Annotated in this window: 42 protein-coding genes and 5 tRNA genes; 34 read left to right on the forward strand and 13 right to left on the reverse strand. The window is 61.9% G+C overall.

Annotation, left to right across the window (positions count from 1 at the left end):
• Positions 1–121: 121 nt before the first annotated feature.
• Positions 122–847: a hypothetical protein gene (locus L8U58_RS09295; protein ID WP_155269749.1), complete on the forward strand. Its 726-nt coding sequence runs from the start codon at positions 122–124 to the stop codon at positions 845–847.
• 48 nt (positions 848–895) lie between these two features.
• Here L8U58_RS09295 and L8U58_RS09300 read toward each other — a convergent pair whose 3' ends face one another.
• Both L8U58_RS09300 and L8U58_RS09305 read right to left on the reverse strand, forming a co-directional pair.
• Complete coding sequence (locus L8U58_RS09300; protein WP_035001804.1) at positions 896–1405, reverse strand: GNAT family N-acetyltransferase; 510 nt, start codon at positions 1403–1405, stop codon at positions 896–898.
• A gap of 115 nt (positions 1406–1520) precedes the next feature.
• Entirely contained in the window at positions 1521–2207 is a 687-nt protein-coding gene (locus tag L8U58_RS09305) for a L,D-transpeptidase (RefSeq protein ID WP_035001803.1), read from the reverse strand.
• A 193-nt stretch (positions 2208–2400) separates the two neighbouring features.
• Between L8U58_RS09305 and L8U58_RS09310 the strand changes: the two genes are divergently transcribed.
• Together L8U58_RS09310 and L8U58_RS09315 are read left to right on the forward strand one after the other, a co-directional pair.
• On the forward strand, positions 2401–3108 hold the full coding sequence (locus L8U58_RS09310) for a response regulator transcription factor (RefSeq protein ID WP_034966402.1): 708 nt from the start codon (positions 2401–2403) through the stop codon (positions 3106–3108).
• Between the two features lie 76 nt (positions 3109–3184).
• Positions 3185–4798 carry a sensor histidine kinase gene (locus L8U58_RS09315; RefSeq protein ID WP_371325824.1) on the forward strand — a complete coding sequence of 538 codons (1614 nt, stop codon included), beginning with the start codon at positions 3185–3187 and terminating at the stop codon, positions 4796–4798.
• A 37-nt stretch (positions 4799–4835) separates the two neighbouring features.
• On the opposite strand, the gene L8U58_RS09320 is transcribed toward L8U58_RS09315, so the two are convergent.
• Together L8U58_RS09320 and L8U58_RS09325 are read right to left on the reverse strand one after the other, a co-directional pair.
• Complete coding sequence (locus L8U58_RS09320; protein ID WP_269955204.1) at positions 4836–5930, reverse strand: esterase/lipase family protein; 1095 nt, start codon at positions 5928–5930, stop codon at positions 4836–4838.
• A 90-nt stretch (positions 5931–6020) separates the two neighbouring features.
• Entirely contained in the window at positions 6021–6458 is a 438-nt protein-coding gene (locus L8U58_RS09325) for an HIT family protein (protein WP_034966397.1), read from the reverse strand.
• A gap of 93 nt (positions 6459–6551) precedes the next feature.
• On the opposite strand from L8U58_RS09325, the gene purD reads away from it, so the two are divergent.
• From purD to purL, 10 genes are all read left to right on the forward strand, one after another.
• On the forward strand, positions 6552–7808 hold the full coding sequence (purD, locus tag L8U58_RS09330) for a phosphoribosylamine--glycine ligase (RefSeq protein WP_269955205.1): 1257 nt from the start codon (positions 6552–6554) through the stop codon (positions 7806–7808).
• Between the two features lie 89 nt (positions 7809–7897).
• Entirely contained in the window at positions 7898–9262 is a 1365-nt protein-coding gene (locus L8U58_RS09335; RefSeq protein ID WP_051894024.1) for a potassium transporter TrkG, read from the forward strand.
• A complete protein-coding gene (locus tag L8U58_RS09340) occupies positions 9255–9914 on the forward strand; it encodes a potassium channel family protein (RefSeq protein WP_034992220.1) in 660 nt (219 codons plus the stop codon). The genes L8U58_RS09335 and L8U58_RS09340 overlap by 8 nt, the downstream gene beginning before the upstream one ends.
• A 29-nt stretch (positions 9915–9943) precedes the next feature.
• Complete coding sequence (gene purB, locus L8U58_RS09345) at positions 9944–11374, forward strand: adenylosuccinate lyase (protein ID WP_034992222.1); 1431 nt, start codon at positions 9944–9946, stop codon at positions 11372–11374.
• 141 nt (positions 11375–11515) lie between these two features.
• Positions 11516–12409, forward strand: coding sequence for a phosphoribosylaminoimidazolesuccinocarboxamide synthase (locus tag L8U58_RS09350; protein WP_034980899.1), 894 nt, complete (start codon positions 11516–11518; stop codon positions 12407–12409).
• 57 nt (positions 12410–12466) lie between these two features.
• The gene (locus L8U58_RS09355) at positions 12467–14671 is read left to right on the forward strand and encodes a S9 family peptidase (RefSeq protein WP_269955206.1); all 2205 of its coding nucleotides are present in this window, start codon (positions 12467–12469) and stop codon (positions 14669–14671) included.
• Between the two features lie 121 nt (positions 14672–14792).
• The gene (locus L8U58_RS09360; protein WP_269955207.1) at positions 14793–15527 is read left to right on the forward strand and encodes a DUF2334 domain-containing protein; all 735 of its coding nucleotides are present in this window, start codon (positions 14793–14795) and stop codon (positions 15525–15527) included.
• Positions 15528–15608: 81 nt separating this feature from the next.
• On the forward strand, positions 15609–15884 hold the full coding sequence (gene purS, locus L8U58_RS09365; RefSeq protein ID WP_005296664.1) for a phosphoribosylformylglycinamidine synthase subunit PurS: 276 nt from the start codon (positions 15609–15611) through the stop codon (positions 15882–15884).
• Positions 15885–16556, forward strand: a complete 672-nt coding sequence (gene purQ, locus L8U58_RS09370; RefSeq protein WP_005296661.1) for a phosphoribosylformylglycinamidine synthase subunit PurQ — start codon at positions 15885–15887, stop codon at positions 16554–16556.
• A gap of 31 nt (positions 16557–16587) precedes the next feature.
• Positions 16588–19035, forward strand: coding sequence for a phosphoribosylformylglycinamidine synthase subunit PurL (gene purL / locus L8U58_RS09375; RefSeq protein WP_034973884.1), 2448 nt, complete (start codon positions 16588–16590; stop codon positions 19033–19035).
• Between the two features lie 84 nt (positions 19036–19119).
• Here the strand turns inward: purL and L8U58_RS09380 are convergent, their stop codons facing one another.
• Positions 19120–20199 (reverse strand): acyl-CoA thioesterase, encoded by a 1080-nt coding sequence (locus L8U58_RS09380; protein ID WP_080561488.1) that lies wholly within the window; start codon positions 20197–20199, stop codon positions 19120–19122.
• A gap of 65 nt (positions 20200–20264) precedes the next feature.
• Here L8U58_RS09380 and L8U58_RS09385 point away from each other — a divergent pair, with 65 nt between their 5' ends.
• The 3 genes from L8U58_RS09385 (at position 20265) to purM (ending at position 23323) form a co-directional block, all read left to right on the forward strand.
• Complete coding sequence (locus L8U58_RS09385; protein ID WP_269955208.1) at positions 20265–20645, forward strand: sterol carrier family protein; 381 nt, start codon at positions 20265–20267, stop codon at positions 20643–20645.
• A gap of 99 nt (positions 20646–20744) precedes the next feature.
• The gene (gene purF, locus L8U58_RS09390; RefSeq protein ID WP_155270835.1) at positions 20745–22232 is read left to right on the forward strand and encodes an amidophosphoribosyltransferase; all 1488 of its coding nucleotides are present in this window, start codon (positions 20745–20747) and stop codon (positions 22230–22232) included.
• Positions 22229–23323, forward strand: a complete 1095-nt coding sequence (gene purM, locus L8U58_RS09395) for a phosphoribosylformylglycinamidine cyclo-ligase (RefSeq protein ID WP_011273070.1) — start codon at positions 22229–22231, stop codon at positions 23321–23323. The genes purF and purM overlap by 4 nt, the downstream gene beginning before the upstream one ends.
• Positions 23324–23463: 140 nt before the next feature.
• On the opposite strand, the gene L8U58_RS09400 is transcribed toward purM, so the two are convergent.
• On the reverse strand, positions 23464–23721 hold the full coding sequence (locus tag L8U58_RS09400) for a DUF3073 domain-containing protein (protein ID WP_035008383.1): 258 nt from the start codon (positions 23719–23721) through the stop codon (positions 23464–23466).
• Between the two features lie 223 nt (positions 23722–23944).
• Positions 23945–25219, reverse strand: coding sequence for a CAF17-like 4Fe-4S cluster assembly/insertion protein YgfZ (ygfZ, locus tag L8U58_RS09405; protein WP_269955209.1), 1275 nt, complete (start codon positions 25217–25219; stop codon positions 23945–23947).
• 42 nt (positions 25220–25261) lie between these two features.
• Between ygfZ and L8U58_RS09410 the strand changes: the two genes are divergently transcribed.
• A complete protein-coding gene (locus L8U58_RS09410) occupies positions 25262–26173 on the forward strand; it encodes an aminodeoxychorismate lyase (protein WP_269955210.1) in 912 nt (303 codons plus the stop codon).
• A gap of 28 nt (positions 26174–26201) precedes the next feature.
• Here L8U58_RS09410 and L8U58_RS09415 read toward each other — a convergent pair whose 3' ends face one another.
• On the reverse strand, positions 26202–26843 hold the full coding sequence (locus L8U58_RS09415; protein WP_043012443.1) for a heme-binding beta-barrel domain-containing protein: 642 nt from the start codon (positions 26841–26843) through the stop codon (positions 26202–26204).
• Positions 26844–26853: 10 nt separating this feature from the next.
• Positions 26854–27672: an LmeA family phospholipid-binding protein gene (locus L8U58_RS09420; RefSeq protein WP_269955211.1), complete on the reverse strand. Its 819-nt coding sequence runs from the start codon at positions 27670–27672 to the stop codon at positions 26854–26856.
• Between the two features lie 165 nt (positions 27673–27837).
• Between L8U58_RS09420 and L8U58_RS09425 the strand changes: the two genes are divergently transcribed.
• From L8U58_RS09425 to L8U58_RS09450, 6 genes are all read left to right on the forward strand, one after another.
• Positions 27838–28926, forward strand: coding sequence for a GNAT family N-acetyltransferase (locus tag L8U58_RS09425; protein WP_269955212.1), 1089 nt, complete (start codon positions 27838–27840; stop codon positions 28924–28926).
• A gap of 385 nt (positions 28927–29311) precedes the next feature.
• Positions 29312–30418: a phosphate ABC transporter substrate-binding protein PstS gene (pstS, locus tag L8U58_RS09430; RefSeq protein ID WP_371325825.1), complete on the forward strand. Its 1107-nt coding sequence runs from the start codon at positions 29312–29314 to the stop codon at positions 30416–30418.
• 183 nt (positions 30419–30601) lie between these two features.
• A complete protein-coding gene (pstC, locus tag L8U58_RS09435; protein ID WP_070550472.1) occupies positions 30602–31663 on the forward strand; it encodes a phosphate ABC transporter permease subunit PstC in 1062 nt (353 codons plus the stop codon).
• A gap of 14 nt (positions 31664–31677) precedes the next feature.
• The gene (gene pstA / locus L8U58_RS09440) at positions 31678–32598 is read left to right on the forward strand and encodes a phosphate ABC transporter permease PstA (protein ID WP_269955213.1); all 921 of its coding nucleotides are present in this window, start codon (positions 31678–31680) and stop codon (positions 32596–32598) included.
• 124 nt (positions 32599–32722) lie between these two features.
• Positions 32723–33499 (forward strand): phosphate ABC transporter ATP-binding protein PstB, encoded by a 777-nt coding sequence (gene pstB / locus L8U58_RS09445; RefSeq protein ID WP_034966347.1) that lies wholly within the window; start codon positions 32723–32725, stop codon positions 33497–33499.
• 189 nt (positions 33500–33688) lie between these two features.
• Positions 33689–34240: a gluconokinase gene (locus L8U58_RS09450; RefSeq protein ID WP_034975942.1), complete on the forward strand. Its 552-nt coding sequence runs from the start codon at positions 33689–33691 to the stop codon at positions 34238–34240.
• Here L8U58_RS09450 and phoU read toward each other — a convergent pair.
• Positions 34237–34977 carry a phosphate signaling complex protein PhoU gene (gene phoU, locus L8U58_RS09455; protein WP_034966344.1) on the reverse strand — a complete coding sequence of 247 codons (741 nt, stop codon included), beginning with the start codon at positions 34975–34977 and terminating at the stop codon, positions 34237–34239. The genes L8U58_RS09450 and phoU overlap by 4 nt on opposite strands.
• A gap of 95 nt (positions 34978–35072) precedes the next feature.
• Positions 35073–36206 carry a tRNA dihydrouridine synthase DusB gene (gene dusB, locus L8U58_RS09460; protein WP_043015042.1) on the reverse strand — a complete coding sequence of 378 codons (1134 nt, stop codon included), beginning with the start codon at positions 36204–36206 and terminating at the stop codon, positions 35073–35075.
• A 283-nt stretch (positions 36207–36489) separates the two neighbouring features.
• Between dusB and L8U58_RS09465 the strand changes: the two genes are divergently transcribed.
• The 7 genes from L8U58_RS09465 to L8U58_RS09495 all read left to right on the forward strand — a co-directional run bounded on the left by L8U58_RS09465 (position 36490) and on the right by L8U58_RS09495 (position 39410).
• The gene (locus L8U58_RS09465) at positions 36490–37995 is read left to right on the forward strand and encodes an acetyl-CoA hydrolase/transferase family protein (protein ID WP_269955214.1); all 1506 of its coding nucleotides are present in this window, start codon (positions 36490–36492) and stop codon (positions 37993–37995) included.
• An 88-nt stretch (positions 37996–38083) separates the two neighbouring features.
• Positions 38084–38156 (forward strand) — tRNA-Lys (locus L8U58_RS09470).
• A 246-nt stretch (positions 38157–38402) separates the two neighbouring features.
• Positions 38403–38475: transfer RNA gene (locus L8U58_RS09475), tRNA-Glu, on the forward strand.
• A gap of 1 nt (position 38476) precedes the next feature.
• Positions 38477–38553: transfer RNA gene (locus tag L8U58_RS09480), tRNA-Asp, on the forward strand.
• Between the two features lie 241 nt (positions 38554–38794).
• Positions 38795–38868 (forward strand) — tRNA-Asp (locus L8U58_RS09485).
• A gap of 36 nt (positions 38869–38904) precedes the next feature.
• Positions 38905–38977, forward strand: a tRNA-Phe gene (locus L8U58_RS09490).
• Positions 38978–39125: 148 nt separating this feature from the next.
• Entirely contained in the window at positions 39126–39410 is a 285-nt protein-coding gene (locus L8U58_RS09495) for a GNAT family N-acetyltransferase (RefSeq protein WP_034966341.1), read from the forward strand.
• Positions 39411–39430: 20 nt separating this feature from the next.
• On the opposite strand, the gene epsC is transcribed toward L8U58_RS09495, so the two are convergent.
• Positions 39431–40015, reverse strand: a complete 585-nt coding sequence (epsC, locus tag L8U58_RS09500; RefSeq protein ID WP_269955215.1) for a serine O-acetyltransferase EpsC — start codon at positions 40013–40015, stop codon at positions 39431–39433.
• 150 nt (positions 40016–40165) lie between these two features.
• Positions 40166–41101 (reverse strand): cysteine synthase A, encoded by a 936-nt coding sequence (gene cysK / locus L8U58_RS09505; protein ID WP_269955216.1) that lies wholly within the window; start codon positions 41099–41101, stop codon positions 40166–40168.
• A 158-nt stretch (positions 41102–41259) separates the two neighbouring features.
• On the opposite strand from cysK, the gene L8U58_RS09510 reads away from it, so the two are divergent.
• From L8U58_RS09510 to murA, 4 genes are all read left to right on the forward strand, one after another.
• Positions 41260–42087 carry an enoyl-CoA hydratase-related protein gene (locus tag L8U58_RS09510; protein ID WP_034977594.1) on the forward strand — a complete coding sequence of 276 codons (828 nt, stop codon included), beginning with the start codon at positions 41260–41262 and terminating at the stop codon, positions 42085–42087.
• Between the two features lie 68 nt (positions 42088–42155).
• Complete coding sequence (locus L8U58_RS09515; RefSeq protein ID WP_034966334.1) at positions 42156–42659, forward strand: DUF2505 family protein; 504 nt, start codon at positions 42156–42158, stop codon at positions 42657–42659.
• Positions 42660–42814: 155 nt separating this feature from the next.
• Entirely contained in the window at positions 42815–43672 is an 858-nt protein-coding gene (gene ramA / locus L8U58_RS09520; protein ID WP_034966332.1) for an acetate metabolism transcriptional regulator RamA, read from the forward strand.
• Positions 43673–43766: 94 nt separating this feature from the next.
• Complete coding sequence (murA, locus tag L8U58_RS09525) at positions 43767–45023, forward strand: UDP-N-acetylglucosamine 1-carboxyvinyltransferase (RefSeq protein WP_034966331.1); 1257 nt, start codon at positions 43767–43769, stop codon at positions 45021–45023.
• Positions 45024–45244 lie beyond the last annotated feature (221 nt).

A 45244-nucleotide genomic window follows, 5' to 3' on the forward strand; every position in this document is an offset into this window, starting at 1 on the left:
TGTCAACTATGCCGCGGCTGATCTGACAACCGTCACAACGCTTTTCCCTGGAACACGTTGTCAACTATGTCCTGACTTCAGACATCGTCGCCGGCTCAAATTGTTGTGTTACCCTTGTGCAATGTCAAAGGATGACCACTCACCACAAACAATCCGAGAACTGCTTTCTGCTAACGAAGCTCAAAATTTGACCCGCTCGGTCCGTGCCGCACTGGTATCTGGAACGGTGGATTACAACCAAATTGGGCATGTTTTGCTTAATTTCCCGGGACTATTGAACGTTCCTGACGATTGGGAACAGCGCCTAGAAGAGTTACCGGTCGGCAAAGACGCTACCCCCGAGGACGAGAAACAGAGTCGTCTCGACCTGGTCGGGGATTTTCTGGACGAAATTATCCAGAGTTTGACCGATGAAATGGATGCCTGGGCTGGCATGGTCACCGATTTTGACCGACTGTATTGCTCGATTTTGGATATGCGTGCCGAAGGCGTAGACATCTGGGTGTTCGATGACTGGGGATCGGTAGACAGCGAAGATGAAGAAGTTGGCGTGGCGGTAATCCCCTTCGAGATCGCAGACGATCTTGATCTGCGGGAAGTGGTCATCGACTTCTATGTCCGGTCAGAAGCAGGTCAGGTAGCCGAAGCGGTGCAAATCATCGTCGAAACGCTGGAAAGCTACGGCTTGAACCCCGAGTGGGATGAGGATGCTACGGGTCCTGTCCGGGGGCCTATTTCAGTTCGAATGAACTGGCAGCCGCACAGCATCCTCAAAGAGGGCTGGGACGATATCTACGAAACCCCGGAGGAATACATAGCCAGCCTTGCTGTTCCGCTGAGCGAATAATCGTGGTGCCGTTGCAGCTCTGTCTCGGGGTCTGATTCGGCACTTTTTCTAGTCGAAAGTGTAAAGCATGACGTGCGCGTGCTCAGCCTCGTCCACACCTTTGTCGACGTAGCCGATTTTCTCGTAGACGTGCTTCGCGCGGTCGTTACCGAACACCACGCATAGGCTTACGCCCGGCTTGCCGTCGGCCTTCGCCTGATCCAGCACCGCCTGCATCAGCTTCGTGCCCAGTCCTTTGCCCGTGTTGCCGGGCGCCATCGCGATCGCTACTTCGGGGTATTCCTCGGACACGTAGCCGTAGCCGTGGTTGTCCGCCGAGGAGTCGAGCAGCCATGCGGCGCCGATGGCCTCGCCGTTTTCTTCGACGATGACGCCACCTTGTCCCTCAGTCCAGCCATCGACGTAGAACACGGTGTCTTCGTCGAACGTCTCCGAGAATTCCCTATCTGGATCACCCCACGTGTCCGTCTCCTCGTTCATCTTGTGGATGAACGGGCGGTCGGCCTCGACCGCGCGACGGAAAGTGAACTGTTCAGGGGTAGCAGATTCAGAAGTCATGAAATCCAGCGTAGCGAAAGCAACCCCCAGGGCGAAGCGGCTCTAGTGAGCCGCGTGCCCTGGGGGTTGGGGGTTGGGTCAGTGAGACCCAGAAAGTGAACCTAGAAAGTGAACACTAGTAGATGTAGATCCGGTCGCCGACGTTCAGCGCGTTGAAGAAGTTCGCTGCGTGCGGGGAAGCCAGGTGGATGCAGCCGTGGGACATCACGTTCGGGTCGCCCTGGTGGAAGGCGTGACCGTTGTTGGTGAAGTACACGGAGTACGGCATCGGAGCGTTGCCGTAGGTACGGGAGACCTCGTTCTTCACCTTGCGAGTGATGACGTGCCAGCCCTTCGGGGTCTCGTAGCCACGCTTACCAGTGGAGACCTTCACCGGGCCGTAGCTGGTCTTGCCGCCGCGCTGCAGCCAAGCGGTCTGGTCGCGCAGGCTCACGCAACCGCGGGCGTTAGCTGGGCAGGGGTTGTTGCGAGGAGCCGGTGCAGGGCGCTTCTTCGGCGGAGCTGGACGGGGAGCGGGCTTGTTTGCGCGCTCGCGGGCTGCCAGAGCGCCGGGAGCCAGGAAGTTGGTAGCGTCATCCGCTGCGCGGTTGATGGAGCCACGGATGGGCTCAGGCAGGCCGCGGGTTCCGTTGTGAATGTTGTCGTGTGCGCCCAGTACGACCCTGTTGATGTCCTGCTGGGAGGAGCCGAGCGGGGCAGCGGAGGCAGCGCCGGTGCCCAGGGAAGCGGCCATCATGGTTGCAGCGCCGAGCGCGACGAAGCGACGGCGAAGAGAGCGAGAGTGAGAATTAGAGTTCGTCATACGCACAGCTTAATGGGTGTAAAGCAAAAATGGTGCACTGAGTCACGATTTAATTCGCATGTCGCATTGCACACTGACACGTTGGATTCCTGTTGAGGGCTTGTTGCGGTAGCGGCAATCCTCGAGGGGGTTCACAGCTAACACCCAGCTATCATGCAGATAGACGCCAACACTATGCAGCACAATGAGGTGCATGACCATGCCAAATGCCCAACCGGTGAAGGTACTCGTTGTTGATGACGAGGCCAATATCTCAGACCTCCTTAAAGTCAGCCTGAAGTTCCAAGGTTTCGACGTTGAAACGGCAGACAACGGCCAGGACGCGCTGGCTCTGGCAGATACCTACAAGCCGGATGCTTTCATCCTGGACGTCATGATGCCCAGCATGGACGGCTTCACCCTGCTAAATAAGCTCCGCGCCGCTGGGCACGAGGCGCCAGTTCTCTTCCTGACCGCCAAGGACGGCGTGGAGGATCGCATTCACGGACTGACCATCGGTGCCGATGATTATGTGACGAAGCCCTTTAGCCTGGAGGAAGTTATTACCCGCCTGCGGGTAATCCTGCGCCGCGTTACCCCGGAAGAAGAGCAGGAATCCAGCCTGATTACCTATGAAGACATCACCCTCGACGACGACATGCACGAAGTCACCAAAGCCGGTGAAGTTGTCGAACTATCGCCCACTGAGTTCAAGCTGCTCCGCTATTTGCTGGTCAACGCAGAGGTCGTGTTGAGCAAGTCCAAGATTCTGGACCACGTGTGGAACTACGACTTCGGTGGCGACGGCAACGTCGTTGAATCCTACGTCTCCTACCTGCGCCGCAAGATCGACAAGGAAGAGCCTCATCTAATCCAGACCGTTCGCGGTGTGGGGTATGTACTGCGCAAGCCCCGCGTTTAACCTCGCGTGAGCCGCATTTCCGTCTATGTTTCCTTCCACCTCGTCACCGTCGTCGCCTAATCAGAGCCCGCAGTCTGTGTCAGCACAGCGCGAGCTCGAACAGCTCGAACAGCCCGAACCGCCGGTGAAATCGAATGATGCCCACGGATCCGCAGTCGCCGTCACAACGAGCCATCCGGGGCACTTTCTTTCCCACTATCCGCTGCGGGTTTCCCTGGTCGTGGTCATTGCGGTGCTGGTGGCCATGGGATTATCCGTATCTGGCGTATCCGTCACCACCACTCTGCAGCGCTTCCTGATCCAGCGCGTGGACGAACAACTGGATGAGGCAACCAATGGCTGGGCCCACCGCTCGGGCTTGGTCGATGGCACTCAGAACGATGGCGATGATTCCGGTTCCGAAGGTTTGAGTGGTTCTTCCGACACTCTTGGGCTAAGCGGCCTAGAAGTGCTAGGTAAGCAGCAGCCACCGAACCCTGTCACCGGTGTCACGCGCCCACCAAGCGACTTCTATGTTCTGGTGGTCGACGAGCAGATCTCCTACGAGTACTTCAACTCGCCCATGACTGCCCGCCCGGAGATCCGCGGCTTGGGCAAGCCGACCTTGCCCGTCACCGTCGGCTCTCGGGAAGGCTCGGGTGCGAACATTAGCTGGCGGGCCACCAGCTTCCGCAATGACGACGGCACGATCACCATCGTTGCGTTGCCTTTGGAGGAAGAAGAGCACATCATTTCGCGCCTTGTCCTCCTCCAAGTCATTATTGGCCTGACGGTCGTCGGGCTCGTCATTCTGGCATCGATGTATCTGGTTCGTCGTGCGTTGCGTCCGTTGAATGAGGTGGAGCTGACGGCGTCCAAAATTTCGAACGGCGACCTCGGGCAGCGCGTGCCGAACTGGCGGCCCAACACCGAGGTCGGTCGACTGTCGTTGGCGCTCAACAAGATGCTGGCGCAGATCCAATCGGCCTTCGTCGCTATCGGTGCCTCGGAGAGGCAAGCGCGCAGGTCGGAAGCGTCAATGCGCCGCTTCATCGGGGATGCCTCGCACGAGCTGCGCACGCCGTTGACCTCTGTGCGCGGCTATGCGGAGCTGTACCAATCGGGTGCTACTGATGATGCCCCCATGGTCATCGACCGCATTTCTGAAGAGGCCGGTCGCATGAGTCTGCTGGTCGAGGACCTCCTAGCCCTGGTCCGCATGGACGAGGGGCGCCCGCTGGCGAAGAAGCGTGTCGACATGCTGGAGCTGGTGCTGGAATCGGCAGAGTCGGCGCGCGCCGGGTTCCCGAATCGCACGGTGCAGGTCGTGAACGAAACCGGTGAGGTGCCGATCGTCGTGGGTGACGTGAACCGCCTGCACCAGGTCTTTAGCAATCTGCTGACCAATGCTCTGCGACACGCCGGCGATGACGCAGAGGTGACCCTGCGCCTAGACAAGACCGACGACCGAGTGATCGTGGACGTGGAGGACAACGGCCAAGGGATCCCGGCCAAGGACCTGCCGCACCTGTTTGAGAGGTTCTACCGCCCGGATGTCTCGCGTTCGCGCATGTCCGGCGGCTCCGGGCTGGGGCTATCGATTGTGAAGGGGCTGGTGGAAGCCCACGGGGGTTCCATCACAGTGCACAGCGTGGAAGGGGAGGGGACGCGTTTCCGGATCGAACTGCCGGAGGCATCCGAAACGGAATAGCTCGGAACCTGCGTGGTGAGACCCTCACGCTGACGTGCTAGACTTCTGTATCGTGCTCTTCCAGCCCATCCAACAGCGCTAGGTGGACTATGTCCTGGACGTCGGGGTTCGTCGGCAACTCCTCGTGCTTGCACTTGGATACGCCAAGGTCCTGTAGGAAGTAATTGGTGACGATCGCCTCGCCCGAGTCGCCGTCCGAAGTGCTGTCGGCAAGGCGTTCCCCCTCGTCGTCGCCGGGAATCAACGGCTTGCGGTCACCGAGGAAAGCGTTTTCATGGGGCACCACCGTCGCATCATTGCGGGTTGCGTAGCAGGTGTAGCGGATGTGGTTACGGGTTTCGGGGGAGGCTGCCAGGGTTTCCAGAAGTGGCGAGCCGATCACCTGCTGCATACCGGCCGCGCCGAACACTCGGCGGATCGTGGCGGCTGCCACCCGTTGGCTCATGTCCGTGGTGAGCATGCTGCCGAGCATGCCCAGCAGCGTGGTGCCCTGGTGCGGGGTTCCCAGGGTGATGAGGTGATGGACATAATCCTCGCCGCCGAGCTCATTGATCCAATAACGCGCCAGCAACCCGCCCTGGGAGTGACCGACGATGTCCACGGCCTCCGCGCCAGTCGCGGCCAGCACTTGCTCGATATAAGCGCCGATATCCTGGGCCGAAGTCGGGATGTCCTGCGTGCCATGTACGCCGTAGTCGGGGCTGAATACTACGAAATCGTCCTCGCGCAGACGCAGCACCAGGTTCTGCCATACGTTCTTTGAGCTGATCGTGCCGTGGATCAGGATCACCGGATACGGCCGATCGATGGTGGGGCGCGCCTGCCACAGGTCGTCGGCGTAGCCGGGGGAGACCTGGCGGGCGCCGAGAGGCGGATCGGGGATTGCCCCGCGTAGCTGCGGCATTTGGGGGCGGCTGACACGCGACGGTATATCCCACAGGAAGCGACCGGTGCTGGAGATTCCGCTGGCCATCCCGCTGCCCAAGCGGCTAAGCCAACCACGGGAGTCGGGCGCACCACCGATGACGTCGCCCGCGTTGGAGGGGTCGTACAGTTCTTCTGCTAGTTCTTTTTCTACGGCCGTGCCCGCCGGAGGGTCGACCTCCGCGAGCTCGTCCAGCTCAAGTTCCATCGGATCTAATTTGTCGTTGTCCACTGTTCAGAAACGTCCACTGATCTGAGATCGGATAGGTGCTTGCAGGTGGTGACCTGAGAGGGGCTTTTAGGCGTTGGGAACCTTCGCCTCATCGACCCCTTGCTTCAGAAGCGCCGCGCGGATCTTCGCGGCGGAATCGTCCATCTTTTCCGGATCGGTCTCGTCCATACGCATTACGTTCTGCAGGCTGAAGCCGGACATATCGGATGCGGGGAATACGTGGATGTGAGCGTGCGGCACCTCGAATCCAGCGATCAGGTAGCCGGCGCGTGGGGCGTCAAAAGTATCGACGATAGCCTTGCCGACTAGCTGGGCGACCTCGTTGCAGTGAGCCCACGTCGCCGGATCCATGTCCGTCCAACGGTCGACTTCCTCGATGGGAACGACCAGCGTGTGGCCGTATGCAGCAGGTTCGATGGTCAGAAACGCCACTACCTTTTCGTCGCGGTAGACGAAGCGCCCCGGGATCTCGCCGTTGATGATTTTCGTGAATACCGTAGCCATGGTGCCGATGTTAGCGCGTTAAACGTTTCTGTTGTGGGGGCTTGGGATGCAGGCTGCCGGTGGCAGTCCGCGGCTTCGCTAGACTGGGGAACCATGCGCATTCTTGTTATCGGCAGCGGTGCTCGCGAGCACGCATTGGCCTATTCCCTGTCCCAGGATCCGACCGTCGAGCAGGTTCACGTCAGCCCGGGCAACGCCGGCATGGCGGCCGTGGCTACCCTCCACCCGGATGGTGATCCGGTTGCGCTGGCCCAACAGGTCCAGGCGGACCTGGTTGTGATTGGCCCGGAGATTCCCCTGGTCGCGGGCGTTGCCGATGAGCTGCGCGCCGCTGGCTTCGCCGCGTTCGGTCCGTCTGCAGCAGCGGCCCAGATTGAGGGCTCGAAGGCCTTCGCCAAGGACATCATGGCCAAAGCGCAGGTCCGTACCGCAGAGGCCGTCGCTGTTCCTGTCGGGTCTAGCGATTCTTTTATTGACGCCACCCTCGACAAATTCGGTCCCACCTACGTTGTCAAAGACGATGGTCTGGCTGGAGGCAAGGGCGTGGTGGTCACGGCCGACCGCGCAGAAGCTCTGGAGCACATCCACGCCGTGCACGCCGGCGGCAACCCAGTGCTGCTGGAAAGCTTCCTGGACGGCCCCGAGGTTTCCCTATTCTGCCTAGTAGATGGGGAGACGGTGGTTCCGCTGCTGCCCGCGCAGGACCACAAGCGAGTGGGCGACAACGACGAAGGACCGAACACCGGCGGCATGGGCGCATACACCCCGCTGCCCTGGCTGCCAGAAGACGGCGTGCAGCGCATCGTCGAGGACGTTGTGAAGCCGGTGGCTCAGCAGATGGTGGCCGAGGGCGTGCCTTTCAATGGGCTGCTGTACGCGGGCCTGGCATGGGGTAGCGAAGGTCCGGCGGTGGTGGAGTTCAACTGCCGCTTCGGCGACCCGGAGACCCAGGCCGTGCTGCGCCTGCTGAAGACCCCGCTGGGTGGGGTGCTGAACGCCGTGGCTACCGGCACCCTGGATCAGTTGCCGCCGCTGGAGTGGGAGGACGGCTATGCGCTGACCGTCGTCCTGGCTGCCGAGAACTACCCGGCCAGCCCTGTCACCGGCCAGCCGATTACCGGTGCGGAGCCAGGCAGTGAGGCTCGCGGCATCCTGGCCGCGGGTGTGGCGGACAAGGACGGCCAGCTGGTCAGCGCTGGTGGGCGCGTACTGAACGTCATCGGCTCCGGGGCTACGCTGGCGGAGGCTCGCGAACAGGCCTATGCGACCCTGCAGGGAATCGAGCTGGAGGGCTCGCACTACCGCTCCGACATTGCCCTTCGCGCAGTTGAGGGGCGCATCTCCATTTAGTTTCCGGCGCAGCAGTGTGAGCCAAAACTCGGGTGTCAAGATTGTGTAAGGGTTTCGCATAAGGAGCAAGAGGTTTAAGGTAACCCCTTGTGATTGCACACTCAGGCGAACGTCGCCAGCGAAGCCGGCAAGGCTTCAGCCCTGCGCAGCTGGTGTCCGTGAGCTTCCTGTTACTTATCCTCGCCGGTACTGCGCTGCTGCTGTTGCCGTTTTCTCGCAGCGGGCCGGAGAGCCCGGAGTTTACTACCGCCCTGTTCACCGCTACCTCGGCCACGTGCCTGACCGGCCTTACTGTCGTGGATACCGCGACCTACTGGTCTCATTTCGGGCAGGTCGTCATCATGCTGCTGATTCAGGTCGGAGGCCTTGGCATCATGACGCTCGCCACGGTGGTGAGCTTTGTTCTGGCTGGACAGATGGGCGTCAAAGGGCGCCTGCGAGCTGCCGCGGAACAACGCGGAAGGGACCTGGGCGAGATCCGCACCATCATCTTCGGCACCATCGGCTTCTCGCTGGCGACCGAGCTGGTCATCGCGATCGTGCTGACCTTCCGCTTCGCTGCGGAATACGGCTACGGTTTCCTGCCTGCCGTGTGGGAGGGAGTATTCCACTCCATTTCGGCGTTCAACAACGCGGGCTTCGGCCTGCGCTCCAACAACCTGGTGCCCTACGTCAACGATGCGGGGATCATCCTGCCGATCGCATTCGGCATTATCGTCGGTGGCCTGGGCTTCCCCGTGCTGCTGGAACTGCGGGCGAGGTGGCGATCGAAGGTGAAGCACCCACCGTCGCTGACGTTGATCTTCACCCTCGTAGGAACCTCGATCCTGCTGGCGGTGGGCACTATCGGCTTCGCCCTGATGGAGTGGACCAACACGCTGCGGGACCTATCGCCATGGTCGGCCGTTCAGGCGGCGTTTTTCCACTCCGTGTCCTCGCGCACCGCGGGGTTCAACTCGGTGGATCTTTCGGACTTGCGGCCATCATCCCTGATGCTGACGGACTTCCTGATGTTCATCGGCGGTGGCTCGGGCGGCACAGCGGGTGGCGTGAAGGTCACCACCGCCGCGGTGCTAGTTGCCGTTTTGATCGCGGAGGTGCGTGGCGATGAACAGCTGCTGGTCGCGGGCAGGCGCATCCCGGGGCGCATCGTGCGCCAGGCGATGGCTGTGTTCATGATGGCTTTCCTCATCGTCGGCGGTTCTATCATGGCGCTGCAGCTGTTGCTGCCGCAGTTCCACTCCCACCAGATCGCCTTCGAAACCATCTCCGCGTTCGCCACCGTCGGCCTGACCACCGGCATCACCCCGGAGCTGCCCGATTTCGCCCGCATATGGCTGGTGGTGCTGATGTACCTCGGCCGTATTGGCCCCATCACCGTGGTGGCGGCGTTGGCCGCCCGTACTAATCGACGCCTCTATTCCTTCCCAGTAGAAAGGCCGTTCATTGGCTAAGTTCTTTTCCCACCCGACCAATCCTCCCGTCGTCATCATCGGCCTGGGCCGTTTCGGCATGGCGCTAGGCGAAGAGCTCGTGCAGTCCGGAGTGGAAGTTCTGGGTATCGACGTGGATGAAGTAGTGGTGGCCAAGGCCGCCCCGCTGCTGACCCACGCAGTGATCGCGGAAACCACGGACCAGGACGTGCTGCGCCAGCTTGGTGTACAGGATGCACACCGTGTTGTGATCGGTATCGGCTCCGACATGGGGGCGTCACTGCTTACTGCCTCAGCCGTGATGGATCTCGGGGTGCCCAATGTCTGGGCAAAGGCCGACAACCAGCAGCACGCGAAGATCCTCACGCAGATCGGCGTGCACCACGTGGTGCGGCCAGAGCGCGATACGGGACGGCGCGTGGCGCACCTTATCGCAGGTCACGTGCAGGAATACATCGAGTTCGACCGCGACTTCGCCATGGCGAAGCTGGCGCCTCCGCTGCACATGCACGGGCGGAAGGTGGAGGAAACCCCGCGGGGGATCGCGATCGTAGCGGTGCGCTCCGCGGAGGGGCACTTCTCCACACCACCAGCGGGGTACGTGATCCGCTCTGGCGACCTGGTGATTGCAGCGGGGCGGATTAAGGACTTGGATAAGTTCGCAGATTCCTAAAAGCCAGCGCTGCGCATAAACTCGGGGGCGTGCCTGCTAAGAAAAATATTTCCAACGTCCTTGCCAACCGCTACGCCTCCCCGGAGATGACCGCCATCTGGTCGCCGGAGGACAAGATCATTATGGAGCGCAAGCTCTGGATCTCTGTGATGAAGGCCCAGGCCGCCCTAGGGGTGGATGTGCCCGCCGAGGCCATCGAGGCCTACGAAAAGGTCATCGAGAACGTCAATCTGGATTCCATCGCTGAGCGCGAAAAGGTCACGCGCCACGACGTGAAGGCCCGCATCGAGGAATTCAATGCGTTGGCTGGTCAGGAGCACATTCACAAGGGGATGACCTCCCGCGACCTGACGGAGAACGTGGAGCAGCTGCAGATCTTTAGCTCCCTGCAGTTGGCTCGCGATAAGGCCGTTGCCGTGCTGGCGCGCATCGGTCGCCGTGCGGCGGAGAACCAGTCGCTAGTGATGGCCGGGCGTTCCCACAACGTTGCCGCCCAGGCCACGACGTTGGGCAAGCGCTTTGCCTCCGCCGCCGACGAGCTGCTGGTGGGACTGGAGCGCATCGAGGATCTGTTGGGCCGCTACCCGCTGCGCGGCATCAAGGGGCCGATGGGCACCAGCCAGGACATGCTGGATCTGGTCGGCGGCGACGAGTCCAAGCTGGCGGAGCTGGAGAACACGATCGCGGAGAACCTGGGCTTCTCCCGCGTCTTTGACTCCGTCGGCCAGGTTTATCCGCGCAGCCTGGATATGGATGCGCTGAGTGCCCTGGTGCAGGTGGGTGCCGCGTTGTCTTCGCTGTCGATGACGATCCGCCTCATGGCGGGCAACGAGACCGTGACCGAGGGCTTCAAGGAAGGCCAGGTCGGTTCCTCCGCCATGCCGCACAAGATGAACGCCCGCTCCTGCGAGCGCGTCGGCGGCATGCAGATCCTGCTGCGCGGCTACCTGACCATGGCCGCGGATCTGGCGGGTGCGCAGTGGAACGAGGGCGACGTGTTCTGCTCTGTGGTTCGTCGCGTTGCTCTTCCGGACGCCTTCTTCACCTTCGACGGCATGTGTGAGACCTTCCTGACCGTCCTGGACGAGTTCGGGGTTTTCCCGGCGATGATCGACCGAGAGTTGGAACGCTACTTGCCGTTCCTGGCCACCACCCGCATCCTGATGGCGGCCGTGCGCGCCGGGGTAGGGCGCGAGACCGCCCACGAGCTGATCAAGGAGCACGCCGTGGCGGTGGCGCTGAACATGCGCGAGAACGGCGGCGATCAGGATCTGGTTCAGCGTCTGGCCGGCGACGACCGCTTCCCGCTGGACGAGGCACAGCTGAAGGAGGCCTTGGCAGACCGTCACGCCTTCATCGGCGCGGCCGAGTCCCAGGTTTCCCGGGTACTGGAGCGCATCGAGGGCGTCACCAGCCGTCACGCGGAGGCCGCTGCCTACGCGCCGGGCGAGATTCTGTAGTGCCCCAGTGATTCTGTAGTACCCCAGCACCGCGGTCGTGAGGTGGGTCACGACCGCGGTTTAGCAGCGCAAACACAATAGTCTCGCAGGGCTTTCGTCATGAATAGTCAAAAGCCGGGGACAGGGCTACACTAGCTACTCATGCGTCCAGAACTGTGCGAGTACGAGCATCATTCCGCAGGAAAAGTGCGGGAGATCTACGAGGTCGACGAAGACAACCTGTTGATGGTTGTCAGTGACCGGATTAGTGCTTATGACTACGTCCTTGATACGGAGATCCCAGACAAGGGTCGAGTGCTCACTGCCGTGAGCGCCTTTTTCTTTGACGAGATCGACTTTCCCAACCACCTGGCCGGTGCGCTGGACGATGAGCGGATCCCCGAGTACGTCCTCGGCCGCGCCATGCTGTGCAAGAAGCTGGACATGATCCCGTTCGAGTGCGTGGCCCGTGGCTACCTGACGGGCTCCGGCTTGAAGGAATACGAGGAGACCGGCAGCGTGTGTGGCGTGGAGCTGCCCGAGGGGCTGGTTGAGGCTTCCCGCCTGCCAGAGCCGATCTTCACCCCGGCGACCAAGGCTGAGTTGGGCGATCACGACGAGAATGTGAGCTTCGACGTGGTTGTCGAGGAACTGGGGGAGGAGCTCGCCAACAAGCTGCGCGATGCCACCCTGGCCATCTACAAAAAGGCCGCTGCCATCGCCGAGGAGAAGGGCCTGATCCTGGCCGATACCAAGTTCGAGTTCGGGCTGGATGCAGACGGCACCCTAGTGCTGGCCGACGAGGTGCTGACCCCGGATTCCTCCCGCTACTGGCCCGCCGAGGGCTACGAGGAGGGCAAGGTGCAGCCCAGCTTCGATAAGCAGTACGTGCGCAACTGGCTGACCGGCCCGAAGTCCGGCTGGGACAAGTCCGAGGGCACGCCCCCGCCGCCGCTGCCGGGTTCCGTGGTGGAGGCCACCCGTTCCCGCTACATTGAGGCCTACGAGAAGCTATCCGGCAAGCGCTTCTCCGACTGGATCGGCCAGTGCGTCTAGGGGGCTGCGACTCTCGCCAACCCCTTACCAACCCCTTACTAATTCTGTCTGAGTAGCATGGCGCGTATGCCTAATAACGACGCGCCCCAGACAGCCAACAACCCGATTGCGGCTCCGCCGACTGCGAAGAAGGTGCCGCACACACGCACCTTCCACGGTCGCGAGTTCGTGGATAACTACGAGTGGCTGCGCGACAAAGACAACTCCGAGGTGCGCCAGCACCTAGAGGCGGAAAACGCCTGGACCCTTCAGCAGACGGAGCACCTCAAGCCCCTGCAGGAACGCCTCTTCGAGGAAGTTAAGGCACGCGTGCAGGAAACGGACATGTCCCTGCCCGTCCGCTCCGAGGGCTGGTGGTACTTCTCCCGCACCGAGGAAGGCAAAAGCTACGGCACAATGTGCCGCCTGCCCATCGCCAACGAGGACGACTGGACCCCGCCGACCATCGAACCCGGCACCCCCGCACCGGGCGAAGAGACCTTCCTGGACTGCAACGCTTTAGCCGAAGGTAAGGAGTTTTTCAGCCTGGGCGCGGCCAGCGTGACCCAGGACGGCACGCGGCTGGCTTACTCGGTGGATGAAACCGGCTCCGAGCGCTTCACCCTGCGCATCCGCGACCTCACCACGGGGGAGGACCTGGAGGACGTGATCGAGGACGTCTTCTACGGCGCCACCTGGGTCGGCAGGGATACCGTGTACTACCAGCGCGTGGATGAAGCGTGGCGACCGCACGAGGTCTGGCGCCACACAGTCGGTGAGGGCGTCGATAAAGACGAGCTGGTGTACCGCGAAGACGACGAGCGCTTTTGGGCGGGCGTGGCGACGACCCGTTCGGAGCGTTACCTGTTGATCCACACGGGCTCGAAGGTGACCAGCGAGGTATGGTACCTCGATCTGGAGGATCCGAATGCCGAGCTGACCTGTGTAATCCCGCGCGAGGCCAATGTGGAATACGGGGTGGATCACGCTGTTGTGGGCGGCCAGGACCTGTGGCTGGTGCTGCACAACAAGACAGGTGTAAACAGCGAGCTGGGCTACCACCCGACCGGCCAGATCGCCGCGTGGGACGATGTGCAGGCGCTGGTACCGCACCGCGACGACGTGCGCCTGGAGGGTGTGGATGTTTTCAGCGACCACATTGTCCTCGAAGCTCGGGAGAATGCGCTGGAGACCAGCTACATCATGAAGCTTGGGGACGCCGAAACGTCGGCCGGAACCGCTTCCGCCCCGGCCTTCGGCGAGTTCGAGCGGATCGAGTTCCCCGGGGAGCTTTGCGGGGTCGGCGCCGTCGGCAACAGCGAGTGGGACAGCCCGGTTCTGCGGGTGGCCTACAGTGCCTTCACCACCCCGCCGCGGATCTATGACATCGACCTGGCGACGGGGGAGAAGATCCTGCGCAAGGAGCAACAGGTGCTGCCCGACCCGGACGGTCGGGAGTTCGACCCCGCTTTGTACACCTCGCAGCGGCTATGGGTGACAGCCGAGGACGGGGCGCGGATTCCGGTTTCCCTGATCCACCGCACGGACGTGGACATCACGCAGGCAAACCCCGTGCTGCTGTACGGCTACGGTTCCTATGAAAACTGCATCGACCCGGGCTTTTCCCTGTTCCGTCTGTCCATGCTGGACCGTGGCGTGGTGTACGCCATCGCGCACGTCCGCGGCGGCGGCGAGATGGGCCGACTGTGGTACGACCACGGCAAGGGGCTGGAAAAACGCAACACGTTCACGGACTTCGTGGCAGTGGCCGACCACCTGCTGCGCGAAGGCATGACTACCCGCGAGCAGATGGTGGCCGAGGGCGGCTCCGCCGGTGGAATGCTAATGGGGGCGGTGGCTAACATGGCGGGCGATCGTTTCGCAGGCATTGAGGCCGTGGTTCCCTTCGTGGACCCGCTGACCAGCATGCTGATGCCGGAGCTACCGCTGACCGTGACCGAGTGGGACGAGTGGGGCGACCCCTTCCACGACCCGGAGGTCTACGACTACATGGCCAGCTACGCGCCCTATGAGAATGTCTCCGCCGACTTGAACTACCCGCCGATTCTGGCAGTGACCAGCCTGAACGACACGCGTGTGCTGTACGTGGAGCCTGCGAAGTGGGTGGCCAAGCTGCGCGAGGTCGGCACGGACAACACGCTGCTGCGCATCGACATGGAGGCCGGGCACGGCGGTGTATCCGGCCGCTACGCGAAGTGGCGCCAGGCGGCTTTTGAAACCGCGTGGGAGCTCGACAAGATGGGCGCCACTGAGCTGCTGTAACACGGCCGGGGCTTGCCGGGAGGACCTTGCTGTAGCTGTCAACAAGTAGACAGCCAGAAGTCGGCCAAAAGTCGGCCGGGCGTTACCTGCCGTTCACCTGCGTGGGGCAGTGTACTCAGGTATGAGTCTCGCACAGTCCACCCCCGGCACGCAGCGCGCCCCCCGAATGCTGTTGACCATCACGGGGTTGCGCCAGGGCACGGTAACGGCGGCTGAGAAGATGCGCGATGCAGCCCGGGCGTTGGATATCCATGCGGGTCTGGTGCTCACGGTTCAGGGGCCGGACTGGCGGTTGAAGGACGACCGGGCAACGCTGGAGCTGGTCCACGATTCCGCTGCACGCGGGCACGAGCTCCTGCTCGGCGGGCTCGGGCCCCTGGGCGGAACGCACGGCAAGGGGGAGTTCCACCGGCTCGGCCGGCACGAGGCTACGCTGCGCCTCTCCGCAGCCACCCGTCAGCTGGACGCGCTGGGACTGGCACCGAAGGTGTTCGCGCCGACCCGCTGGTTGGCGTCGGAAGACGCTCTGGAGGCTGCCGCCAAGGTTGGCCTGGAGGTGGCGGCGGATGCCTACACCATCCGTGACCTCACTAATGACAACCGCCACCAGGTGCGCGTGCTCGCTTTTGGGGATGGGTTTGGTTCGGTGAAGTGGTGGCGTCGTAACGTACTTAACAGCGTGCGACGCGGCGCGGCGAAGGGCAAAGACATCCGCTTGTCGATCAGCGCAGCAAAGGCAGATAAGGACGACGTAGCGGGCGATATGCTGCGCATTCTCGAGCTGCTGCGGGACAGTGGCTACCAGCCAGCGAACTACTGCGACTACGTCGATCGCCAGCAGGTATCTGTGGCTTAAAAACCTGCCACTTCGCAGTGTTACCATGGGGCGGTAAATACCTTCCGAAAAATACCGCAAAGCTGGGAGAATATAGAAGCCATGGCTCGTGTAGTCGTCAACGTCATGCCCAAGAAGGAAATCCTCGACCCGCAGGGTCAGGCCGTTGTCCGTGCGCTGGGTCGCATCGGTATCAGTGGGGTAGAGGACGTGCGCCAGGGGAAGCGCTTTGAGCTGGAGGTCGGCGAGGGTGTCTCGCGCGAAGACCTGGAAAAGATCGCCTCCGACCTGCTGGCCAACACCGTGATCGAGGACTACGAGGTAGTCGTAGAGGGTGCAGAAGCCGTGGCAGGCGGCGCGGATGTGGAGGCAAAGTAAGTGACCAGCCGCATCGGAGTAATCACCTTCCCCGGCACCTTGGATGACGTCGATGCCGTGCGCGCCGTGCGCCTGGCGGGGGCGGAGCCGGTGGAGTTGTGGCACGCTGACGAAGATCTGAAGAACGTTGACGCTGTGGTTGTGCCCGGCGGTTTTTCCTACGGCGACTACCTGCGGGCCGGCGCCATCGCTTCCATCGCCCCGGCCATGAAGTCCGTAGTGGCTGCCGCGGAGCGGGGCACCCCCGTGCTGGGCATCTGCAATGGCTTCCAGATTCTGCAGGAAGCCGGCCTGCTGCCCGGCGCCCTGACTCGTAACGAGGGCCTGCACTTTGTGTGCCGCGATGTTTACCTAGAGGTCGAAAACACTTCCACCGCGTGGACCAACCAGTTCGCCGAGGGATCCAAGATCCTGGTGCCGTCTAAGCACGGCGAGGGGCGCTTCCAGGCCAGCGAGGAGACCCTGGAGCGCCTCGAAGGCGAAGGTCGCGTGGTGTTCCGCTACGCCGTGAACCACAACGGATCCCGCAACTCGATCGCCGGTGTGTGCAGCGAAAACGGCCGCGTAGTTGGCCTGATGCCACACCCAGAGCACGCAGTGGAAACGCTGACGGGCCCGTCCCTTGACGGACTGGGTCTGTTCCAGTCGGTTCTGTCCACGCTCGTTTCCTAAATTTTCTTCTTACAAGGAGCACCCGATCCCCATGATTCACAACGACACGGTCGCCGACGCTAAGGCCAACCCGGATCTGGAGCAGCCGTACCACGAGCTGGGCCTGAAGGACGACGAGTACGCACGCATCAAGGAACTCTTGGGCCGTCGCCCAACCGATGCGGAGCTGGCGATGTATTCCGTGATGTGGTCCGAGCACTGCTCGTACAAGTCCTCGAAGACGCACCTGCGCTACTTCGGCGAGACCACGACGGACGAGATGAAGTCCAAGATGCTCGCCGGCATCGGCGAGAACGCCGGTGTGATCGACATCGGCGATGGCCACGCCGTGACCTTCAAGGTCGAATCCCACAACCACCCGTCCTACGTGGAGCCCTACCAAGGCGCAGCCACCGGCGTGGGCGGCATCGTCCGCGACATCATGGCAATGGGCGCGCGCCCGGTGGCCGTGATGGATCAGCTGCGCTTCGGCCCAGCCGACCTACCGGATACTCAGCGCGTGCTGCCCGGCGTGGTCGCGGGTGTGGGTGGTTACGGCAACTCTCTGGGGCTGCCGAACATCGGCGGTGAGACTGTTTTTGACGCCACCTACGCGGGTAACCCGCTGGTCAATGCACTATGCGTGGGCACTTTGAAGACCGAAGATCTGAAGCTGGCCTTCGCCTCTGGCAAGGGCAACCGAGTGATCCTTTTCGGCTCCCGCACGGGCCTGGATGGCATCGGTGGCGTATCCGTGCTGGCCTCCGACACCTTCGAGGAAGGCGCGGAGCGCAAGCTGCCCGCCGTGCAGGTGGGCGACCCCTTCGCGGAGAAGGTACTGATTGAGTGCTGCCTGGACCTGTACCGTGCTGGCGTGGTCGTCGGCATTCAGGATCTCGGTGGTGCTGGTCTTTCCTGCGCCACTGCAGAGCTGGCCTCCGCCGGTGACGGCGGCATGCACATCAACCTGGACAACGTTCACCTGCGCGCCGAGGGCATGACCGCCGCGGAGATCCTGTCTTCCGAGTCCCAGGAGCGCATGTGCGCCGTCGTGACCCCGGAGAACGTGGATGCGTTCATGGAGATCTGCCGCAAGTGGGACGTCCTGGCCTCCGACATCGGCTGCGTGACCGACGGCGAGCACCTGGTCATCGAGCACCGTGGCGAGATTGTGGTGGATGCGTCCGCGCACACCATGGCCGAGGAAGGCCCGGTATACGAGCGCCCCTACGAGCGCCCGGCCGAGCAGGATCAGTTGAACGAAGCCCGCGGCATGGACCTGCCGGAGACCGCACAGGAAGTGCGTGGCCAGATCTTGGATCTGGCGGCCTCCCCGGCGCTGTGCTCCCGCGAGTTCATCACCGAGCAGTACGACCGCTACGTGCGCGGCAACACTGTCTCCGCCAAGGATGCGGACGCAGGCGTGCTGCGCATCGACGAGGAGACCGGGCGCGGCATCGCCGTGTCTACTGACGCCTCCGGCCGTTACACCCGCCTGGACCCGCGCACCGGCGCACAGCTGGCGCTGGCCGAGGCATACCGCAATGTCTCCGTCACGGGTGCGACCCCCGTGGCGGTCTCCAACTGCCTGAACTTCGGCTCCCCGGAGGACCCGGGCGTGATGTGGCAGTTCCGCGAGGCCGTTCACGGCCTGGCCGATGGCTGTAAGGAAATGGGCATCCCGGTGACGGGCGGCAACGTTTCGTTCTACAACCAGACCGGCGATACCGCTATCCTGCCGACCCCGGTTATCGCAGTGCTGGGCACCATCGACGATTGTGCTCGCCGCATCCCGCAGCAGCTGCCGAAGCAGGCTGGTGCTGGCGCTGAGGCCGGCGCCGACGAGAGCCAGGAACAGTACCACCTGGTTCTGGTGGGCGCGGAGACCCGCGAGGAGCTCGGCGGTTCCATCTGGCAGCAGGTTGTTCACGACGAGCTGGCCGGCCTGCCCCCGCAGGTTGACCTGTCCGTGGAACAGCGCCTGGGCGCCTTCATCACCGACCAGCGCGACAAGATCGTCGCCGCCCACGACCTCTCCGAGGGCGGCCTGTCGCAGGCCGTTGTGGAGCTGGCAATCCAGTCCGGTCGGGGAATGGCTGTGAACCCGATGCTCAGCCAGCACGAATCCGCCGTCGCGCAGGGTCGCACGCTGGCACAGCAAGCGGCGGTTGGCCTGTTCTCCGAGACCGCTTCCCGCGTCCTGCTGGCCGTGCGCAGCGAGGACTACGGCGATCTGATGCGCGACCTGGCCGAGACCGGCCTGACCGGCGGGTGGATCGGCCTGACCGGTGTCAGTGACGCAGCGGGTCAGCCGATCATCCGTTTCGGCTCCGGCGTGTACCCGGTGTTGCCGTTCGGTGGGGAGATCGAGCTCGACCCGGCCAAGCAGCATGATGATGACTTCGACATCGTCATCTCGCTGGAAGAGGCCGAGACGGCGTGGAAGTCCACCCTGCCCGCGTTGTTTAGCCACGCGGCCGGCAACAATTCTGTGATCTAGGTAGCCGCGACAAGTAATCAAGGGGCCCACGACCAAATGGTCGCGGCCCCCTTGACTTGTGCTGTGGCGTTTTGCCGCCGCGCTTTACTCTACGAAGCGGAAGTCGCGGTTGCTGGGGCTCACCAGCGGTCGCGGCAGGAATTCCTTACGCAGGTTGCGCAGCGTTGCTGCGTGCTCCTCCAGGCGCTTGTCCTCGTTGGTTACCGGCGTGTACTGGCGGGCCTGCAGAGGGTTTCCGTCCAGGTCGATCGCGATATACGTCATAGAGGCGTGGATGGCGACCGGCAGGTTGCCCTTGCCCTCGCGCGGATCGCCTGCACGCAGGTGCACCATCACCGTCATGGAGCGTTCGTCGGTTCGCACCAGGCGCGCGTCCACTTCCACGAGGTCGCCGATGTGCACGGGACGGTAGAAGCGAATGCCGCCGGCGTAGACCGCGGTGGTGCGCTCGCCCGTCCACTGCATGGTGCAGGCCGTGGCGGCTTCGTCGATCCACTCCATTGCCGTGCCACCGTGGACGTTGCCGCCCCAGTTCACGTCGGTCGGCTTGGCCAGGAAGCGGTTCACCAGCTCCGGCGCAGTCGACTTGTCGGTGTAGGTCTGGCGCAGCATTTCCTCTTCGATGGCCTTGCGCAGCTGAATGCGGGACAGCGCAGCGTCTTCCACACGCTTTTCTTCGTCGGTGGTGGGAACGTAGGTGGGGATCTGCTTGGACTTGCCGTTTTCGTCCAGCGCCACGAAGATCACCAGGCAGTCGCAGGCGCGGGTGAATACGCCTTCGCGCGGGTCCGCGGACAGCACCTCGTTGACGATGTGCATGGAGCTACGACCGGTGTAGGCGATACGGCTGCGCACCTCTACCATGTGGCCCGAGGGGATCGGACGGGTGAAGTGAATGTGCCCCACGTAAGCGGTCACGCAGTAGGACTGTGCCCAGCCCACGGCGCACGCATAGGCTGCCTTATCGATCCACTCCAGCACGCGACCACCGTGCACGCCCATGGCGCCGGCCATCAGCACGTCTGTCGGGGCGGCTAGGAAGCGCAGCGTCACCTTTGGGCTGCGCTCTTGTGGTGCCTCTGCCGTGTTGTCCGTGCTGTTCGTGCTATCCGTCACGTCGCTACCTTCCTCTTGTTCCTTTGGTTCCTCGCGCTGCGCGGCCATGTCCAACGACCAATACTAACGTGCGCCTTAGCTTGGTGTTTTATCGAACACTACAATTCTTTTGTATGAAGCACCTACACGGCCCGGAATTGTCCGCCGAGGCTCGACGTGGCGTCGAAAAAGTAGCCCCGTGGGTACGCTCTCCCGACGATCAGCCCCGACCGCCCCGCGTCGATGTGGCGGCGGCTGTGCGCCTGTCTCTGAAGGTGCTGGAGGAGCTTGTGCCCGGCCATTCCGTCGAAGTGCGCGTCCCTCCTTTCGGTGCGATTCAATGCATCGCCGGGCTGGAGCATCGCCGCGGTACCCCTCCCAATGTTGTGCAGTGCTCGCCGTTGACGTGGCTGCGCCTGGTTGTTGGGGAAGAGGATCTTTTTGGTTCGGACGCCGACACCTCCGGTACCCGCACATCCAGCATCGCGGAGCACCTTCCGCTGTTTCGAATCTGAAGATGAAACCCCATCCCTTTGGGTTAGCGCCCATGGGCTAGTAATGTCGGGATAGTGGCAAACATTCACGGCCAAGAATTTCAATCAGAGGCAGAAGCGTTGCTGAGTCCATTCGACGACCGGGGCGAAACTGAGCCCCGGGAAGAATGCGGCGTATTCGGAGTATGGGCGCCGGGGGAGGACGTTTCTAAGCTGACCTACTACGGCCTCTATGCCTTGCAGCATCGTGGCCAGGAGGCCGCAGGTATCGCAGTGGGCGATGGCGACCAGATCGTTGTGTTCAAGGATCTGGGGCTTGTCAGCCAGGTCTTCGACGAACAGTCGCTGGAGGCCCTGAAGGGGCACATCGGCTTGGGGCATAACCGCTACACCACCGCCGGTGGAAATAGCTGGGAAAATGCGCAGCCTATGTTCCGCATGGCCCCCGACGGCACGGACGTCGCGCTGGGGCACAACGGCAACCTGGTGAATCACCGGGAGCTGACCCAGGAGGCCGCCCGTCTGGGACTGGTGGATCCAAAGGAAAACCCCTCCGATTCCCTGGTGATGTGTGCCCTGCTGGCTGCCGACACGCGCGAAGGTCACGGGGTGGAGGAAGCAGCGATGGAGCTGTTCCCCAAGGTCAAGGGTGCATTCTGTGTACTGTTCACCGACGGCGACACGCTGTATGCGGCGCGCGACCCGCAGGGCGTGCGGCCGCTGTCCATCGGCCAGCTGGCAGGTGGCGGCTGGGTTGTGGCTTCTGAAACCGCGGCGCTGGACATCGTGGGTGCGCGTTTCGTCCGCGATGTGGAGCCGGGCGAGCTGGTGATCGTCGACGGCGATGGCGTGCGCTCCCGCCGCTTCGACGAGACCGCCCACAAGGGCTGCGTGTTTGAGTACGTTTACCTGGCGCGCCCCGATTCCGTGATCCGCGGCCGCTCGGTCAATGGCGCGCGTCTGCAGATCGGCCGGAAGCTGGCGGAGGAAGCCCCGGCGGACGGCGACCTGGTCATCCCCGTTCCGGAATCCGGCACCCCGGCGGCGGTGGGATACGCCCAGGCTTCGCGCATCCCCTTCGGCCAGGGGCTGATGAAGAACGCCTATGTGGGGCGCACCTTTATCCAGCCTTCGCAGACGATCCGTCAGCTGGGCATTCGCTTGAAGCTCAACCCGCTGCGCGAGGTTATCGAGGGCAAGCGCCTGGTCGTTGTCGACGATTCGATCGTGCGTGGCAACACCCAGCGCGCTCTCATCAAGATGCTGCGTGAAGCGGGGGCGAAGGAAGTTCACGTCCGCATTGCATCGCCGCCGGTGAAGTGGCCGTGCTTCTACGGCATCGACTTTGCCTCGCCCACCGAGCTTATTGCGAACAACGTTGACCCCGCAGACCCGGTGGAAGGGATCCGCAAGGAAATCGATGCGGATTCCCTGGCCTTCGTCTCGACCGAGGCGATGATAGAGGCGTCACAACAAAGCAGCGACGAGCTGTGCGCGGCGTGCTTCGATGGCGTGTTCCCCCTAGGCATGCCGAGCGACAACCCGAATTCAGCGCTGGTCGAAACAATGCTGAAACAACAGGCTAAGAAAGCGAGTACTAAGCCATGAGTGAGCAACCAGAGAACACCCCTGCACAGGCGGCAGGTGCGTCCTACGCCGCCGCAGGTGTGGATATTGAGGCCGGCGATCGTGCGGTAGAGCTCTTTGCTCCGCTGGCGAAGAAGGCCACCCGCCCTGAGGTCCGCGGCGGCCTTGGCGGATTTGCCGGACTGTTCGCCCTGGGGAATTACGAAAAGCCTCTGCTGGCTGCATCCTCCGACGGCGTGGGCACCAAGCTGGCCGTCGCTCAGGCGATGGATAAGCACGACACGATCGGCCGCGACCTGGTGGCTATGTGCGTGGACGACCTGGTTGTGTGCGGTGCCGAGCCACTGTTCCTGCAGGATTACATCGCCATCGGCAAGGTAGTCCCGGAGCACGTCGCCAGCATCGTTTCGGGCATCGCGGCGGGCTGCGAGGAAGCCGGCTGCGCCCTGCTGGGTGGCGAGACCGCTGAGCACCCGGGCGTGATGGAGCCTAATGAGTACGACGTCTCCGCCACCTCCGTCGGCGTGGTCGAAGAGGCCAACCTGCTGGGACCGGACCGTGTGCGTCCGGGCGATGTGGTGATCGCTATGGCCTCGTCTGGCCTGCACTCCAACGGCTACTCTCTGGCGCGCCACGTGCTGCTGGATACCAAGAAGTTGCCGCTGGATGGTCACATCGACTCCCTCGGTCGCACGCTGGGGGAGGAGCTGCTGGAGCCCACCCGCATCTACGCCCTTGACTGCCTGAAGTTGGCCAGCGAGTGCGATGTGCATACCTTCGCCCACATCACGGGCGGCGGCCTGGCAGCTAACCTGGCCCGCGTGATTCCTGAGGGCCTGGTCGCGGAATTGGAGCGTTCCTCCTGGACCCCGGGCCCGATCTTCCGACTGATTCAGGAGGAAGGCCAGGTTTCGCAGGAGGAGATGGAAAAGACCTTCAACATGGGCGTGGGCATGGTCGCCGTCGTCGCTGAAGACGATGCCGAACGTGCCATGGCTATGCTGACCGCTCGCCACATCGACGCATGGCGACTGGGCGAAGTACGCCCGGCAGAAGATGGAAAGTCCGGCGCGGTTCTTTCCGGCGAGTACCGCACCCCGGTGCAGGGCTAAAAGCTAACTGCGCGGGTTGCCCTGGTACGGGCCGGGGGGGCAGGGCAGCTAGCCCGCGTGAAAAGAGCCCATGTGAAAAAGCTCCCGCCCCTCCACCTTCTACGTGTGGAGGAGCGGGAGCTTTGCGGAGGATAGGCTAGTTATTTCCGAGAGTCGTCGGAGTAGCCATCCTCATAATTGTCGGCATACTCATCGTCGTAGTCGTCGTACGCTTCAGCGTATTCGCTGTAGTCATCCTCGTAGTCGTCGTAGCTATCGTCGCCGCGGGAACCGGAACCCCGGTTTTGCGACTGGCCCGAGAGTTCCCTCTGCAGGCTCTCCAGATCCATCTCCGGAGCGTTGTACTTCAACTGACGAGCAACCTTGGCTTGCTTTGCCTTGGCACGGCCGCGACCCATGGCCTGACCCCCTTGCGGTGTCCTCGAGTGGCGCGGGAGTTCGGCCACCCTTTTCGTTTACATGTTAAGTTTCTTCCTGCCCTACACCATAGCGGTTTGCGATCAGTTTTTCCCAAAAGATCACTACTCTATTGCGCGCCCGCGGGTGCTGGCGACAACATAAACACCCTGTGACCTGCGCCATTGTCGTGCGAGCTAGGGGGTTAACCAGCCAATTGGGATCCTAGTTTCGCCCGCGCAGTCGGTTGATCGCCGCACGCCCCGGTCGGATCGAGTCGTCGCCCGCTGCCGCCGCCAGGTCACTGGGGTCGATCGATACGTCGATCCCATCGGCTAGAAGCGGGGGTACTTCGCTATTTTTGGACGCCACCTTCTCCACCACATTCCGCTTCACCAAAGCAAGGGCGACGGGGCCGTAGTCGCAGTCGTGCACGCTGGATCCGACCCGGCCGATCGCGCGGCCACCCGCGGTGAGGTCCGCGCCAACTTTCGGTAGCCGGTTGGCGGATCCGTCGAGGTGCAACAGCACCAGAACGCGCGGGGATTTTCCCAGGTTGTGGACTCTGGAGACCGTCTCCTGGCCCCGGTAACAGCCCTTGTTGAGGTGCACGGCTGCCTCGGTGGGACCCGCAGCTACGTCGTCCAGCTGGGTGGCGCCGCTGATTCCCCTGCCGATGAAAGCAGGTACCTCGTGGGGGATGGCGCGCTCGTCGGTATCCACGCCCAGGATCGGCAGGCGCGCCTGGATTCGGATGGCGTCGTAGGCCATGCGTCCCGCGGGGGTCGCAACATCGTTGAGCTGATCCCAGGTATCGACGAAGTAATCCCTAGATACCCACAGATCAAGCGTCTGCATCTCCCCGATAGTCCCGAAACGCCACAATTGCAGGTCCAGATCGTCTGGAATGTCGATTTTCAACTGATCTGGTAAGGCGGCGGGAGACGTGGCGTCATTAAGAGATAGCGAGGAATCCGCGACGAGGCCCGTGCCGATGACGGTGAGTCGTGCCCACGGCAGGCGTTCGACGGTGACCTGCGACCAGAAGACCATCTTGCGGAGGTAGTCCTCGAGCGCGTCGGCGTGGGTGGCTGGGGTGTCGAGGATCAGAGCGTCGTTGGTGGCGAGGATGCCAAAGAAATGCTCGACGTGCCCCTTGACGTCGAGGATCAGGCCGAAGGTGGCCTGGCCGGGGGCGATGGCGTTGACCTTTTGAGAGATCAGGTTGTTCAGCCAATCGCGGCGCTCCGGGCCGGAAATGCGGATGGCCACGCGATCCCAAAAGTCCACGAGGCCTGGTTTGTCTTCGTTGATACGGGACTGTTCGGTGAGGGGATTGCCGTAGTGCCAGGCGGTGGCGCCGATCTGGGGTTCGGCTTGGTTCCCTTCTTGGGCACCCTGCACCTCCGAACCTTCGGTGGACTCGCTGCCAGTCAGCGCGCTGGCATTGGGAACGTGGTCAAGGATCGGGCTATGAGTCAGGTCAAACACGCCACCCATCGTAGGGCGGAGTGCGCGCGGCCTGCCAGTAACATCACATTTATGGGTAACTGGAACGCAGAGTTCGTGGTCGTCGATGTGTTGGGAACCAACGAAGGGGCAGAGCCGCAGGTCCGGGACGGGAGCGTTCCGATGATCTACGCGGACGACCTTGCGGCGGTGCGTGGCGACGGCGTATTCGAGACGTTTATGCTGCGTGGCGGAAATGTCCGCAACCGCGAGCGTCACGCCACACGCTTTCTGAATAGCTCCGCCATGCTGGATCTGCCGGAGCCGGATCTGGAGCGTTGGTATCGTGCCACCGACATAGCCGTGGCCGACTTCGAGGAGAAGAACGGTCCGGGTCAGGAGGCCGCACTGCGCTGGGTCTACTCGCGCGGGCGGGAATCCACGGGTCAGCCGACGGGTTGGGTCACGGTGGCACCGGTCAGCGAGCACGTGCTGCACGACCGGACGCACGGAGTGCGGGTGATGACTGCCGAGCGGGGCTTCCGCATCGACTTGTCAGAGCGCTCTCCATGGGCGCTGATTGGCGCGAAGACGTTGTCTTATGCCGCGAATATGGCGGCCCTGCGCAGTGCTAAGAAGCGCGGGGTGGACGACGTGATCTTCCTATCCGACGAGGGGCTCGTGTTGGAAGGTCCGACCTCGACGGTTGTTGTTGCGGAGGTGGATCCGGCGACGGGGGAGAAGAAGCTCGTCACCCCGCCGACCCACGTGGGCATTCTGAAGGGAACTTCGCAGGCCGCATTATTTAAGCTGGCGGAGCAGCGTGGGTGGACCACGGAGGAGCGCGTCTTAAGAGTCGAGGACCTGCAGGCGGCAGCCGGCGTGTGGCTGGTCTCCTCTGTGCGCGTGCAGGCGCGGGTGACGGAGCTGGACGGGGTGGAGATGCCCCGCCCAGAGCTCGCCGACGAGGTAGAGGAAATGGCCTGGGAGGCCGTGACCGGGTAGCCAGCTTGTTGGCCACCCGTCTAACTGGTTAACCGACCACGCGGGACAGCTGCGCGGACTGCCATGGCACCATCTCGCCGTCAATGAGGCGCTCGTCGACCCAGCCGAGGTCGTTGTTCGGCATCAGGCCGTAAAGGCGCTTGCCCGGACCCAGGTTCGTCGGGCCGGTAGCCGTCGCCATGGTCGAGGCGCTTTCCAACTGCCACGCGCGCTCGTTCAGCGGGCTGCCGTAAAGGATCTCCACCATCCCATCGGAGTGTGTGAGGATCATTTCGATCTCATCGTCATCGTTGATGCGCAGGAAGCCGGACTCACGGCGGTCGGGGGTCTCGGTCGGCTTTCCGTCATCGTCCATGCGCCACGTTCGGGAATCGTAGCTGATGCGGTTCTCGCCATCGTGGGCGAAGACAACCTGCTGGCCGAAGGTGAATTCCTCTTCGCCGGGAGGTGCAGCCTGTCCCTGTCCGCGCCACACACCGATCAGTGGCAGCAGCGCTAGCAACCCGTCGTGCAGATTAGGCCCCTTGCGCAGGTTGGCTGTGTCGTCGGGGATGGGCATATCGCCGAATTCCGGCAGGTTCTTGTCGCTGGTGGACTTGGACTGTTCGGCGGCCAGGTTCACTGCGTCGTTGGCATTGACCTTGAACTTCTTGTTTTCTTCTTCAGCCATGCCCCTAAGCCTATAGCCTGGGCTGTTCCTCTTCACTCAAGGGGCGGGAACGCGGGGCCAGATCCGACAGGCTGATCTTGGTGTATACCTGTTCCGTTTCGACGAACAGCGAGCCGCCGGAAACATAGACGCGCTCGGGGTCGCCCGGCATCGGCAATTGCTTGCCGGGGATGCTTAGGCTGAAGGCCTCATTGATCCGCCGGACAATGTCCTTGTCCATGCTGCCCTCATCCGTCACGTCTTTGGCTTTGATGTCTAGGCCGTCGGGGGCAGAAAGGATCTTGATCGGGGTGATCTTCATGGTGCCCGCAACAATCCGCAGCTTCACTTCGACCTTTGCGGGTTTGGCGAAGCCCTCCGGCTTGCCTTCGAACACGGCCTCGGTTTCCCATCCGCCACGGGGCGAGATGTCGTCCAGGTTCTGGATCTGCAGCGCTTCGATGTTCATGCGGTCGCCGAGCAGCACTCCGTCTAACTGGAGGCGGGTAAACACCTTGCGCGCCGGGGCATTTTCGATCTTGCCGTTGAAAACGTCGTCGGCGGAGACCGTGATGTATTGCGCGGAGGTGTGCACGCTCATCAGTCCAAACCCCGGTACATCAACGTCGCTGGCGGTGACGGTCACGGCCTGTATCTCGTGGCTGAGCGCAGCGCGTGTATAGGGGAATCCCGCAACCTGCACCTTCGGCGGGTTCGCTAGGTTCGAATCAGCGTACAACGCTTCGGAGATCTTGTGTTCCGCGCGGGCGGCGATCACGTTGTCGGTGATGAGCGCCACGATCAGGAGGACGACGAAGGCGACCGCGCCGCGGATTGCGATCTTCTTCACCTTGCCGGCCACCTTTCTGGAGTCTGATTCTGTTCCCTTCAGGTTACTAGGTGCCCTTGTTCTTTCTTTTGGACGCCACACTCCAGCCGCCCCAATCCCAGCCATGGGTAAAGAAACCTGTTAAAACGCTCCCATAGATTCCGAAAGTGGGGGACAATCGGGGACATGGCTATTACCTACGACACATATGAAGACCTGTGGGAGCACTCCGAGGTGCTGGAGGGGGTCCACGAGGTGTTGCAAGAGGTCGCTGAGGCCGATGGTGTGGCTGCGATTAGCGAAGCCTTCGTGCGGGGGATCGACGAGGACTTTGGCCACAAGCATGTAGTAGCGGTCAGCGATGAGCGCACTGCGGAAGGAACACGGGGCGAACAGGGCGGCCGGGTGGTCGGTGTGCTGGCCATGGATCCCGATCGAGTCATCGAGCTGGCAGTGTCTCCGGAAGGGCGCCATCGCGGAGTAGGGGTCGGGTTGTTTGAGGCGCTGCGGGATCAACTGGGAGTCAGCGGCGCAATTGATGTGTGGGCGCATGGTGATTCCGCCGGGGCGCAGCGTTTCGTTGAATCTCTGGACGCCCGCCGTACTCGTGAGCTCCTGAAGATGTCGCTGGATTGCCTGCCTGCGACGAAATCGGCCAAGAGTATCGAGGCTAAGAGCGCCGAGGCTGCGGATCTCTGCGCGGAGCAGGGGATTGAGGTGCTGACCTATAGCGAATCAATTGAGCGCTTCGACGCAGACTCTGTGGACGCGGAATGGGTGCGCGTAAACAATGAGGCTTTTGCGTGGCACCCAGAGCAGGGTGGCTGGGATAGCGAGCGTCTGCGTGCTGCTCGCGATACGAACTGGTTTGAGCCCGACGGTGTGCTGATGCTGTGGGTGCGTGACCAAAATTCCGCGGCGGAGCGCGTGGGCATTCCCTGTGCGTCCGAGGGGGGTGAAAGTGGCGAGGGTACCGGCTGTGATGATGTGTTCCGTCTAGCCGGATTCCACTGGACCAAAATTCCACTGGAGGAAAAAGAAAAGGACTCCGGGCAACGTACGGGCGAGGTGTATGTTGTCTGCCTGTCCGACGATGCACGTGGCAGGGGGCTGGGGCAAGCAATTACGCTGCTGGGCATGAAGCTGTTGCTGGACCGCGGATGTGGCTGCATTGAGCTCTACGTTGAGGGGGACAACGCGCCGGCTGTGTCTACGTACAAGCGCCTTGGTTTTGAGGTGGTCCACACCGACGTTGTCTATCGCGGTCGCCTCTAAGCCTGACCAAAGTCACCGGACACACTAAAAGGTAAGAAAAAACTTAAGATTTGCGTAACGAGGTTTAGCTTTCGTCAGAGTGTCGCGTGGTTTAGAGGCTGCACTGACGATCGCATGGTTAACACAAGGTGAACTCGGGTATCTTTTCTTCACGCGGGGGTAGTGGCTAGGTGTGCAATTTGGCGGTTTCATCGGCGGGTAAAACGGGTGCAAACCGGTTGTTACCTGGGGAAATCGGATAGTTCACCTAGAGTTAACTTCTAGCATTCTTTAATTCCATAAGCGCCGATTAACTTTTCTGATGAAGCAAGAGTGGCTCCCACAACTGCGGGCTATTCCTGTACGACACTTTCTGTACTTCTGACAATTTTCGGAGGAGAACCTCGTGAAGTTCACCATGAAGCGCACCAGCGCCGCAGCCGCAACCCTGTTTGCTGGTTCCCTGATCCTGACCGCTTGCTCCAACGCTGACAACAACGACAACGGTGGCAGCAACGGTGCTGAGAGCACCCGTGAGATGGAGGAGGCCACCGGCGAGCTGCGCGGTGAGGGCGCTTCCTCTCAGGACAACGCAATCCAGAACATCTTCGGCCCGGCTTTCTCTAACACCGGCGCTACCCTGGCATACACCGCTTCCGGTTCCGGTGACGGCCAGAAGAAGTTCATCGCTGGCCAGGCTGACTTTGCTGGTTCCGACTCCCCGCTGAAGGACGACCAGATCGCAGACGCTAAGAAGCGCTGCGAGGGTAACGACGCATGGCACCTGCCGATGGTTATCGGCCCGGTTGCTATCGCCTACCACCTGGAGGGTGTGGACACCCTGAACCTGTCCACCAAGACCGTCGCCAAGATCTTCAAGGGCGAGATCAAGAAGTGGGACGACGAGGCCATCAAGTCCGAAAACGAGGGCGTGGATCTGCCGTCCAAGCCGATCGAGGTTGTTTACCGCTCTGATGAGTCCGGTACCTCCGACAACTTCCAGAAGTTCCTGTCCGCTTCCACCGGCGAGTGGGACTCCGAGGGCAAGCAGTTCCCGACCAAGGTCGGCACTGGTGCTCCGAAGTCTAAGGGTGTTGCTGACCAGGTTGCTCAAACCGACGGTGCAATCACCTACGTTGAGTCCGGCTTCGCTGAGGAGCTGGACAAGGTCAACGTCGCAAACATCGACTTCGGTGCTGGCCCGGTTGAGCTGAACAAGGAGAACGTCAACAAGGCTCTGAGCGCTGCTGAGTTCAAGGGCGAGGGCAACGACCTGGTCGTTGACTCCAAGAAGCTGTACTCCCTGAAGGGCGAGGGCGAGTACCCGCTGGTTCTGACCACCTACGAGATCGTCTGCTCCGCTGGCTACGACGAGAACACCGGCAAGCTGGTCAAGAACTTCCTGTACACCATCCTGGACAACCAGAACGATGACCTGGCTGACCAGGGCTACATCCCGCTGGACGGCGAGTTCAAGTCCAAGCTGGAGAAGGCTGTCGACGCTCTGAAGTAGTCCACGACTGCTTTAAATGCTGGTTTTCTTCAACTGAGAAAGCCATAGCTGCCTAACGGTCAGCGACTTAACCCCCGCTCGTTTTTCGATCGGGGGTTGCGGTCTGAATGAGGCAGCAGTAGTGACGCGAAACACGTTCGCAAAAAATTCTCGTAATACATAACGACCTTTTAAGGATTCCTCATGGCAAACGCCAATAAGGTTGAGGTCGCCAAGTCCACAGAGGCAGAGGGCGACGCTCCTCAGCCGAAGCAGGATCACCAGTTGGCAGACAACAGTCAGCGCTCCGGCGGTGGCAACGTTAAGCGCCCTGGCGATGTTGTTTTTGAAACGCTGGCAAAGACCTCCTCAATCCTGATCACCGTGATCATCGCGCTGATCGGCCTGTTCCTGATCTTGCAGGCAGTTCCCGCAATGGGCCGCCTGCGCGACGGTATTTTCAGCTTCTTCACCTACGGCGAGCGCTGGAACACCGACTACACCACCAACGACGGTGGATGGATGCAGTTCGGTATCCCGAACCTGTTCTTCACCACTGTCCTGGTTTCGCTTGTCGCCCTGGTACTGGCAATGCCGGTCGCCCTGGGAATCGCGATCTTCCTGTCCAACTACTGCCCGAAGTCTCTGGTGAAGCCCCTGGGCTTCATGGTCGACCTGCTGGCTGCAGTGCCTTCCATCGTGTTCGGTATCTGGGGTGCTTACGTCCTCGGCCCGGCACTGGGCGACTTCTTTGAGTGGCTGTCCGGTTGGGCTGGCGGATTCTTCCTCTTCAACCACCAGCAGGGAAGCTCCCCACCATTCTCCACCTCTCGAAATATCTTCACCGGTGGCATCGTTCTGGCAATCATGATTCTGCCTGTCATTGCCGCAACCACCCGTGAGGTCTTCGTTCAGACCCCGAAGGGGCACGTCGAAGCTGCTCTGGCACTGGGTGCAACCCGCTGGGAAGTTGTTCGTATGACCGTGCTGCCGTTCGGCCTGTCCGGCTACATCTCCGGCGCGATGCTGGGTCTGGGACGCGCACTGGGCGAGACCATGGCGCTGTACATGGTCATCGCTAGCTCCGCTGGCTTCCGTGGCTCCCTGATGGACGGTGGTACGACCTTCGCGACCGCCATCGCGGCCGCTGCGCCGGAATTCAACGACGAGCTGAAGGCGGGTGCCTACATTTCCGCCGGCCTCGTGCTGTTCCTGTTGACCTTCCTGGTTAACGCTGCCGCCCGCGCCGTTGTGTCGAAGAAGTAGGAGACGCAAAAACAATGACTGATGCAGTAGCTGTAGAAAACAAGAAGTCCTCTTCGTCCTCTGCCCTCTTCACCCAGATCTCCGGCAAGCGTAAGGCTGCGGATAAGGTCGCCACCGTCATCATCTACCTGGCGATGGCTCTGGCTCTCGTTCCTTTGCTGTGGGTTCTGGTCAAGGTCCTCAGCGACGGCTTGCCCGCGATCCTCAACCCCGACTGGTGGATGTACGACATGGTCGGCCAGCCCCGTAACAAGGCCGGTGGCGGTGCAGTTCACGCCATCATCGGTACCTTGATTCAGGTTCTGGTTACCTCCGCGCTCTCCGTCCCGATCGGTGTGTTCACCGCCATCTACCTGGTGGAGTACTCCCGCGGAAACTTCCTCGGCCGGATCACGACCTTCATGGTCGACATTCTGACCGGTGTTCCTTCCATCGTTGCCGCCCTGTTCGTCTACGCAATGTGGATCACCACCTTCGGCTTCGAGCGATCTGGCTTCGCCGTCTCGATTGCGCTAGTGCTGCTAATGGTTCCGATCATCGTGCGTAACGCGGAAGAGATGCTGCGCGTGGTTCCGATGGATCTGCGCGAGGCCTCCTACGCACTGGGCGTGCCGAAGTGGAAGACCATCGTCAAGATCGTCCTGCCGACCGCACTGTCCGGCATCGTCACCGGCATCATGCTGGCCGTTGCCCGCGTGATGGGTGAGTCCGCACCGGTGCTGATCTTGGTTGGTTCCACCACCAAGATCAACTGGAACCCGTTCGAGGGTGGCCAGCAATCCCTGCCGCTGTACATGGTTGACCTGTACAGCGCCGGCAGTAACGAGTTCGTGCTGGAGCGCCTGTGGGGCTCCGCACTGACCCTGGTGCTGCTGGTTGCCATCCTGATGATTGGCGCCCGTCTGATCTCGAAGCGCTACTCGGTGAAGGCCTAAGGCTTAGCCCAAGCCCTTAGGCCCCGCCGGGACCGAAAACCAAACAAAGCCTTTTCACTTGCACAGAACGACGACCGTCCCATACAAAAGGGCGGTCACCCTAGGACCCTAGGAGAACAACACAATGGCTAAGCGCCTAGACCTCAACGACGTCAACATTTATTACGGTGACTTCCACGCCGTACAGGACGTCAACCTACACATCCCGCCGAAGGCAGTGACCGCCTTCATCGGCCCGTCCGGCTGCGGTAAGTCCACCGTGCTGCGCACCCTGAACCGTATGCACGAGGTTATCCCCGGTGCCCACGTCAAGGGTGAGATCCTGCTCGACGGCGAAGACATTTACGGCCCGAAGATCGACCCGGTGGCTGTCCGCAACACCATCGGCATGGTGTTCCAGAAGGCTAACCCCTTCCCAACGATGTCCATCGAGGAGAACGTCGTGGCTGGCCTGAAGCTGGCCGGCGAGAAGAACAAGAAGAAGCTCCGCGAGGTTGCGGAGCGCGCACTGCGTGGCTCCAACCTGTGGGACGAAGTTAAGGATCGTCTGGACAAGCCGGGTGGCGGCCTGTCCGGTGGTCAGCAGCAGCGTCTGTGCATCGCCCGCGCCATCGCGGTCGAGCCGGAAGTCCTGCTGATGGACGAGCCCTGCTCCGCCCTGGACCCGATCTCCACCCTGGCTGTCGAGGATCTGATCCACGAGCTGAAGGAAGAGTTCACCATCGTCATCGTGACCCACAACATGCAGCAGGCAGCCCGTGTGTCCGATCAGACCGCCTTCTACTCCCTGGAAGCTACTGGCAAGCCCGGCCAGCTGGTTGAGGTTGGCCCGACCAAGCAGATTTTCGAAAACCCGACCAAGAAGGAGACCGAGGACTACATCTCCGGCCGCTTCGGCTAAAGATCCCTCGCCTCCCTCCCCGCGCGGAGGGAAGAATTAAGAAAGTGTCTGTACGGCGGAGCTTCACAGAGCCCGCCACCCACTAGCGGGGTTCCGGTAAACACCGGAACCCCGCTTTTGGCGTCAATAGTAAAAATAAAACGGCATACTAGAGGCAGCGACGGGCATTGCAGACAGAAAGGAGCCAACATGTCTAGCTCAGAGACTCCGGCAACCCTCCACGTAGTAGTGATGGGGGTGAGTGGCAGCGGCAAAACCACCCTGGCGCGCGCCATGGCCGAGAAGACCGGCTGGCAGCTACAGGAGGCCGACGATCTGCACCCCGAAGGCGCACTGGAGATCCTGCAGGACGGCAAGCTCCCGCCAGAGTCGGGCCGCCGTAAGTGGCTGCGAATCGTGCGCGATTGGATCGCGGACGAAGCTGCACAGGGTAACAACACCGTTACCGCATGCACTGCGCTGCGTATCGATCACCGCGAGATCCTCAACGATGTGGGCGAGAATGCAACCGTGTTCTACGTGCACCTCTACGGCACCGAGGACGTGCTCGCGGAGCGTATGGGGAATCGCGTGGGGGACGCGGATATGCCACGCGAGCTGCTGACCGCGCAGTTGGACGACCTGCAGCGCCTCACGCCGGGGGAGAAGGGTATCCAGCTGGACGTCAGCCGTACGCCGGAACAGCTACTTGACGATGCCCTGAACGCGGCGATGTTCGCCCAGAAGGCCTACAGCAGTTAGTAGTCGAAGTTCCTGTCGTAGCGGTAGCGCATCTCGTCGAACTCTTCGCGGAAGCGTCGCTGGACTTCTTCGTCTTCCTGCTTGCGCTGGTATTCGTCCGGGGTTAGGCCCGTTGCGATGAAGATGATGCGGCTGCCGATCGTCACAGCGTGATCGGAAAAGCGCTCCAAGTAGCGGGACAGCAGCGTGAGGTCAACGGCCTCGCGTACAGAGTGAGGCCACTCGCGCATCGTAGTCAGCTGGAAGAGGTGCCGGTGGATATCGTCGACCGCGTCGTCGTCTTCGATGAGCTCAAGTGCGGTCTGAACGTCCAAGTGACGGAGCAGCTCCTGCACCTTCATCGCCGAGTTGTCGCACTGCCGCGCCATCTCTTCGATAAACGGACGGATGGCCTCGGGTACGGCATTTTCTGGATGACGCCGCCGCGCCACCTTCGCCACATGCACCGCAAGCGCGCCCATGCGGGTGAAATCCTCGACAATGTGCTGGCCCGCGACCACCACGCGCAGGTCCCTGGCCACGGGAGCCTCTAGCGCCAGTAGCTGGAATGCGGCCTTTTCCGACGTGACGCGCAGATCTTCCAGGGTATCCACGCTGCCGAGGATCTTTTCCGCCAATGCTAGATCAGCGTTGAGCAGGGCACGGGTGGCAGAATCCAGCGCTGTGCGCGTGAAATCCGCCATCAGGGAAATATCGTGTCTGAATTCCCGGAGTTGGTCTCTATATACCCTTCGCATGAAAGGCAACTATAGTCGCCGAGGGGCTACGGCGCTCGGGCAGCAGCCCCCAGAATTTAGCCCCGTGTAACTATTGGCAGCTACGCGGATCCGGCCTAGCCTCCGCTATTCTCGATATCAGCGCCGTCCGGCACAGCCTCGTCCCAGGGATCGTCCAGCCAACCTTCCGGGAGGGCAACTTTCGCAGGGGAGCCTTGGCGCCCGCGGGCGCCGTCTGCGTCCTCGGCCAACGCGGGGGAATCCCACACCTCCGCGAGGGCGGACTTCAGCTCCTCAAAGCTGCTTACGCGGGAAAGGCTGCGGCGGAGCTCGCCGCCGGCGGGGAATCCCCGCAGGTACCACGTCATGTGCTTGCGCAGGTCGCGGCATGCCTTCTGTTCGCCATCGTGGGCAGCCAACAACTCCGCGTGGCGCAGGATGATGCGGGCGACCTCGCCCAGTGTTGGCTGTGCGGGGATCGGAAGCCCCCGAAGCTCAGCGGAGAGCTCTGCGAACAGCCACGGACGTCCCAGGCAGCCTCGCCCAACGACCACTCCGTCGCAGCCGGTTTGTTCCATCATTGCCCGCGCGTCCGTGGCCTTGAAGATATCGCCGTTGCCCAGCACCGGGATGCCGGTGTGAGCCAGGTGCTGCTTCAGGCGCGCGATCTCGTTCCAATCTGCCTGGCCGGAGTAGCGCTGCGCTGCCGTACGGCCGTGCAGGGCGACTGCGGCGGCGCCTTCCTCGACGGCAATGCGACCCGCGTCCAGGTGTGTGTGGTGCGCATCGTCGATGCCTACGCGCATTTTCACGGTGACGGGAATATCCGTTCCCTCGGTGGCCTTTACTGCAGCGGCCACGATGTTGCCGAAGAGCTTGCGCTTGTAAGGCAGGGCAGAGCCGCCGCCACGGCGGGTTACCTTCGGCACCGGGCAACCGAAGTTCATGTCGATGTGGTCGGCCAGGTTCTCGTCGACGATCATCTTCGCCGCCTTGTAGGTGTACTCCGGGTCGGTGGTGTACAGCTGCAGGCTTCGCGGGTCTTCGTCGGGTGCGAAGGTGGTCATGTGCAGCGTCTTTGGGTTGCGCTCGACCAGCGCCCGCGCGGTGACCATTTCGCAGACGTAGAGCCCAGCGACCGAGCCCATGCGCTCGCGCTCCTGCTCGCGGCACAGGCTACGGAAGGCGACGTTTGTCACGCCCGCCATCGGCGCCAGAACAACGGGGGAGTCCAGCTTCAGGGGTCCGATCTGGAGTCCCTGGGGAGTCGATGAGGTAGGGACGGAGGATTCTGTGGTGGGGGTGGGGGTTGCGGTCGATGTAGTCACAGGCACCATTTTCACACTCTAAAGGGGCGAATACCAAAGGGCGTCAATAAGAAAGAACGAAAGAAGAAAAGGATAAGGGGGAGGTGGCAGTAGCAACAAAGATTGTTCAACAATAGGCTAGAGGGTGAGCGCGAGCTAAGTCACATTTATGTAGGCTGAGGAAATGAAAGCGGAAAACCGCTGCATAGCTATATAGGAGGAAGCGATGTCTGAGCGCATCTCAAACGAGTTTTACAAGTCCAAGGTCATGTCCGCGGACGAGGCGGCACAGTTCATCAACCACGGCGACAAGATCGGCATGTCCGGCTTCACTGGCGCCGGATACCCTAAGGCCCTGCCCACCGCCATCGCCAACAAGGCCAACGAGCTGCACGGCCGTGGCGAGGACTTTCAGATCGACCTCTTCACCGGAGCTTCCACCGCACCCGACTGCGACGGCGTGCTGGCGGAGGCATCCGCTGTGCGCTACCGCACCCCCTACGCTTCCGACCCGGTGATGCGCAAGAAGATCAACGCCGGTGAAATCAAATACCAGGACATCCACCTTTCCCACCTGGGGCAGCAGGTAGAGGAGGGCTTCTTCGGCAACCTCGACGTAGCCGTGGTGGAAGCCGTGCGCATCGACGAGGCGGGCAACATCATCCCGTCGTCGGCCGTGGGCAACAACGTGGAGTACCTGAACTCCGCCCGTAAGATCATCATCGAGGTCAACGAGTGGCAGTCGCTTGACCTAGAGGGCATGCACGACATCTACAAGATCCAGGATCTGCCCAACCGCACCCCGATCCCGATCAACCATGCCGGCGACCGCATCGGCACCCCCTACATTCCGGTTGATCAGAACAAGGTCGTGGCCGTCGTCAAGACCAACGCCGCGGACCGCAATGCGCCCTTTAAGCCGACCGACGAGATCTCCGAGAAGATCGCCGGCCACTTCCTGGATCTGCTGGAAGGCGAGGTACAGGCGGGTCGCCTGACCTACGACGGCTACGTCATGCAGTCCGGCGTGGGTAACGTGCCGAACGCCGTGATGGCAGGCCTGCTGGATTCTAAGTTCGAGAACATCCAGGCCTACACCGAGGTTATCCAGGACGGCATGCTGGACCTGATCGATAGTGGCAAGATGACCGTCGCCTCCGCTACCTCCTTCGCCCTGTCGCCGGAATACGCAGAGAAGATGAACACAGAGGCAAAGCGCTACCGCGAACACATCGTGCTGCGCCCGCAGCAGATCTCCAACCATCCGGAGGTCATCCGCCGCACCGGCTTGATCGCCTCCAACGGCATGATCGGCTGCGATATCTACGGCAACGTGAACTCCACCAACGTCGCTGGCTCGCGCATCATGAACGGCATCGGTGGCTCTGGCGACTTCACCCGCAATGCCTTCCTATCCACCTTCATTTCCCCGTCCACGGCGAAGGATGGCGATATTTCGGCGATCGTGCCTTTCGCTACCCACATCGACCACACCGAGCACGACACGATGGTTGTGATCACCGAGTACGGCTACGCTGACCTGCGCGGCCTTGCCCCGCGTGACCGCGTTCCGAAGCTTATCGCCGTCGCGCACCCGGACTACCGCCCGTTGCTGGAGGAATACTACGAACGCGCCTGCTCCGAGGGGCACTTCCTGCACACCCCGCACGACCTGAAGACCGCCTTCGATTTCCACATCAACCTGGCGGAGAAGGGCTCCATGAAGGGCTAGTGCTCGGCTGAATAGGTAGTGACTGATTGCCGTCCATGCGGGGGCAATTTTCTGCTTCGCTTCGGCGTTAGATAGAATGCTTCCCGTTGGGCCTTTAGCTCAGTTGGTAGAGCTACGGACTTTTAATCCGCAGGTCGTGGGTTCGAGCCCCACAGGGCCCACTTTTTGATTTCCCCCGGTTGTCGAAACCGGGGGTTTGTCTTTTTTTGAGGGGACGGGACCGCGAATGGGCCGGTCGGGCACATGGGGTTCTACCGCTCGAAGTGTCGGGATCTGTGGCCGGGGGTTGCCGAGTGGCTGGAGTCGAAGCTCGAGGTCTTGCGTCGCGGGACACGGCAATTTGGTTGTTGTGCGGGGAGCAGGTTAGACTAAGCGAGCTGTTTGAGACGCGGAAGCGTTACAAACATGCTCCCATCGTCTAGAGGCCTAGGACCCCGCCCTTTCACGGCGGTAACACGGGTTCGAATCCCGTTGGGAGTACGGCCCTGTGGCGCAGTTGGTTAGCGCGCCGCCCTGTCACGGCGGAGGTCGCGGGTTCAAGTCCCGTCAGGGTCGCCATAGCTAGAGCTTTTCCAGTGCTTTTCGCGCCGGGGAGGCTCTTTTCTTTTTACCTTTTTATGGACGCCCACTTTTCCGCCCAGCTAGGTCTCAAAAACGCGGCGCAGGGGTGCTGTGGAAATAGCGTTTGAACAGCTGATTTGCTTAAGAAGTTCGCCACTGTGTAGAGTCTATTCTCGTGCAACGGACGGCTTAGACAAGTTGTTGTCTGGTCGTTTTATTTAGTTGCGCAGGCATTATTGGCCCTGTGGCGCAGTTGGTTAGCGCGCCGCCCTGTCACGGCGGAGGTCGCGGGTTCAAGTCCCGTCAGGGTCGCTTCGATGTTCGAATCGGAAGCGATCGGGCAACGAAGGCCAGATAGCTCAGTTGGTAGAGCGTTCGCCTGAAAAGTGAAAGGTCGCCGGTTCGATCCCGGCTCTGGCCACATCCCAACCCCGGTAGCGATAAAGCTACCGGGGTTTTGCCGTTGGGGGAGTGGCATGTGCGGCTACGTAGACTGGGGGTTAGATCCTGCATAGAGGCAGGGCAAAGACATAGAAGAGCAAGAGCCAGTGAAGGAGCCCCCAAACACCATGTCAGGCGCCAAGAGCATTGTCCACGATCAAGCCCAGAGCCGCTTTGTCATCTATGTGGATGACCAGGAGGCCGGCTTTGCCGAGTACGTCCAGGATGGCAGCGTGCGCGATTTCAACCACACGGTCGTCTCTGGTGAGTTTCGTGGCCAAGGCCTATCCAAGCCCCTGATCTGCGAGGCCTTGATGGCTACCAAGGAAGCGGGGCTAAAGGTAAAGGCCAGCTGCTCCGCAGTCGAGGCCTTCGTGGAGAAGAACCCGGACTTCAAGGAGCTGCTGGCCTAGTTGGTCGCGCGTTCGCGCGCCTAGATGTTGTTCTGCATGTCGTCGACCCACTTCACGGCGTCGACGAGTGGGGTGTTCTGGTTGGGCTTACGGGGGCGAATCTTCGCCGGGATGCCCGTCAGGATGGAGTTCGGAGGCGCAGACTTGGTGACCACCGCGTTGGCGCCGATCGCGGAGCCCTCGCCGATGGTGATGGGGCCCAGCACCTTCGCGCCTGCGCCGATCATCACGCCGTTGCCGATGGTGGGATGGCGCTTGCGCTGTACTAGTTCGGAGCCGCCCAGGGTTACGCCGTGGTACAGCATTACATCGTCGCCGATCTCCGCGGTTTCACCGATAACCACACCCATGCCGTGGTCGATAAAGAACCTCCGGCCGATGGTGGCTCCAGGGTGAATCTCGATGCCCGTCAGCCCGCGGGTGATCTGGCTAATGACGCGCGCAATGCCTCTATGGCCACGCGTCCACAGCGCATGGGATACCCGGTGCGCCCAGATGGCATGCAGGCCTGAATATACGATGGCGTTTTCCACGTCCCCGCGTGCCGCTGGGTCGTGTTCGCGGGCATTGGCGAGGTCTTCGCGGATGCGTCCAAGAATGCTCAAAGGTGTGGTCTTTCGATTGAGGGGGAGGTTCGGCTAAAAATCTTTTGCAGCCACTATAACGAGAAGGCGCTGCCGCCTATTCCACTGCAAGGTGGAAAGGTGGTAGCGCCTATTTCTGGCTACTGGAGGTAGCTGGAGGCCAGCGGCATTCTAGTCGCGCAGGTCGTCGAACAGCAGGGTGGAGACGTAGCGCTCGCCGAAGTCGGGGACGATAACCACGATGGTCTTGCCCTCGTTCTCGTCCTTCTTGGCCTCTTCCAGGGCTGCCCAGACGGCAGCGCCGGAGGAAATGCCGGCGAGGATGCCCTCGGCCTTAGCTAGCTCGCGGGCGGTCTTGGTTGCGTTCTCCAGCGGAGCGTCGATGACGCGATCCAGGATGTCCTTGTTCAGGTTCTCTGGGAAGAAGTTGGTGCCCAGACCCTGGATCTTGTGCGGACCGAAGCGTCCCTCGGTCAGCAGCGGGGAGTCCGCCGGCTCCACACCGACAACCTCGATCTTGTCGTTCTTTTCCTTCAGGTACTTCGCTGCACCGGAGATGGTGCCGCCGGTGCCGACACCTGCGACGAAGATGTCTACCTCACCATCGGTGTCTTCCCAGATCTCCGGGCCGGTGGTGTTGTAGTGGATCTCTGGGTTGGCCGGGTTGGCGAACTGGCGGGCCAGGATGGCGTTCTCCGTGGTCTCGACGATTTCGTTGGCCTTGTCGACCGCGCCCTGCATGCCGCCCGGGCCGGGGGTCAGGACTAGCTCTGCGCCCAGAGCGCGCAGCATGATGCGGCGCTCGTTGGACATGGTCTCCGGCATGGTCAGGACGACCTTGTAGCCCTTGGCGGCGCCGACCATTGCCAGCGCGATACCGGTGTTGCCGGAGGTGGCCTCGACGATGGTGCCGCCCGGCTTCAGGGTGCCGTCCTTTTCGGCTGCCTCGATGATGGCCTTGCCGATGCGGTCCTTCACGGAGTTAGCCGGATTGAAAGCTTCCAGCTTCAGCAGGACGTTGGCCTTCAGTCCTTCGCCGAATGCGCCCAGCTTGACCAGGGGGGTACCGCCGATGAGGCCGGTGATGTTGTTGTAAATCTTCGCCATGGGGGCGATCCTTTCATTCTAGACTGATCGGTCTATACTGGGTAGTCTACACGACACCTTTCTTGCGCACCACTGCTGTCTTGGTCATCCTTTTTGACGCCCCTACCATCCCCGGGCTTTGGTGGATTCTCAGTCACGGCAGCGGGGGATTTGGTTCAATGGCAACCATGACTTCCAACACCCAGACTTCCTTTGATCCCGCGAACCCCGACAAGCCCTACGAGACCATTCAGGTGGCCGTGGAGGGCGCGGTCGCAACTATCACACTCGACCGTCCGAAGGCCCTGAATGCGTTGAACAGCCAGGTTCTCGCTGAGATTGTTCCGGCTGCAGAGGCACTGGATGCAGACCCGGCCATCGGCGCCATCGTCATCACCGGCAGCGAGAAGGCTTTCGCAGCGGGTGCCGATATCAAGGAGATGAAGGATGAGGTCTACCCGGAGGTAGCAGAAAAGCGCCTGTTCGCCGACTGGGAGAAGCTGGCGCAGTTGAAGACCCCGTTGATCACCGCGGTCTCCGGCTTCGCCCTGGGCGGTGGCTGCGAGGTGGCGATGCTGGGCGACATCCTGCTGGCCAGCGAGTCGGCAAAGTTTGGCCAGCCGGAAATTACCCTCGGTATCATCCCGGGAATGGGTGGCACCCAGCGTCTGACCCGCGCAGTGGGCAAGTACAAGGCGATGGACCTGATCCTGACCGGCCGCATGATGGACGCGGAGGAAGCCGAACGCAGCGGCTTGGTCTCCCGCGTGCTCCCGGCGGAAGGCTTCGCCGAGGAAGTGCAGAAGATCGCCGCCAAGGTGGCAAGCATGTCCCAGGTTGCGCTCGCCGCGGCGACGGAGATGGTGGACGAGGCCTACAGGTCCACGCTGGAAGACGGCGTGGAGGCCGAGCGACAGCAGTTCTGGCGCCTCTTCGACACCGCTGATCAAAAGGAAGGCATGGCCGCCTTCGCAGAGAAGCGCAAGCCGGAGTGGCAGCACCGCTAGGTGCTCCATGCTCGAGATAGACGCTCTACGCCCGCAGTCGAAGAGCTAAACCTGGCACAATTGCGGATATGTCGCATTCCAAGCATGTCAACCGCACGATCGACCTCTCCGTCCAACAGGTCTACGAGGTCGTGTCCAGCGAAACCTTCCTGCTGACCGATGAGGGAATGGTGGAGAAGACCGACGCACGAATCATCGAGGCAGAGCGGAAAGAGCTTCCCGATGGTCGGGTGTGGGCGCGGGTTGGAGTGAGGGCGTCACAAAAAGAGCTAGAAGAGCTATCCGACAACGGCGAGAAACCTGTCTCCTTCCAAGAGACCTACGTTTCGAGGCCCGACGCGTCGGGCGCGTTTGAGGTCACGGCGACGATGGAGCTGCCGATGGGGATGGGCACCATGCAGACACAATTCGTTTATGCGCCGGTGGCAGGGCAGACGGCGTGTGAAGCGACCCTGACCGCGGATGTCGGAGTCCCACTGATCGCAGGCAAGCTGGAAAAGCACTTGCTGAAGACCTCCGACACGATCGTGGACAACAGCCTGGCGCGAATTACCAGGCTGAGCCACCGTTAGCCCCGATTGGGTTTGAGCATTGCGTTCGCTTGTAGCGAATAAAAGCGCGGGGGCAGTTTTGGGGGTAGCTAGGGGGTGAACTATACTCCCTAGTCACACGGCGCCTGTATCCCGTAGGCGGTGGGCGCCAGAGGTCAAGTTTGAGGAGTGAACAGGTGGACCAGCAGCGGCAACGCGATGACGAAGACGTCATCATCTCTGCGCTGAATTCCCTAAAAAACGCGACCGGAATCCCGGTGACCATGTACGCCGCAGGGGCGGCTGATGGCAGGCTGCGGATCTCCAAGTGGGTAGGGCTTCGCACTCCGGCGTTGCACAACCTGGAGATCGCCCCGGGTGCTGGCGTTGGTGGCCGCGTGATGACCACCCGTCGTCCAGTGGGTGTGTCTGATTACACTCGGGCAAAGTCCATCAGCCACGACTTCGACCGTCACATCCGCGACGAGGGGCTGCACTCCGTAGTTGCGGTGCCGGTGATCGTGAAGCGCGAGGTGCGAGGCGTGCTTTACGCAGGCGTGCACTCCCGCGCCCGCATGGGGGACAAGGTGTTGGAAGAAGTCACTATGACTGCCCGCTGCCTGGAGCAGGACTTCGCTGTGAACGAGGCCATGCGTGAAACGGAGGCCGGGGGTGGCGCTGCCACGGGGGCGTCGTCCACCAAACAGGTTCGTTCGATGTCCGGTGCGGAGTGGGAGCAGGTCCGGGCCACCCACAGCAAGCTCCGCATGCTGGCCAACCGCGTAGAGGATGAAGAGCTGCGCCGCGACCTCGAGGTGCTATGCGACCAGATGGTTTCGCCCGTGCGCGTAAAACAGACCACCAAGCTGTCCGCGCGCGAGCTCGACGTGTTGGCCTGCGTGGCGCTGGGCCACACGAACGTGGAGGCTGCAGCCGAGATGGGTATCGGCGCGGAGACTGTGAAGAGCTACCTACGCTCCGTCATGCGTAAGCTCGGCGCGCACACCCGCTATGAGGCTGTGAACGCCGCTCGCCGTATTGGCGCGCTGCCCTGATTCAGCCTCCGCGAGGCGCTGCCTAGTGGTCGCCTCGGCTCCGTCTGCCCATCGCTCTGCAAAGCGCGGGGCGATTTTTTGTAGGCTGGGTGGCGTGAAAGACAGCTTCGTAGTGACAGGTGGAACCAAACTGCAGGGCGCCATCAAGGTTTCTGGCGCGAAAAACAGTGTGCTTAAGCTGATGTCAGCCGCACTGTTGGCGCCGGGGACGACGACCCTGACTAACTGCCCCGAGATCGCCGACGTACCTTATATGGCAGAGGTACTACGTGGCCTGGGGTGCGAGGTCGAGCTCGATGGCTCCGTCGTACGCATTACCACGCCGGAGGAAATCGAGTACAACGCGGACTTTGAAGCGGTTCGGCAATTCCGCGCTTCTGTTGCCGTATTGGGGCCGTTGACTTCGCGTTGTCTGAAGGCGCGGGTTGCTCTTCCTGGTGGTGACGCCATCGGCTCCCGCCCCCTTGATATGCACCAGTCCGGCCTGGAGCTGCTGGGTGCAACCACCAAAATTGAACACGGTTGCCTAGTCGCCGAGGCAGAAGAGCTGCATGGTGCGAACATCAAGTTGGACTTCCCCTCGGTCGGGGCGACCGAGAACATCCTGACCGCCGCCGTGCTGGCCGAGGGCACGACGGTGCTGGATAACGCTGCGCGCGAACCCGAGATCGTGGATCTGTGCAACATGCTGACCGAGATGGGCGCGAAGATCAGCGGAGCCGGATCAAACACCATCACCGTCGAGGGCGTGGAGCGCCTGCACCCGGTGGATCACGAGGTTGTGGGCGACCGCATTGTGGCAGGTACCTGGGCATATGCAGCGTCGATGACGATGGGGGACATCACTGTAGGCGGAATTGATCCGCAGCATCTGCACCTGGTGTTGGAGAAGCTAAAGCTGGCGGGGGCGCACGTGGAGACCTATCCGACCGGATTTAGAGTCCAGCAGCCGGAGCGCCCCAAGGCTGTGGACTACCAGACACTGCCTTTCCCGGGATTCCCGACCGACTTGCAGCCGATGGCGATCGCCCTGTGCACGGTCAGTGAGGGAATGAGCGTGATTACGGAGAACATCTTCGAGTCCCGCTTCCGCTTTGTGGACGAGATGATGCGCCTGGGCGCAGATGCCAGCATCGATGGCCACCACGTGGTGATCCGCGGGACGGATCAGCTTTCTTCCGCACCCGTTTGGAGTTCGGACATTCGTGCCGGCGCCGGTCTGGTGCTGGCCGGTTTGGTGGCAGATGGCGAGACTGAGATCCACGATGTGTACCACATCGACCGTGGCTACCCGGACTTCCCGGAGCAGCTGCGCTCGCTGGGTGCAAAGATCGAACGGGTGCAGCGCTAGTGCACGAGCACTAGAGCACAAGCACTAGAGCAAGGCGCTGGTGCAAATCTCTAGTGCGCAAGCACTAGAGCAAGACGCTGGTGCAAATCTCTAGTGCGCAACAGTGCGCAAACCAGTGTGCGTAAAATGGCGCTTACGCTGCGGGGTTGTGTTTGTTGTGGGGTGTGTGTACATTAATTCGAGTCAGCGCGACACGGCGCCGGGAGTTACAGACTCTCAGT

The organism is Corynebacterium macclintockiae (genome assembly GCF_027570165.1).
Lineage (GTDB): Bacteria > Actinomycetota > Actinomycetes > Mycobacteriales > Mycobacteriaceae > Corynebacterium > Corynebacterium macclintockiae.

Bases quoted from the DNA above. Each gene is read 5' to 3' on its own strand.
- L8U58_RS09310 (WP_034966402.1), top strand. From the start codon at position 2,401: ATGACCATGCCAAATGCCCAACCGGTGAAGGTACTCGTTGTTGATGAC.
- pstB (WP_034966347.1), top strand. From the start codon at position 32,723: ATGGCTAAGCGCCTAGACCTCAACGACGTCAACATTTATTACGGTGAC.
- purD (WP_269955205.1), top strand. From the start codon at position 6,552: ATGCGCATTCTTGTTATCGGCAGCGGTGCTCGCGAGCACGCATTGGCC.
- purL (WP_034973884.1), top strand. From the start codon at position 16,588: ATGATTCACAACGACACGGTCGCCGACGCTAAGGCCAACCCGGATCTG.
- L8U58_RS09325 (WP_034966397.1), bottom strand. From the start codon at position 6,458: ATGGCTACGGTATTCACGAAAATCATCAACGGCGAGATCCCGGGGCGC.
- L8U58_RS09425 (WP_269955212.1), top strand. From the start codon at position 27,838: ATGGCTATTACCTACGACACATATGAAGACCTGTGGGAGCACTCCGAG.
- L8U58_RS09385 (WP_269955208.1), top strand. From the start codon at position 20,265: ATGAAGCACCTACACGGCCCGGAATTGTCCGCCGAGGCTCGACGTGGC.
- L8U58_RS09320 (WP_269955204.1), bottom strand. From the start codon at position 5,930: ATGGAACTTGAGCTGGACGAGCTCGCGGAGGTCGACCCTCCGGCGGGC.
- pstC (WP_070550472.1), top strand. From the start codon at position 30,602: ATGGCAAACGCCAATAAGGTTGAGGTCGCCAAGTCCACAGAGGCAGAG.
- L8U58_RS09300 (WP_035001804.1), bottom strand. From the start codon at position 1,405: ATGACTTCTGAATCTGCTACCCCTGAACAGTTCACTTTCCGTCGCGCG.
- L8U58_RS09355 (WP_269955206.1), top strand. From the start codon at position 12,467: ATGGCGCGTATGCCTAATAACGACGCGCCCCAGACAGCCAACAACCCG.
- L8U58_RS09360 (WP_269955207.1), top strand. From the start codon at position 14,793: ATGAGTCTCGCACAGTCCACCCCCGGCACGCAGCGCGCCCCCCGAATG.
- purM (WP_011273070.1), top strand. From the start codon at position 22,229: ATGAGTGAGCAACCAGAGAACACCCCTGCACAGGCGGCAGGTGCGTCC.
- L8U58_RS09415 (WP_043012443.1), bottom strand. From the start codon at position 26,843: ATGGCTGAAGAAGAAAACAAGAAGTTCAAGGTCAATGCCAACGACGCA.
- pstA (WP_269955213.1), top strand. From the start codon at position 31,678: ATGACTGATGCAGTAGCTGTAGAAAACAAGAAGTCCTCTTCGTCCTCT.
- ygfZ (WP_269955209.1), bottom strand. From the start codon at position 25,219: ATGGGTGGCGTGTTTGACCTGACTCATAGCCCGATCCTTGACCACGTT.
- L8U58_RS09515 (WP_034966334.1), top strand. From the start codon at position 42,156: ATGTCGCATTCCAAGCATGTCAACCGCACGATCGACCTCTCCGTCCAA.
- L8U58_RS09400 (WP_035008383.1), bottom strand. From the start codon at position 23,721: ATGGGTCGCGGCCGTGCCAAGGCAAAGCAAGCCAAGGTTGCTCGTCAG.
- L8U58_RS09510 (WP_034977594.1), top strand. From the start codon at position 41,260: ATGGCAACCATGACTTCCAACACCCAGACTTCCTTTGATCCCGCGAAC.
- L8U58_RS09295 (WP_155269749.1), top strand. From the start codon at position 122: ATGTCAAAGGATGACCACTCACCACAAACAATCCGAGAACTGCTTTCT.
- L8U58_RS09465 (WP_269955214.1), top strand. From the start codon at position 36,490: ATGTCTGAGCGCATCTCAAACGAGTTTTACAAGTCCAAGGTCATGTCC.
- purS (WP_005296664.1), top strand. From the start codon at position 15,609: ATGGCTCGTGTAGTCGTCAACGTCATGCCCAAGAAGGAAATCCTCGAC.
- L8U58_RS09350 (WP_034980899.1), top strand. From the start codon at position 11,516: ATGCGTCCAGAACTGTGCGAGTACGAGCATCATTCCGCAGGAAAAGTG.
- L8U58_RS09450 (WP_034975942.1), top strand. From the start codon at position 33,689: ATGTCTAGCTCAGAGACTCCGGCAACCCTCCACGTAGTAGTGATGGGG.
- cysK (WP_269955216.1), bottom strand. From the start codon at position 41,101: ATGGCGAAGATTTACAACAACATCACCGGCCTCATCGGCGGTACCCCC.
- L8U58_RS09495 (WP_034966341.1), top strand. From the start codon at position 39,126: ATGTCAGGCGCCAAGAGCATTGTCCACGATCAAGCCCAGAGCCGCTTT.
- L8U58_RS09410 (WP_269955210.1), top strand. From the start codon at position 25,262: ATGGGTAACTGGAACGCAGAGTTCGTGGTCGTCGATGTGTTGGGAACC.
- phoU (WP_034966344.1), bottom strand. From the start codon at position 34,977: ATGCGAAGGGTATATAGAGACCAACTCCGGGAATTCAGACACGATATT.
- L8U58_RS09305 (WP_035001803.1), bottom strand. From the start codon at position 2,207: ATGACGAACTCTAATTCTCACTCTCGCTCTCTTCGCCGTCGCTTCGTC.
- L8U58_RS09380 (WP_080561488.1), bottom strand. From the start codon at position 20,199: ATGGCCGCGCAGCGCGAGGAACCAAAGGAACAAGAGGAAGGTAGCGAC.